The following is a 57,671-nucleotide window of genomic DNA, read 5'->3' on the forward strand; positions in this document are numbered from 1 at the left end:
TAATTAGACTTCCAATGTGAAATCCCAGCTGTTGCCCAATTTGTTCAACAAGCTCAATAGCAAGTAAGTCTTCACGGCTGATAGCATTGAACACATCGTCAAGCGTTATATCTTCTATTTTCTTTTCGGCAAGAATTATGGATGTTTCTCCGGCTTGTAAGTGCTCTATAAATTTTCGGTATAAAGCGGAACAGGAAACTTCAGTTTCTACGCATCCTTTCTTTCCACAGTGGCAGATTATCTGGTTGTCGTAACCATATGTATGGCCTACTTCGCCAGAGAACCCCGATTTCCCTTTGTAAAGTTTTCCATCTATCATGATTCCCATGCCCAGTCCCCAGCCGATATTCATGAAAAGCACATTTTTAGCTCCTCTTACTACTCCTTTGATGCACTCTCCATAGAGCATGGCCCGACTGTCATTGTCAATAGAGGTGTCTATTTTCAGACGCTCGGTCAGTATTTCTGCCAGTGGGCGTTCGCCAAAGTTGAAGAAACTGTGGCAGTAACCTAATTCCGGATTTACTCGTCCGCATAGGGTAACATTAATATGAAGTATCTTTTCTTGGTTCAATGAAAGGCCGTTTATAAAGTTTTGAATATGATTGCATAGCTCATCGATACATTCAAGTGTATCTCTTCTTTCGAAAGGAATTCCCATCTGTAGCTTCAAGATATCACCTTTAAAGTTGATAATTCCGATATTAACGCAACTCCATGTTACATCTACTCCTACGAAATAAGCAGAATCTGTATTCAGTCCATATAAAATAGGGTGGCGTCCACCACTGGTTTCCAGTTTCCCATATTCATCTATATAGCCTTGTTCATACATTTCATCGACTACTTTTGTGACAGTGGGTATACTTAAGTCCATATCTTTTGCAAGATCGGTAATAGTAGAGTTCTCATTATAGATAAGGTAGGTAATAATATGTTTCTTCATTACCGCTCCTTTTGAACCCTTTTGCAATTCCTCTAATAATCGTTCTTTCATACGGATTTGGTTTAAAAATATACTATTAGTTAATTAAACTTTTTAAAAATCGGATGTAATTACTTATTATTATAGTTGTTTTTATCTATAATTACAAATATCTTTGTAGCGGAAACAATGAGAATATAAATTCTTGTTACAAATATATTAATTAAATCTGGAAAAACTATGAGAGTAATTATTGAATCTGACTACCAGGCTCTTTCTCAGTGGGCTGCAAATTATGTAGCAAAGAGAATTAACGAAGCAAATCCTAGTGCTGAAAAACCGTTTGTTTTGGGCTTGCCTACTGGTTCTTCTCCTCTGGGTATGTATAAAGCTCTGATTGAACTAAATAAAAAAGGTGTAGTATCATTTGAGCATGTTGTAACATTTAATATGGATGAATACGTTGGACTGCCGGAATCACATCCTGAAAGTTATCATTCATTCATGTATAATAATTTCTTTAATCATATTGATATCCGTAAAGAAAATATCCATATTCTGAACGGAAATGCAAAAGATTTGGAAGCTGAATGTGCTAATTATGAAAAGCAGATTGAGTCGTTTGGTGGAATCGACCTCTTCTTGGGAGGTATCGGTCCTGACGGACATATTGCTTTCAACGAACCGGGTTCGTCACTGGCTTCACGTACTCGTGTAAAGACATTGACAACTGATACGATTATTGCCAATTCTCGTTTCTTCGAGAACGATGTGAACAAAGTACCTAAGACAGCTTTGACTGTAGGAGTTGGTACTGTTATGGATGCCAAGGAAGTTCTTATTCTGTGCAACGGCCATAATAAAGCTCGTGCATTGCAGCATGCTGTAGAAGGCGGCATTACACAAATGTGGACTATCAGTGCTTTGCAGTTGCATCGTCATGGTATCATTGTTTGCGATGAAGCTGCTACCGATGAATTGAAAGTGGGTACTTACAAATACTTCAAGGATATCGAGCGCAATAATCTATAAGCAAAAATTATAATAAAGGAGAATTTTTTATGAGAACTAATCTTAGTTCACAGATATCTCTGAATAGAGTATCTACCAAATATTATAAACCTGAGAATACGATAGAGCGTTCCGTACTGACACGTTTCGAAAAGATTCCTACCAATATCTATGAAACGGTAGAAGAGGGCGTTGCGTGTATTGCAGATGAAATCATCCGCAAAATACAGGAACGTCAGCGTGACGGTAAGTTCTGTACGATTGCTGCCGGTACAGGTGCCTCACTTCGTCCATTGTTTGCTGAGTTGGTTCGCAGACATAAGGAAGATGGTATCAGTTTCCGCAATGTCGTGGTATTCAACTTGTATGAATATTATCCGCTGACGGAACCGAACCACAGCAGTTTTAACCAGTTGAACGAACTGTTCTTGAAACAAGTGGATATAGACTCGCAGAATGTATTTACATTAAACGGAACTATTCCGCAAGACGGAGTGATAGAACATTGTCACTTGTACGAGCAGCGTATCAAGACATACGGCGGCATCGATATTGCCATTATGGGTATTGGCCGTGAAGGTAACATTGGAATGAATGAACCGGGCTCTACTGCTACTTCTCAGACAAGATTGATTTTAATTGATGCAACCTCACGTTCTGAGGCTGCTCATAACTTGGGTATAGATAATTTGCCTCCATGTTCTATTACAATGGGCGTGGGTTCAATCATGGAAGCACGTAAGGTATTCCTGCTGGCATGGGGTGAAGAAAAGGCAGACATCATCAAGAAGGCTGTAGAGGACAAGATTTCCGATGCACTGCCTGCTTCTTATTTGCAGATGCATCAGAACGCAACGGTATGCATCGATTTGCCTACTGCTGCCCATCTTACTCGTATTCAGCGTCCGTGGCTGGTAACAAGCTGCGAATGGAACGACAAACTGATTCGTAGTGCTATTGTCTGGTTGTGCCTGCTTACCAAGAAACCTATCTTGAAGCTGACCAACAAGGATTACAATGAAAACGGTTTGAGTGAACTGCTGGCTTTGTATGGTTCTGCATACAATGTGAACATTAAAATATTCAACGACCTGCAACACACTATTACCGGTTGGCCAGGTGGTAAACCGAATGCTGACGATACTTATCGTCCGGAGCGTGCAAAACCGTTCCCGAAGCGTGTCGTTGTCTTCTCTCCGCATCCGGATGATGATGTGATCTCTATGGGAGGAACCATCCGTCGTCTGGTTCAGCAGGGACACGAAGTTCACGTAGCTTACGAAACTTCAGGAAATATTGCCGTAGGCGATGAAGAAGTTGTACGTTTCATGCACTTCATCAACGGTTTCAACCAGTTGTTCGATGACAACAAGAACGAAACAATCAAGGGAATGTATGCCGAAATCAAAAAGTTCTTGATGAATAAGAAAGAGGGCGATATGGATACCCGCGATATTCTTACCATCAAGGGATTGATTCGTCGTGGTGAGGCTCGTACAGCTTGTACATACAACCAGATTCCGCTGGAGCGCGTTCACTTCCTCGACCTTCCGTTCTATGAAACCGGACGTATCGAAAAAAATCCTATCAGCGAAGCCGATATAAATATTGTGTTGGATTTGCTGCGTGAGGTGAAACCTCACCAGATTTATGTAGCCGGCGATTTGGCAGACCCACACGGAACCCACCGTGTTTGTACTGATGCCGTACTGGCTGCTATCGATGAAGAAAAGAACGCTGGTGCTGAATGGCTGAAAGATTGTCGCATCTGGATGTATCGTGGTGCATGGGCTGAATGGGAAATCGAGAACATTGAGATGGCTGTGCCGTTGAGTCCGGAAGAATTGCGTGCTAAACGTAACTCTATCTTGAAGCATCAGTCACAGATGGAAAGTGCACCTTTCTTAGGCAACGACGAACGTTTGTTCTGGCAGCGTAGTGAAGACCGTAACCGTGGTACAGCATCGTTGTACGACAGTCTGGGTCTGGCATGCTACGAAGCAATGGAAGCGTTTGTAGAATATAAGCCTCTGTAAAAGTTTATTCCAAGGCAGATGCCCGACGGAATGCAGATAGTATGATAGGGATATTCTCAATAAATATCCTTTAAAATAAGAATGGCGTATGAAGATGACAAACTATAATCATCTCATATGCCATTTTTTTATTATAAATATTTTGTGCCTTAGCCATATCTTGGCTGAAAGTTTCTTTCCTTTCAGATGTTTAATAGATAAAAAGCCAACTAATTCATGATGCTTTGTATATGAATTAGTTGGCTAATTTGAACAATATTTTTTAGTCTATAGATCTTGTTATAGATAAAGCTTTGTCACGAACAAACGTTATTGGGGCAAGTATTGGTTCCAGTCCGGTGTCTGTGTGATACCAAATCCGGCATTGATTTCAGCATTTGGTACAGGATAGCAGAACTGTGCAATATCGAAGTTGGTATATTTGTACGAAACCTGATCTTCGACGTTTGCATATACATCAGCCTTTTCACCCCAGCGGCGTAAGTCGTAGAAGCGGAAACCTTCCTGGAACAATTCGCGGGCACGTTCGTCTTTCAGGAATGCAAATACTTCGTCTTTTGTATTGCCCAAATCATCGGTACTGGTAATCTGTGAGTTTCTCTTGGCAACAGTCAGCAGTGCTTCCTTGGCACCGTTCAGGTCGGGCTGTGCGGCACGCAGTTTCGATTCGGCGATAATCAGTTCCATTTCGGGTGCATTGACGATATAGTTAGTAGCATATGCTGTATTTCCTCCTCCGTACCAGAATTTACCACCGTATTGTAGCTGGGTATACGAGCCTTTCTTGATGGTAGGAAGATAAAGTGAACCTCTACAGTCAGTGTCTGCTATCAGGTTACGCATGCGCTGGCTTGGCAGACCTCCGTAGGTAGTCCATACGTTTCCACAAGAGTTGGCAGACCAGCTGTTGTTTACATCGATAGCCAGACGGAAGATACATTCCGAATTGCTGTCGCCACCGGCATACAGCTCTTTGTAGTCATCTACAGTATAGGCTTCTACCTTTTTACCTGAATGCAGGAGTGCATTCGATGCATATTTTTCGGCATTGCTGAAGTCTTCCATATATAAATAGGTACGTGCCATCAGGCCTTCGACAGCTGCCATAGAAAGATACTGGTTGGCTCCTCTTCCTTCGGTTCCACTTTCAGTGTAACAAGTCAGGGCATTGTTAAAGTCGTCCAGTATAGCCTGGTAGCATTGTCCGACAGTCGAACGGTTCACTTCTTCGAAAGCTTTTACCGGTTCATCGACAATCACCACACCGATGGCATCACTATTGTCAGTCGTTCCGTTTACCTTTATCTGCTTGCCGAAAATATTGGTCATGTACAGCATGGCATATCCTCTCAGTCCGTAGGCTTCGGCCATATATTGTTTCAATGCGGCTTTGTCGGCGTCAGCAACGGTTGCTTCCAGTTCCTTTCCCGCCTTGATGATACGTGAAGCATTATCTATTATTTTATAACCATATTCCCAAATACTGCTCAGGTATGTATCATCAGGGGTTACGTTATAGTGGTTGATGGTTATCCAGTGGCTGGCAGAGCCGTTCAGGTAAGCCATGTCACCGGCCATATCGCCGATGGTAAGCGAATAGTTTCCGGCAAAATAGGACGTGAACAATTGATAATAAGTTCCGTTCAGTGCATATTTCAGGTTGTCTACACTTGTCAGTCCGCTGTCGACATCTATTCCTTCGTTGTACTCTGTATCGAAGAAATTGCTGCAGGAAGCAAAGCTCCCGGCCAGGGCTGAACAGATAAGCAGGCGAGTGATAAACTTCTTCATATTTCGTTTTTGTTTGATTCGTTAAACATATTTATTTAAAATCCGAGGGTGATTCCGGCAAGGAATGTTCTTGTAGATGGATACTGGTATGCAATCAGTCCGCTTGTATATGTTTCAGGATCGTAACCTACGAAATCCTTTGCCTTGAATGTATAGATGTTGTCAACAGATACATAGATGCGCATGTTGTCTATCAGCGCTTTTTTCAAAAGTCCTTTAGGTAGTGTATATCCCAGTTGCAGATTCTTTACGCGCAAGAAGTTTCCGCTATACAGGAAACGTGAAGAATGATTATTTTCTCCTGAAGTGTTTCCGTATATATACTTTGGAACATCGGTGTAACGGTTGTTTTCAGTCCATGCATTCTCATACAGATAAGTTGTTGGAGTAATGTTTCCTTTACTGCCGGCTGATAGATAGGAACGGTTTGAGGCGGCATAGACTTTACCACCCAGACGGTAATTGAAGTCGGCCGAGAAGTCGAAGTTCTTCCATTGTACGCGTGTGCCGAAACCACCATAGGCTTTAGGATCGGCCGAACCAAGGTAACGTTTGGCACATTCGTTCCAGTTGGTTGTGGTTTCGTCGCCTGTAGCATTTTTATACCATAATGGTGCACCCGTATCCGGGTCTACACCTGCATACTCTACCATATAGAACTGTCTTAACGGGTAACCTTCCTGTTTGATGGTATAAGTATCTTCGATTGGTTTTCCACCAGAAAGCTCAGTGATTCTGTTTTGGTTAAGAGTAACATTGGCGTATGCAGTCCATGTCCAACCTTTGGTTTGCAGGATGGTGCCGTTCAGACCAATTTCTACACCTCGGTTTCTCATCGAACCGATGTTCTGATATACTTCGCTCAAGCCGGTAACCTGAGAAACAGGCAGCTCAAACAGCATGTTGGAAGTAGCCTCGTTGTAGAAATCTACAGTCAGGTTCCATTTTCTGACAAGTGTAATATCCAGTCCGATATTCAGCTTCTTGCTGGTTTCCCATCCCAGGTCAGGAAGATTCAGTGATTCAGGAACGATACCCGGCGTGCTGTCATAGTTGTATCCGGCGCTATAGAAACCACGCGCTGCATACCAGTCAATATCCTGATTACCTACCGTTCCGTAGCTTGCACGCAGTGACAGGTTGGTCAAAACTTCATTGTCTTTCAGAAATTCCTCTTCAGAAATACGCCATTTGCCGCCTAAAGACCAGAAGTTACCCCAGCGGTTGTTTTGTCCGAATACAGACGAACCGTCACGACGGAAGCTTACCTGTCCGTAATATTTGCCCTGATAGTCGTAGCTTGCATTCAGAAAGAAAGAAGCCAGACGTGCCTGTCGGGTAACATACGACGGATTGCCGTAAGAAGAACCGGCCATATTCAGTTCCCGATACCCTCTCAGCGGAAAATTAATTCCAGCATATTTTTCATTCCAGTAATTCTTCCACTGTGCTTCCTGTCCGAGCATAATGTTCAAATTATGCTTTTCATTGAAAGTATGCATCCAGTTCAATGTATTGGTCCATGTGATGGTGGTGGTATTCGAATTATACTGTGTACCACGTCCGTTGTCGCTGGCTCCCTGATTATTGTACCAGCTCCAGAAATCGTACTGGCGTGTGCCGTACGAGTTGAGGCCTAATGAAGTCTTCAGCACAATACCTTTTCCAAAGTTGATGGCAAAGTACGGGTTCAAGTTGATGGTGGTTGTTTTGGTATTATAGATATCTCCTTCATCCTCGTCGTATACGGCAAGCGGGTTGTACATGATGCCGGTATTATAAGTGCCGTCTTCGTTGTAGAACGGATCAAGAGGAGTGGCTTTCAATGTACCACCAACAAACGGGTTCGAGTAAGAACCTCCGGTTGACTGCGAGAAGGCATCCATGTCGGCCAGCGCGAACGAGGTGTTGAATCCGAAGTTGAACCATTTGTATGATGTTTCCAGATTGAGGCGGGCAGAGTATCGTTTCATACCACTGTTGATGGCTACGCCTTCCTGATTCAGGTAACCTACGCTGGCGTAGTAGCGTGTCTTGCCGTTCCCACCGTTGAAACTGAGGTTGTAGTCCTGATAATATCCGGTACGTGTGATGGCATCAATCCAGTCGTAGTTCTGGATGCCGTCCCAGTTGTAATCCGATTTGATTTTTGCCATTGCTGATTCGTAGGTATATTTCTCCGGGTTGCTGTTTACCAGTCCTTGAGCGAACAAATCAGCGGTCTGCTGTGCATTGCAGAAAGAGAAGTTGTTTGGAGCAATGGTTGTGAATCCCTGCTTGATATCCAGGTCGATGTGCATGGCACCTTCCTGTCCCTTTTTGGTCGTGATGACGATAACGCCGTTGGCTGCACGCGAACCGTAGATGGCCGTAGCGTTGGCATCTTTCAATACTGTAATGCTTTCGATATCAGCTGTATTGATGTTGGCCAGCGGGTTGAATGCACGATTGTAGCTCTCTGTTTCTGCATCCGTATCCGAATTCATCGGCATGCCGTCGATGATATAAAGAGGCTGTGTACCCGAGTTCACGGAACTTTCACCTCGGATGTAGACATTAGCCTGAGCACCCGGCATGCTTGTTGAGTTGTTCATCTGTACACCCGGCATACTTCCTTCCAGCGCTTTCATGAAATTGGCATCCGTATGCGATTCGAGGGTAGTAGGACTTGCCACGTTGGCGGCTCCTGTGAATGTGCTTTTCTTGGTCACTCCGTAACCGGTTACCACAACTTCATCCAGCACCTCCGTGTCCGATTGCAGTGTTACGCTTAATACCGGCTTGATGTCAAGTTCTCGGCTTTTCATACCGATGAACGAGATAACTACTTTTTTAGCATTTGCCGGTACATTGCCCAACGTGAATTTTCCATCCATGTCGGTAACTGTTCCCGTGTTGGTTCCTTTAATAAGAACGGAAGCTCCCACGATAGGGAGATTGTCTTCTTCTGAGATGACAACTCCTGTCACCGTCGATACCTGTGCCATCGCTATGCTGATGCAGGCAAAGAGACAAGTACAGATTAAAAACAATTTTTTTTTCATAAAATCTCTCGTCTTTAAATTAAGTATAACTATTTAGAATTGTAAACAAGAAAGAATTGTCTGCTGCCTTTGTAATGGATGCAAAAAATTCTTTTTATATATTTTTCTTATTTCTGATGTAACGATTCAGTGACTGAAGAGCCTGCGGGGAAAAGTTCTTTCCATAATGTTGGTGTCTTCTTTAATACAAGCGGTCGCAAGCCAGTGAAGATTTTGCTGAATCGGATAATCCGGTATGACCGCTCGCTTGCTGCGAAGAATATCGATGTCGATATTTTTCAGGTTTTTTGCCTTTGCACCTTTTATAAATATGTATCTACAGTCAGACATTCTTTAAACATCTTTTTATTTCAATTGGAAACTGATAATGATTTATTTCAAACTATTTTTATTATTTGCTGGCAAAATTATAGATTATTTTTTCATTTTGTATCGTAAATACGACAAAATGTTATTCAGAAGAACGGATTTTTTTTGATATGATATCTCCTTTCAGCATTTATTGCAATAAAAAAAACAGTCCAGATGGTAGTGATACGGATGTATTTCAGTACTATGGTGATTTTATGCTGATGTACTGCTGTAGGTGAATCGCGGCGGGTAGACTATGAAATTTCGCGGATTTACTGAAAAATTATAGCCTTTTATGGATTATGAAGCCGACAGTCTGCATAATCCATAAAAGGCCGTTCTGAAAAATATCGTTTCCTTTTATGACTTTTTCCGTCTGATGATATATCCTGAAATCAGACTCCATAATACGCCGATTCCGGCAAAAAAGATAAATACCAGCGTGCCCTTTCCCAATACGGTATAGATACGTCCTGTATGAATTTCCTGAGCGAAATTCCACAACGAGATAGGCATTGTTGCCAGATTTTCGGGCATGGGAGCAAAATTACTGCCTTCTTCGTACTCGGTTATGCAGTCTTTCCCATTGAAATCGTCGCTGTAGCCTGTAATAGCATGATTGCCGAAGGGCGGTCCTGCTGTTTCAGAAGCTGTTTCCCCGGTAAAGTAATCGGTAATATGGTTCGAGTTTCTATTCCAGACAAACATTCCGCTGAAAGAGCCTGTAAGCCAGTTGCCTTGTTTGTCGCGTTGCAGTACGTTTAGTCCCATGACGCTGACGGGAGGGGTTTTGCGAAGCTTCACCGGAATAGCCTGAAGTGATGTCAGCGAATAGAATCCTTCTGAAGTGGAAAGCAGCCAGTCGCCTTGCTGTTCGTCGTAGCGGAGCATCCGCAACTTGTCGTTCCATGCGTTGGAAGAGTCGAGTTGTGTGAAAGGAATAGCAGGCACTTTTCCGTATACTAAGGCCAAAAGTACAGGTGGGCGCAGGCTCCATCCGGTCAGTGCAATGAAGAGTGTCAGCACGATAGTCGTTCTGCCTATTTTGTCGTGCCACGACAGGGATGTCTTCAGCAAGGAAACACTTGTCTTTGCTGAGCGTCCCGCCTGTTTCATCCGACGGATATATTTAGGTAAGATCCAGTAAATGATACCACTCACCGAGAGGATAATCAAAATGATTGCGAGGATATCCATAAGCAGTTTGCCGAAAATGCCAAACAGCTCGCCGCTGTGCAATAGCCAGACAGTACGGAAAAGCGATACCTTCCCGTCGTATCCTTCGGGAGCCTGTAGAGTGAGTTGCCGGAAGTACCGGTATGGGGTTGTGGCATAATACAGATGAGAGCGCCCGATGACAATCAGGCTGTCACCGTGTGTCGTGATATCCGAGATGCGCTCACCTTCTTGGAGAGGTAGGTTGACCGCTTGCCAGCCCGACTGCCGGTTGTAGCGGTAGAGTCCGAACTGACCGGCGGCGAACAAATCTTCTTGGGGAGTGATTGCCATACCCCGTATGTTGCGCCAGTCTACTCCGTGCGGAAATCCACGGTTGAAGTCATCGAATGTGGTTGCCCGGCTGTTCGTCAGAAAAACGCCGGCATTGCCATACAGCAACACGGCACTGTCTTCCCGACACACACCGGGAGGGCAGGAGCGTGTTCCCCGCAGCAATCCATTGTTCCAGTTATGGTATCGGTAAACTTCGGGCAGCCATTTCCGGCTGATCTGGCAATCGGAAAAGAACTGTCGGTGGTTCAGGATAATGCCCGATACACAAAACAGAATGAGGAAGACGGCCATAATCAGTCCGAACCATTTATGATGTTTTCTCCAGGTCGATTTTTTCATTTCTTTCTGCTTTTAGTCGTTTCAGAACCTCCTCATAAGTCCTTGGATTCGTCGGGAAGTTGCTGATGTTTTTTGTACAAAAAATTTCAGGTTTTGTACAAAAACAAAAATCTTTTGTACGAATTTTCTCTAAAACATGCCGATGTCTTTTTGAACTTCCGCTCGTGTTTCGGATGTTTCATCGGCAGCCGTTGCAAAAGTTTGCTGCAAAAGTATTGGTTCTGACTGATTCTTGCAAATTCCTTTGACCCACTTTCATAAAGAAAACAAACAGGTTTTAGAAACTTAATGTATTAATGTAAAAGAATAGGAGATTTTTTTTGATTTTAAAAAAAAAAAATATCTTTCAAGAAAATTGAGTAGAGTTTCATACATGTGGAAAGGAGGATCGGTATGAAATGTTCATCTTTTCAGTAATGAAGAGTCTATAAAGATTGAATGTAAAATTTTAACTCTGATTAAATGTTTATATGTATGAAGCGTAATATTCTTTTTTATTGTCTTTTATGATTGTTTTACTGTCTTGCCAAAAAGATGACATGGTACAGAAAGTTGATGAATGTCAACTTTATAAGTTAGATTTGACTTCGCTTTTAATAGATAAGGATATTATTGATTTAAAAAAAGAAGATGCTGAAAAGATTGCTCAGAATTTCTTAAATAAAAATGTAAAGACTCGTTCTCGGCAAATAAGTCAGGTGAAAAATATTCAAGCAGTTTTAAACGAAGCAGGTAATCCGGTTGCTTATGTAGTTAATTATAAAAATGGATTTGTAATTGTTAGCGCAACAAAACTTTATGATCCTGTAATTGCTTTCTCTGATAATGGCTATATTGATTGTTTACAGATGACAGGAGGTCTTAAATATTGGTTTGATGCTGTAACAGATGATATAGATCAAAAGAAACGGATTCTAATGAGTGATTCTTCTCTATATTGGGAGTATCGTAATAAGTGGACTCCTTATGAAAAAGAAGAACAATCTGTATATACAGAGTTCTCTGTTAAGAATCATTCTTATTGGTTTCCCATTGCTAAGGATTTCATATTAAATAAAGGAGCAAGTTGGAGTATTGATAGACAGCAGTATTGCTATGTCATGCAAAGTAAATATAATGTGTTTGAATCTATTGATTATTTAGAACATACAGATTCAGAGCTTGAAAGAAATTATAAAAATACAGGCTATATTCCACCGTCTTTTGTGTGGGGGGAATGTCTGAATGGATTAAGTGTAAAAAAAATAAATCCGATATTAGAAACATATTGGGGGCGCGGTAAGCCATATAATGCAAATCTAAAAAATGGAGCTTCTTTATCTTCTTCAGCTGTTGCTATAGGACAATTATTAAATTATAGAAATCCATTGTCTATAGATGGTGTCAAGATCGATTGGACAAAAACTGATGTACCATATTTGCTCCCGGATAGTGATAATGAAGAGGTTCCTAAAATGTTAGCACTATTGGATTCTACTATAACGGCTATGGCGTTTGAACATCGTGTGAGTAAAGGTAGTCGCGATTATGTATATAATATTTATGGAATTGCTCCTTTATTGCGGAGAAATGGATTCTCTGTGAAATCCCAAAATGGGTTTGATAGTTCTCTTTTTACTACAATATTGAATGAAATAAAAAATTATCATCCAGTTTATGTTGAGATAAATTCTATAGGGGCTCGAATAAATACAACAGTAACTGCTTTTGTCTGTGATGGATATTATGAAGAGTGGACAGAAGAAGGCATTATAGCTTATAGAACTGATCAGGTTCAGAATAAAAATTATGATACCAATCCTTATGTAATGCATGTAGATAAAACAACCTCTAAGATGTATTCACAGTTTGTTCATATAAATTGGGGAGATGAAACGATCGTATCGGATTTCTATCCAATATCATCTGCAAATGGATGGTATAAATCTATTTTTGATATTGATAAATTAGATCAATATGCCCCCTATGAATATTGTATTGCAAGTATATATTGATTTTATAAAAATTGATTTTATGAAAAAATTATTATTCTTCTTATTAAGTTTGTTGTGTATCCTTCCTGCTTGCGATAATTGTGATGAAGATATACCGCAGAAGCCGTTCGTCAGAGAAGGAAGTGCGTCTAGTCATTCATTATTTTTGACGTTCGAAGATGAAAAGCGCCAAGATTTAACTCGAGATTTTGTCTTGACACCGATTAAAAATGGTACAGTGTATTCTGTTGCTCCCGAGGATATGAAGGTCAGATTCTTTATGAATGGGGTAGAAGATAATAGACAGATGGCTGTTATGGTAACGAAAGGGGAGTATAACCATAATATTTTTGGTATTTATGCAACAAGTACTGTCGGGTTTTATGAAAATGATACTTTCGGACTTTCAGAAGATATATATTATCCGTTCATGTATAAGATAATATGTCCTACAGTTTTTGGTGATTCGGAGGAGCATATTATAACAGTTGTACAGCGTTCTATTGATACGGGAACACAGAATATGTGTAGTGTAACTTTAGATGATGAAGTGCTTGATATTAATATAAAAAATGGATTGGAGCCATATGTGATAACAATAACGAGAACTGTAGGTGAGGAATGAACAGGATAATCTCTTTGAGGTAATTTGCATATTCCTTTTATAATCTGTCTGTCTTCTCGTTTTTATGTTGTATCTTTGCATCCGATTAATTTTTAAATAGGTATAGAAAGAAATGATTACAGTTTCAAACGTAGCCGTTCAATTTGGAAAAAGAGTGTTGTATAATGACGTGAACATGAAGTTCACGAATGGTAATATATACGGTATTATCGGTGCCAACGGTGCGGGTAAGTCCACCTTCCTGAAAGTGATTTCGGGAGAGCTTGACCCCACGAAAGGAAGCGTGACACTGGGACCGGGCGAACGTCTTTCGGTCTTGAGTCAGGACCACTTTAAGTTCGATGCGCATACGGTGCTCGATACGGTGCTGATGGGACATACGGTGCTGTGGGACATCATGAAACAGCGTGAGGCTCTTTATGCGAAAGAAGATTTTACCGATGAAGACGGCATCAAGGCGGCGGAACTGGAAGAAAAATTTGCTGAGCTGGAAGGCTGGAACGCCGAGAGTGATGCGGCTATCCTGCTGAGCGGACTGGGAATAAAGGAAGACAAGCACTATACACTGATGGGCGACCTGAGTGGTAAGGAGAAGGTGCGTGTGATGCTGGCGCAGGCGTTGTTTGGAAATCCTGACAACTTGTTGCTGGATGAGCCTACCAATGACTTGGATATGGATACGGTAACCTGGCTGGAAGAATATCTTTCCAACTTCGAACATACCGTGCTGGTAGTCAGCCACGACCGTCACTTCCTCGACTCTGTCTGTACCCATACGGTCGACATCGACTTTGGTAAGGTAAATCTCTTTGCTGGTAACTACAGCTTCTGGTACGAATCAAGTCAGCTGGCTCTCCGTCAGCAGCAGAACCAGAAGGCTAAGGCTGAAGAAAAGCGTAAGGAACTGGAAGAGTTTATCCGTCGTTTCTCTGCCAATGTGGCGAAATCGAAGCAGACGACCAGCCGTAAGAAGATGTTGGAGAAACTGAATGTAGATGAAATCAAACCGTCATCACGTAAATATCCGGGCATTATCTTCACTATGGATCGTGAGCCGGGTAACCAGATTCTGGAAGTTTCAGGACTGCGTGCCGAAACAGAAGACGGAACTGTCTTGTTCAACGATGTGAACTTTACCGTGGAGAAAGGTGATAAGATTGTATTCCTGAGCCACGACCCGCGTGCCATGACTGCCTTGTTCGAGATTATCAACGGTAACCGCAAGGCACAGGCAGGACATTATAACTGGGGTGTGACGATTACAACGGCTTATTTGCCACTCGACAATACAGATTTCTTTAATTGTGACCTGAATCTGGTAGACTGGTTGAGCCAGTATGGGCAGGGTAACGAAGTAGAGATGAAAGGATTCCTGGGACGTATGTTGTTCTCGGGTGAGGAAGTCATGAAGAAGGTGAACGTACTTTCGGGAGGTGAGAAAATGCGTTGTATGATTGCCCGCATGCAGCTTCGCAATGCCAACTGCCTGATTCTGGATACGCCGACCAACCACTTGGATTTGGAATCTATTCAGGCATTCAACAATAACCTGAAGACATACAAGGGTAACGTGCTCTTCTCGTCACACGACCATGAGTTCATCGAAACCGTAGCAAACCGTATCATCGAGCTGACTCCGAACGGTATCATCGACAAGATGATGGAATATGATGAATACATCACTTCCGATCATATCAAGGAAATGCGTGCTCGTATGTATGGTACAAATAAATAAACAAGTGATTCTCTAAATAGAAAACGGAGAAACGGAATCGCGGGTGATTCTGTTTCTCCGTTTTTATTTGGGCTTTCCTCGGTGCCGAAACCTGTCCGGTGGAAAATCTTTGGAAAAGTAGTGTGTCTGCAAACGAAAAACTATCCTTTCAAGTATTCACTTCCAAAGGAAAGCGGAAGCAAATCCTTGGTTCCTTCCAGCACATAAATGTCGTTTTTACTGTACAGCAAGATTCGCATGGGATGACGGAAACGCTGTTCGGTTTCCAGAAGTACCTGACGGCAGGCACCACATGGCGGGATAGGCGACTCCAGAAAATCGGATTCATTGCGTGCGGCAATGGCAAGCGTGTCTACCGGCTGGTCGGGATACTGAGAATTGGCATAGAAAAGCGTGGTACGTTCGGCACATGTTCCCGACGGATAGGCTGCATTTTCCTGGTTGGTTCCGGTTACGATGACCCCGTTTGCCAGCAAGGCTGCTGCACCTACCGAGAAACGTGAGTAAGGAGCGTAGCTTCGTGCTGTAGCTTCCTTGGCTGCATCTATCAGCTTACGGTCTTTTTCATTCAGTTCTTCGTAGCGTAAGGCACGGATGTTTATTTCAATCTTTATTTCTTTCATATAAGTGAATATTAAAGTTCATACGAATGTAGGGAAAAAAAGGGAGATTTCCTATCATCTGTGGTATTATTCATGTAAATAGTTTATCTTTGCCCTGCTTTAATTTAAATGAAAAGAAAAATGAAACTTTCTCATTGGTTGATATTTATGTGTCTGATGTGTATCATTGTTCCCATGTCGGCACAGAAACGCAACAAGGCATACGAAGACTATATACATAAGTATCGGAGTGTTGCGGTAGACGAAATGAAACATTATCGAATTCCGGCGAGTATCACGCTGGCACAAGGGTTGCTGGAGTCGGGTGCCGGAAAAAGTGAGCTGGCAAGAAAATCGAACAATCACTTTGGTATCAAGTGTGGAGGCTCGTGGGACGGACGTTCCGTGCGTCACGACGATGATGCACGCAATGAGTGTTTCCGTGCTTACAAACATCCGAAAGAATCTTATCGTGACCATTCTAAATTTTTACGCTCTGGGGCTCGTTATGCTTTTCTGTTTCGTCTGAAAATAACCGATTATAAAGGTTGGGCAAGGGGACTGAAAAAGGCGGGTTATGCCACCGACCCGCAATATGCCAACCGCCTGATTAATATCATTGAATTGTATGATCTGGATAAATACGACCAGAAGGGGGGACTGGAATGGGCGGAAGAATTTCCGAATCCTCACCAGCCTTATCTGGCCAACGAGCTGCTTTACGTCGTAGCCCGTCGCGGAGATACGTTCAAGTCACTGGGAAAGGAGTTCGATATCAGCCAGCGTAAACTGCGTAAATACAATGAACTGCCTAAAGATTATGTTTTCCGTGGAGGAGAAATCGTATATCTGGAGCAAAAACGTCGTCGTGCTACTAAGGATCATATTGCTTATGTGGTACGCAGCGGTGATTCGATGTACAGCATCGCGCAGAAGTTTGGCGTGCGACTGGAGCGTTTGTATAAGATGAACAACATGGATCCGGATTCTCCGGCACCGAAAGTTGGCGATGTCTTGCGCTTGCGTTAATAAATTGTAGCTTGCAACCGGTTATAACAAAGCCCTGTCAGAACTTATTTCAAATAGAGTTTTGACAGGGCTTTTAGTTTGAATTGATATGAATATCGCTGTTGTTACTTGCTGAACTCTTTATGGAATTCTACTACAGCTTCTATACCTTTGCGGAAGATGTCGAGTGAGAAATTTTCGTTGGGTGAGTGAATGGCGTCACTTTCCAGACCGAATCCCATCAGGACCGTCTTGATTCCTAAAATCTGCTCGAAGTCGCTGATGATAGGAATGCTTCCTCCGCGTCGAACTGCCAGAGGTTTCTTTCCGAATGCTTTGGTAAATCCTTTTTCTGCTGCCTGATAGGCCGGGAGAGAAATCGGGCATACATAACCTTCGCCGCCGTGCATAGGCGTAACCTTGACTTGTACGTAATCGGGAGCGATGCTGTTGATGTAATCGACGAACAGCTTTGAAATGACTTCATGGTTTTGATGCGGTACCAGACGGCAGGAAACTTTGGCATATGCCTTCGATGGCAGAACGGTCTTGGAGCCTTCTCCCGTATAGCCTCCCCAGATTCCGCAGACATCGAACGACGGACGGCAACTGTTGCGCTCCAGTGTGGAATAACCTTTTTCACCTTTCAGCACCTTTACGCCGATGGCTTCCATGTATTTCTTCTCATCGAAAGGAATATGAGCTATCATGTCACGTTCGGCAGCGGGCACTTCTTCCACGTCGTCGTAGAAGTGAGGAATCGTAATCCGACCGTCGGCATCAATAACTTGTGCAAGCATGCCGCACAGGGTGTTGATGGGATTGGCAACGGCTCCGCCAAAGTGTCCGGAATGCAGGTCACGGTTCGGACCGGTCACTTCGATTTCCCAGTAAGCCAGTCCGCGCAGTCCGGTTGTCAGTGAAGGCAGATCAGCCCCCAGCATGCTTGTGTCTGAAACGAGGATGACGTCGGCTTTCAGCAATTCCTTGTGCTCTTTCAGGAAAGCATTCAGGCTGGGTGAACCGATTTCCTCTTCTCCTTCGAAAATGAATTTCACGTTGTGTTTCAGTAATCCTTCTTTGACTACATATTCGAATGCCTTTGCCTGAATCATTGCCTGTCCTTTATCGTCGTCGGCTCCACGTGCCCAGATACGTCCGTCGCGAACTTCAGGTTCAAAAGGTTGGCTTTTCCACAGTTCGAGCGGTTCGGCAGGCATGACATCGTAGTGAGCATAAATCAGTACGGTGGGCGCATCGGGGCTGACACGCTTTTCGGCATAGACCAGCGGATTGCCTTGCGAGGGCATGATCATCGCTTCGTCTGCTCCTGCTTCCAGCAACAACTGGCGCCAGCGTTCGGCACAGGCCAGCATGTCATCCTTGTGTTGAGGCAAGGCACTGATGCTGGGTATACGAATCAGACTGAAGAGTTCGTCCAGAAAGCGGGATTCGTTTTCTTTGATGTATTGTTTTATTTCCATGATAATATTATAATTTTGAGGCTTTGTCAAGTAAATAGTAATCGAGCAGCGTCATGGCAGCCATAGCTTCCACGATGGGGACTGCACGGGGCAGCACACAGGGATCGTGTCGTCCACGGGCTTTCAGGATGGTTTCATTACCGTGGATGTCTACTGTAGGCTGTTCCATGAGTACCGTTGCCACGGGTTTGAAGGCTACGCGGAAATAAATATCCTGTCCGTTGCTGATACCTCCCTGAATACCTCCTGAGCGGTTGGTGCGGAAACCAATTTTCCCGTTATCGTTGTAGAAGATGTCGTTCTGCTGACTTCCTTTCAGTTCCATGTTGCTGAAGCCTTGTCCGTACTCAAATCCCTTTACGGCATTGATGCTCAGCATGGCATTTCCTAAGGCGGCATGCAGCTTTCCGAATACCGGTTGCCCAAGTCCGACGGGACATCCCTTGATAACGCAGCTTATTACTCCGCCGATGGTATCACCTTCTCCCTTGATGCGGAAAATAAAATCGGCCATCTGGCGTGCCAGTTCCTGGTCGGGACAGCGCACCGGATTGTCTTCTATCGTTGTCAGGTCGTATGCCGTATAGTCTTTATCCAGCTTATACGGACCCACTTGCGAGGTAAATGCCGTGATACTGATGCCCAGTTGGCGCAAAGCAAGCTTGGCCAATGCTCCGGCTACCACACGAGCTATCGTTTCTCGTGCGGAGGAACGTCCGCCGCCCCGATGATCGCGTATTCCATATTTCTGGGTATAAGTATAATCTGCGTGCGAAGGACGGTAAACATCCTTCATATTGTCGTAATCGTTCGAGTGCTGGTTAGTATTCCATACAGCAAAGCCGATGGGACAGCCTGTTGACACTCCGTCGTAGATGCCTGAAAGGAATTCCACTTCGTCGGCTTCCTTGCGTGCGGTTGTGATGGCCGATTGTCCCGGACGTCGGCGGCTCAACTCTTGCTGAATGAACTCCATGTCGATGGCGATGCCCGCCGGAAATCCGTCAATCACCCCACCTATCGCTTTTCCGTGCGACTCACCGAAGCTGGTCAGACGGAATATGTTTCCAAAAGTATTGTTGTACATAGACTTTTTAATGTTCGTTTTTTAGTTAGAATTTGCTTCCTGCTCCTCCACCGCCGAAGCTTCCTCCACCGAAAGAGCCGCCACCAAAGCCTCCTCCGCCGCCACTTCCTCCGAAGCCTCCTCCGAAGAACGGTCCGCCAAGGAAAGGACCTCCGTTGCCTCCACGGTGATGGAAGTCGTCTTCGTCGCGTTTCTGGCGTTGCCGGCGGACCACATGTCCGCAGTTGGTGCACTGTAATACGATTTCTTCCGTACGGATGCCGTTGATGCGTGAAACTGTACGTACGGAGAGCTGGCGAAGTGTATGCTTATGGCACAACGGACATTTTTTGCGCTGGCGTACGCTGAACCATAAAAGTGCAGGGACGATGATGAAGCAGCATATCAGAATAATGAGAAGCAAGTAGCCGCTTTCTTCTTCCTGTCGGGGAACGGGAGGTTCTCCTGTTCCATCCAGTTGCCGGCTGACAGCCTGTATGCCTGCCAGCATGCCGGCATCCCAGTTGCCTTCTCCCAGATACTTGTTCATGTATCTCACTTGTATCTGTTTGCAGACTGCATCGGGGAGGACACCTTCCAGCCCATATCCTGTCGCGAACTGAATGCATCGTTCTTCCGTAACCAGTAATATAACCAGGCCGTTGTCTTTTTCTTTTTCGCCGACGCCGTTCTGCTTCCCAAGTTGATAAGCAAATTCAAAACAGTCGCCTCCGTCTATTTGTTTGACAGCTACTACGAGAGTCTGTACACCCGTACGCTGTTCCAGGGCAAAAAGGGTTGTGTCCATGGCAGCTACGGCACCGGCACTCAGTATTCCGTCAGGGTTGCTGACGTAACGGGTACGGTTCTGCAGGTGAACCATGGGAATTTCTTCTACCTTATAGGCGTGCGATTGTGCCCCGATTGTGATAACGAAGCAGCAAAGCAGCAGTGCGAGTGATATGATTCTTCTCATTCTTGTCAGAATTTAACTTCCGGAGCTTTTTCGGTACCTTCCTGGGCTTCGAAGTAAGGACGTTTTTCGAATCCGAACATGCCGGCAAAGATATTTTTCGGGAAGCGGCGGATGGATGTATTGTATTCGCGTGCCACATCGTTGAAGTTACGGCGTTCCACGCTGATACGGTTCTCTGTTCCTTCCAACTGTGCCTGAAGTGTCTGGAAATTCTCGTTAGCTTTCAGTTCCGGATAATTCTCTGTTACGGCAAGCAGACGGCTTAATGCACTACCCACTTCGCCTTGCGCACGCTGGTATGCCTCCATCTTTTCAGGAGTCAGGTCGTCGATGCTGACTGTTGTCTGTGTCGCTTTTGCACGCGCTGACACAACGGCGTCGAATGTTTCCTTTTCGTGTGCGGCATATCCTTTGACGGTATTGACCAGATTCGGTATCAGGTCGGCACGGCGCTGGTATTGGTTTTCCACATTACTCCAAGCTGTACCTACAGCTTCTTCCTGTGATACCATTGAGTTATACGAAGAAACTCCGTAAACGGCAATAACTGCTATTACGGCAATAATGATAATCCATGTTTTTTTCATAAATGTAATGTTGTATTTGGTTTCAGTTACAAACATACATAAAATAACCCGTAAAAACGAACACCTTATTGAAAAATCGTTATCGGGTGAACAAAAGGACACTTAAAAGGGTTATATAGATTTAAACCTGTTTGATTTTTTGAAGGAAGTAGGGCGTATGTTCCTTTTTTTACTTGTTGGAGCGTCATTTTTTCGCATTTATTCGTTATGCGGACGACTTTTTTGGGAGCATCAGTGAAAGATGTTTCGGGTAAAATGCTTGCAAATAGGGACAAAAAGAGGCTTTACGCAGGTTGTGGTTATTGACTTATTTTCTTTTTATTGTATAGAGTATATGAATTTGAAATTGGCTTATTCTTTAATGATTGCGGGAGCAATACTATGCCTGCCGGCATGTAAGAAAGATCCGGTTGTGGAGAAACACAAACAGACCTCAACATCTTCGTCTGATAATAATTCGGGCGAAAATAACGGACAACAGCCTTCATCGCCGGATAAGGATGCTGTTCTTACACGTATAGAGGTTGTAAATCCTCCTGTTCAAACGACATATTTGCTTCGTTCCGAAGTGCCTGTCAATCTGGAAGGGCTGGTGGTAGAAGGAATATACAGTAATGGAGAACGGAAGAAGCTGGACATTACGTCAGAGAGTCTTTCCGGATTTTCTACGGAAAAGGCAATAGAGCAGCTTCCGGTCATTATTACCGTGGAAGAGAAGCAGACTTCCTTTATGGTGAAGGTTATCGATTACGTGATAAACAACGGCGTTCTTACTGAAGTTCTGGAAAAACAGGGAGAGGTTTACCGGGTTCCTGCAGAAGCGAAGGTCATCAGTCCGACAGCTTTTGCCGCTTCTACGTTCGATAAAATAATTCTTTCGGAGGGAGTGGAAGAGATTCAAGCCGATGCCTTTACAGGAAACTCAGTAAAGGAGGTCGTCTTTCCGAAAAGTCTGAAGACACTGGGTGAATATTGTTTTTACGGTTGTCGTAACCTGAGTCGGGTTGATTTGTCGGATACGCAGGTACAGATTATCCCTAAGCGGGCATTTTCGGAAGTCGGTGCCGAAGAAATCAAGTTGCCGGTTACGCTTCGTGAGATAAGCAGTCAGGCATTTTTGCATACCGACCGCTTACATTGGATGACCTTTCCTGAAGATTTGAAAACGATAGGTGTTGAGGCATTCCGTGAGTCGGGAGTGGAGAGTGTTACTTTGCCCGATAATTTAAATTTGTTGGAGGAGCGTGCGTTTTATTTGTGTCAGAATTTGCGTGAAGTACGTAGCTCTGGAAATGGTAGTCGGGAAACGGCTGGAGTCATAAAGGGTGGTGTGTTTCAGTATTGTCCGAAACTTACTTTGATTGAATTTCCAGAAAGTATTGAGTCGATAGGACAGACACTTTTTTCTGGCGTAGTAAATCTCGATGCTATTACATTGGGAAAGAATCTCAAGAAAATGGCTTTTAATGCGTTAGGCAATAGTACAGTGAAACTTTTGACAGTAAAAACAGCAACTCCGCCCTCCTTACAGACTTATGCTCTTCCTCTGCAAGTTGATTGTGTGTCAGTTCCAAAAGGAACGTTGGAGCTGTTCCGTCAGCCTCTTGGTAATGTAAGTCTTCGTTCCAGTTGGGGAATATTAGCGACTAAGATGGAAGAGTTTTAGTCGTTTGGATAGGAAATGTAGAGAAGGCAACGGACATATTGGTTCAGAATGCTGAAATGTTTTCTTGGAAACAATGGCGTATTGTACAGATAAACTGTTGCCTTTCTTAGATTTTTTCTTGTTGATGTGCGGCAAATATCAGAGCGGATTTACTAACAGGACAGGTGTTTATAGTTCTGCTATAGGAAAATGACTTTCGGATATCAAGGTATATATTTCCCTGTAAAGCTTTTTATGCGGGCAGTATATTCTTCCGGATACCGGAAATAGGAGTTGGCGTGGTCTACATCCGGAGCTATCCAGAGTTCTTTGGGAGCAGGTTTGGCATCGTATAGCTGATAGACCATGTAAGTCGGCACAAAATCATCTTGATCTCCATGAATGAAAAGCATCGGTTTCTGGCATTTTGCAACTTGTCTGATGGCGGAAGCTTCCTTGAAATTCCATCCGTTCTGCCATTCGCATAACCAGCTGGCTGTATAAAGCAGTGGAAAGGCGGGGAGTCCGAACTGCTCTTTAAGTTCTTTCTTAAACTGTTCCCATACACTGGTATACCCGCAGTCCTCAACAAAGCACCGAATGTATGCTGGAAGAGTTTCACCGGAAACCATCATGGTTGTAGCAGCTCCCATTGAAATGCCGTGTACAACAGCCTGCAAGGAATCGCCGAAAAGTGAGGGGGCAACGTTAATCCATTGCATAACGTCTTTACGATCCAACCATCCCATCTGGATTGCATCACCTTCTGTCAGGCCGGTGTACCGTAAATCGGGCAGCAGGATGTTGTAATCCAGTGAATGGTTATAAAGGTATCCGATGTGAAACATGCGTATTGCATTGTCCGTATATCCATGTACAATGACAGCAGTATGCGAAGTCGGTTGCATAGCTCTTACATAAAAAGCGTGCATGCGTATGCCATCGCTGGCGGTAATAAACGTATCGCGCAGCGCCTTATGCTCTTGAAGGCTGTCCAGCCACGGATTTATCTGAGGATATTTTTCTCTCATAAAAGTCAGTGAGCCTTCCATGTCTTTTCCTCTGTTTTCCGGACGCAGGGAGTAATCTACCATATACCAGCTTCCTCCGGCGAGAATACCGGCCAAAAGTAATAATACGATTCCGATAACAATGGCAATTCGCTTCTTCATGTGATGTAAAGGATTTGTGCAGTCCTCGTAAGGAGTGCAGATAAATTTACTTATTCCAGATATCCCATGCTCCGAAGGCTTGCAGCAAAAGCATTTCAAGTCCGTTTTTTACCACGGCTCCGTGTTCACTTCCTTTTCTCATGAACAGCGTGGTATCTGGATTGTACAATAAATCGTAAAGCAGGTGTCTTGGAGTAAGACATTCATAAGGTATATCAGGACATTTATCGGCTTGTGGATACATACCGACAGGCGTACAGTTTACAATGACTTTATATTCGTCCATCAGGGCAGGCGTCAGCTCGTCGTACGTAATGGTATGGTCATTATGAGTACTTCGTGATACAAACAGCGTTTCCAGACCTAATTGCTTCAACCCGTAATTGATTGCTTTCGAAGCTCCTCCCGTACCTAAAATGAGTGCCTTGGTATGATAGGATTCCAGTAAGGATTCGATGGAACGTGTGAATCCGATGACATCGGAGTTATGTCCTATTAATTTAAGCTTGCCTTTGTTGCGTTCGAATTTGATAACGTTTACCGCTCCGATGGCAGCAGCGTCGGGTGCTACTTCATTCAGATAAGGGATAACCTTTTCTTTATAAGGAATTGTTACGTTTAACCCTTCCAGCGTAGGATTGGCCGCGATAATTCGTGGAAAATCCTCTATGGTAGGAATTTCAAAATTAACGTACTCCGCATCGATATTCTCCGACTGAAACTTTTCGTTGAAGAAGTTTCTGGAGAAAGAATGTCCGAGCGGGTAGCCTATCAAACCGAATTTTTTCATAAAAGCAATATTTGAAGTTCAGATTATTTTGTAGCAAAGTAGAGTGTGCAGATGCCTAAAGTCAGTCGGCGAAAAGACACTTGGCTAAATCCAGCTTTACGGATAATACCTTGCATGACTTCGCCTTGCGGAAAAGCCTTGATAGACTGAGGAAGATAAGTATAGGCACTGCGGTCTTTCGAAAAGAGTTTTCCCAGGGTAGGTATTACCATTTTGGAATAGACTGCATATAATTGCTTCATGGGGAACCACTCAGGTTCGGATAATTCCAAAATTACAAGATGTCCTCCCGGTACTAATACGCGATACATTTCCTGCAAGCCTTTATCCAGATTCTCAAAATTGCGAACTCCGAACGCTACAGTGATGGCGTCGAAACGCTGGTCGGGGAAGGAAAGAGCTGTGCAGTCTTCTTTGGCAAAGGTAATGTGTTCGGAGAATCCGGCTTGTTTTACCTTTTCACGTCCTATGTTCATCATTCCCTCAGAAATGTCAGTTCCTATCAGTTCCTGCGGGCGAAGTGTGCCGAATGCCTGCAGAGCAAAGTCACCTGTACCGGTTGCAACGTCCATGATATGCTGTGGACGATATGGTTTCAGGCAGTGAATAGCCTTGCGTCTCCAGCTTTTGTCTATTCCCCATGAGAGTACATGGTTCAGATTGTCGTAGGCAGGAGCAATATTGTCGAACATCTTCTCTACTTGTACAGCTTTGCTTTCGTTCTCGTTGTAGGGCTTTATTTCTTCTTGTGGGTAATGAGGCATAAGATAAAAAATGAAAGATTAAGTATGAAAAAACGAAGAATGAAGAATTGTGAGGAATAAAAAACATCCTCACTTTCAATTCTTCATTCCTCATTCAGATTTATCCTAAATATTCAGTAACGTTCTTTTCGATACGTTCTGCCAGGTGATCTGTGTCTGCTTTGACGAAAGTTTCACCTGTGATGTGCTCGTACAGTTCGATATAGCGGTCGCTGATGGAAGCAACGATTGCAGGAGTCATTTCAGGAACAGTCTGTCCTTCTTTACCCTGGAAGCCGTTTGCCATCAACCATTCACGAACAAATTCCTTAGACAATTGCTTTTGAGGTTCGCCGTTTTCAAAACGATCCTGATAACCTTCTAAGTAGAAATAGCGGCTTGAATCGGGAGTATGGATTTCGTCCATCAGGTAAATTTCACCATTGTGCTTACCAAATTCATATTTTGTATCGACAAGTATCAGACCACGTTCTGCTGCCATCTGTGTTCCGCGTTCGAACAAAGCCAAAGTGTAGCGTTCCAGTGTTTCATATTCTTCGGGTGTAGCCAGACCTCTTGCCAGAATTTCTTCTTTAGAGATGTCTTCATCGTGCATACCCATTTCGGCTTTTGTAGTCGGAGTAATGATAGGATGAGGGAATTTTTCGTTTTCACGCATGCCTTCGGGAAGGCGAACGCCGCAGATTTCGCGGATACCGCTGTTGTATGCACGCCATGCACTTCCACACAAATAACCACGTACAATCATTTCTACAGGGAAACCTTTACACATAACTCCTACGGTTACCATCGGGTCGGGAGTAGCCAGTTTCCAGTTAGGGCAGATATCTGTAGTAGCATCGAGGAATTTTGCTGCAATCTGGTTCAGCATTTGTCCTTTGTAAGGGATACCTTCGGGTAATACGACATCGAATGCAGAAATACGGTCGGTAGCAACCATTACTAATTTTTCATCGTTGATGTTATAAACATCGCGCACTTTGCCGTGGTATACACTTTTCTGTCCCGGAAAGTGATAGTCTGTTTTAGTTAAAGCTTTACTCATTTTCTTTATGTATTTAGTAATGAATGATGTTTCTTTTATTAAGGTATAAGTTTTTGTCTTATTCTTCTGTTTTCTTGTTGGGAACCTTTTCCGCATTTTTTGCGGCTTTTGTCTTTTCTTCAAACTTCTCGTATGCTTCGACAATACGAGTTACCAGTTTGTGGCGGACAATATCTTTTTTGTTCAGTTCAACAAAACTGATTCCTTTTACTCCTTTCAGAATACGGAGAGCTTGTATCAATCCTGATGTTTGTGATGAGGGGAGGTCTATCTGAGTCATATCTCCCGTAACAATCATTTTGGTATTTGTACCCATACGGGTCAGAAACATTTTTATCTGTTGGGTTGTGGTGTTCTGTGCCTCATCCAGAATGACAATTGCATCGTTCAGTGTACGTCCGCGCATAAAGGCAAGAGGAGCAATCTGTATGATATTCAGTTCCATGTATTCCTTTAATTTTGCAGCGGGAATCATGTCTTGAAGTGCATCGTATAATGGTTGCAGGTAAGGATCGATTTTATCTTTCATATCTCCGGGCAGGAAACCCAGCTTTTCTCCCGCTTCCACAGCCGGACGGCTTAATATGATTTTCTTGATTTCTTTATTCTTTAATGCCCGGACAGCCAGCGCGATTGCCGTATATGTCTTTCCCGATCCTGCCGGTCCAATAGCAAAAATCATGTCATTCTTGTCGAATTCTTTCACAAGTTTCAACTGATTGGTGCTTCGCGGAGTGATGGGTTTGCCGGTAACACTATACACTATTACGTCGCCCGTCTTTTCGATTGGCGGTTTGTTACCTTTTATGATATCCAGAATGGCTTCCTCGTTCAGTGAATTATAGCGTGCGCAGTGTTGTTCCAGAGCTAAGATAGCCTCTTCGAATGCACACATTTCCTCTTCGTCCCCCATTACTTTAATGACATCACCTCGTGCTACAATACGAAGTTTAGGGAACAAAGCCTTGATCATTTGCATGTTGGCGTTGTTTACGCCATAGAAAATAACCGGATCAATATCCTCTAATACAATATGTTTTTCGATCATTCAGTTTGTTTTGATACGCTCGTTAGTCTTATTTCTTCTGCAAATTTAATCATTCCTTTTTATCTGTACACGATATAGGATAAATTAATTTTAGCTTTTCATCAGGCAATTTGTCGACTGTTTTGCTTGAATTTTTAAAAGGAAGTATCCTTCTTCTCTGTTTTCGCCAATATTTTTTATCTTTGCAGCTCTTAATTATATTATCGAGAGAAAGATTTGACAGTAAATATGAAAAGACTGACAGGAATAGCATGGGCGATTACTTTGGGCGCGGCTGCTGTATTGGGCGGCTGTAAGCAGGAAGACAAGTCTATTAAACTAAATAATCCGCACAATATTCGTGGGGTAGTAAGCTACAAGAGAAGTTTTGGTGATTTGAATGATGTCCAGCTGGCTGTAGCACGTCGCATAGGGATACGTCCAATCTCATCGCGGGAGGCTGCCGTGGACTTAGACGGTGATTTGAAAGAAATCGTTTCGGGCGAGCACTACGATGTGGATTCTCTTACTCACTCTATCCCGTTCCTTGTGCCCCGTGCTGCCGCTTTGCTTGATACCATTGGAATAAATTTTCTGGACTCGCTGGAGAACAAGGGCTTGAATCCTAATAAGGTTATCGTGACATCTGTATTGCGTACGAAAGATGACGTTAAAAAACTTCGTCGTACAAATGGAAATGCTTCACTGAATTCCTGCCATTTTTATGGAACGACTTTTGATGTTAGCTGGAAGCGTTTTACGAAGGTAGAAGATCCCGACGGACGTCCGATGCAGGATGTAAGTGCAGATACATTGAAGCTGGTGCTTTCGGAAGTGTTGCGCGACTTGCGTGAGGCAGAACGTTGCTATGTGAAGTATGAATTAAAGCAAGGATGTTTCCATATAACGACCAGATAGTGAATATATGTTCAGATATTTTATTTATTTAGCCTACGACGGAACAAATTATCATGGCTGGCAGGTTCAGCCTAATGGTGCCAGTGTACAGGAAACCCTTACTCGTGCATTGACAACTTTTCTGCGTGATGATGCCATCGAAGTAACAGGGGCGGGAAGAACGGATGCAGGAGTACATGCCCGTTTGATGGTTGCCCATTTTGATATCGGCTGGATGCTTGACTGTGATGTTGTGACCGATAAGCTGAACCGGTTGCTTCCGCCAGATATATCGGTTTATGAGGTTAGGAGAGTCATGCAGGATGCGCATGCTCGTTTCGATGCAACTTATCGTACTTACAGATACTATATTACTACCCGTAAGGACCCTTTTATCCGGCGTTATGCATGGAGAGTGTTTCAACAGCTGGATTTTGACAAGATGAACGAAGCGGCGCAAACTTTGTTTGACTATACCGATTTTACCAGCTTCAGCAAGTTGCATACAGATGTAAAGACAAACAATTGCCGTATTATGCATGCTCGCTGGGAGCAAGCCGGACCTTATGAGTGGGTGTTTACCATTCAGGCCGACCGCTTTCTGCGGAATATGGTTCGTGCGATAGTCGGTACATTGGTAGAAGTGGGGCGTGGTAAACTTACGGTAGAAGGTTTCCGTAAGGTAATAGAAGAGAAAAACCGTTGCAGTGCAGGCACGTCTGTACCGGGCAATGCCCTGTTTCTTGTCGATATAGGCTATCCTGATGAATTGTTTCTAAACGTCTGATCAGTTTTTTTCTGTCAGGTATTTCCAGTATCGTACAGGCATGTCTTTCTTGTGCTTTACAGGATTTAATCTTTCTTTGATGCAGATTGATTTAAAATAGCTTTTCCAGAGTGTCTGGAAGAGCTTTTCGTCTTTATCCAATAACTTATCGTCCAGCTTCCCTGTCAGTAAATGAGTTTGAAAAGGATTGGTAAACGTTATTTCGTCGACCTCTTTTCCGTTGTAATAATAGCCATATTTTCTCTTAATGTCGTAGATAAGCCACTGCTGATCGGTAAATCTGTCACGAAAATGATTAATCGTCAATGGGAAAACATCATATAGAGGTTCCATGGCTCCATAATAAATACCTTCGGCTGTCTTCTGAAAACGCATAAACTGCAGGATACGATATCGTTCGTCGGCAACTCTTTTCCCTAATTTTGTAACTGCAAGTATATCGGCATCAGTGAAATTTGTTTCTATAGACTGTGATGAGTCGGTTATTTTCCGTATGTAGCGGAATAATAACATAGCCACGTCTGGTGCTTCGGACAGCCAGCAATAAGTTAAGTTGGTTAATGCTCCTTTTGATAATTTTCTGACGAGTGATTTCCATACTCGCTCTGCCTTTTCGTAATCGGTAAGTACGATATAGGTTTCATCGTAAAAAAGAGGAAGAGGTTCTCCGATTTTTAGAATAGAGTCGGGAAACGACTTACGGCTGTATGCGTCAAATACAGCCGTAAGTAGTCCCTCAAAAGTCTGGTCATATTGGAATATGGTCATGACAATCGGGTGAGATAATTATTTTACATCTTCCAGAATGATAGAATAACCGGCTTCAAAGCTCTTGCCCGGAGCAAGGTGTTGCATCCATTCTCTGTCTTTGAATTCGCCTTCGTAGCCTACAGTATCACAACGTCCGTACCATGGCTCGATGCAGACAAAAGGAACATTGGGGTGAGCGGCGCTTGGAGACCATATTGCTACCAGCGGACTATTGAATTCCAGACTGATGTATGGCTGCTGCTGTTTATCAAGGAGTGTGATTTTTTTCAGCTGACTGTTGTCGAACATATAGGTATCACATGCAAAAGTATCACGTGTTAGCTCCATCAGACCGTCGTGCAGTGTAAGAGTACGATGTTCGGGCAATACACATCCTTTTTCGGCCGGTGATATATATTCCAGCTTTTGAATCTTTTTCCCGAAATCAAGAAATCCTCTTTCATTGGTTTCAGTATTCAGATCACGGTAGTAAAATGCCGGATGTGCACCTATCTGGAAGTGCATTTCCTTGGTACCTGTATTCTGTACACTCCACATTACTTCTATACGATTGCCTTTCAGGCGATATCCCACTTCGAGAACAAAGGGAAACGGATAGAGCTTCAGGGTTTCTTCGTTACTTTCCAGTGTATAAATGGCGGCATTTTCCTCTTCATAGGTCAGCTGAAAATCCATATCGCGGGCAAAACCATGCTGCCCGAGTGAATATGTTTTTCCTTCATGACGGTAAGTATTATTCCATACCCTTCCTACGATAGGAAACAAAACCGGAGAATGCCGTCCCCAGAACTGAGGGTCTGCCTGCCATAAATATTCGGTTTCGTTTGCACAGATACTGATTAACTCTGCTCCATGATCAGCGATTTGAATACTGATTTTATCATTCGATAATTCTTTCATAAGTTTATGTTTTTGTTGTCTATTTACAATAGTTGTGATGTAGGTCGGTGATCCAACAGTTAAACGAGGTTAGATACACCATTCAAAAATAGTAATTTTATAAGTCGATAGCTATAAATTTTGAACTTATTTTTGCCTGTTGTCTTTTTTTACATACATTTGTCAAGCTATTAAAACCTTAAGAGAGAATATGGCGTGTAAATTACACCTTATATTATATAGTTGTATTGTTGTTTTATGTACGTGCTGTTTTCATGATAAGGATGGAAAAGCACACTCTGTCGGTGCAGAAGTACGGATGATTGAGCAATTGGATTCATTGCTGGAAGCTGATCCGACAAGGGCATTGTCGAGGATGGATAGCCTGTTGCCCCATTTGACTGACAGTGTCTTATATTATCGTGGCATTGTTTTCAAGGCAAAAGCCTATATGCTGATGTCGCAACCCGACCATGCAGACCGCATGTTGAAAATGGCAGGACGCTTTTGTCAGGCTTCTAAACAGGATAAAGATGTGCTGGCTTTGCAGGCATCGGTATATAATATGGAGGGAAACCAACTGGCACGTCAGACCAAATTCGATTCTGCTCGTGTAAAATTTCTGAAAGCATATCATTTATATACAGAAAATGGCGGAGGTATAAGGCGTTTCAATATCATGTTGAATCTGGCAGATGCATATCTTCGCGAAGGATATTACGATAAGGCTTCTTTATGGTATCATAATTCACTGGCATTTGCCGACTCTTTACGGTTGCCCGAAGCACAATGCTTTTCTGCATATTATGGGCTTGGGCAGGTTTATATGGAGCTTCGTGACTTTACACAGTGCGACGCTTATTACGACCGTGCCGGCAAGTTTTTTGAAAGCATGAAGCCTTTTGAAAAACATATCTATCTCAACAATCGGGGCAATTCGTATTATTTCCGTCAGGATTACAAAACCGCACTGAAATACTTTCGCCGGTCGTTGGCTTATGTTTCTTTACATCCGGAAATGGAATATGAACGTAATCTGACAATGGTGAATATGGGGGAAGTTTTTCTGCTGATGAACCAGACCGATTCGGCTTCTTACTACTTGTCACGGTGCTATAAATTTTTCCAGAAAGTAGACAATAACAGTGCGTTGTACTATATCGACACCCAGCTTATCGAGCTGGCACTGAAAGAAGGCAATCTGCCTTTGGCAAGAAAACGGCTGGATGAGGCTGTCGTTCCTCGTTTTGTGGAACCGAATATGGTGCATATTCGTAACCGTTATCTGCAGCATTATTTTGAAGAAAGTAAGGATTTCCGTCAGGCATATTACTATCAACGTGAAAATAGCCGGATTGATGATTCCATCCGGAGCGAACGTATTAAAATGCGGGCCCAGGAAGCTGCCCTCAGGTTTCAGCGCGACAGTACACCGATGCATAAAGAAATACTTATCCAACAGGCGGAAAATAAAGTGCTTCTTTTGCATGAATGGTTGTATGTAGGCGGACTGATTATATTATTGCTTATCGTTGCTGCGGGAACATGGCTGATATACAGGAAACGAAAGCGCAGTATGGAAGAATTGAAAATGCGGATGGCTATTACTTCATTGCGGCTTAAGAATATCCGTAACCGCATTTCACCTCATTTTGTCTTTAATGTACTGAGCAGAGAAATTAGTTCATTGAAAGACAAGGAGAGCAATATGCATTTGCATGAACTGATTAAGTTGATAAGACGTAATCTGGAACTGACAGAAAGTATGACGGTAACCTTGGCCGACGAGCTGGATTTCGTAAGAACTTACATCGGACTTGAAGAACGTGTCTTGCAGCCCGATTTCGAAATGCACATTAACATATCTCCCTCTGTTGATCCGGAAAAGGTAGAAATACCGGTCATGCTGTTGCAGATACCTGTAGAGAATGCTGTGAAGCATGCATTGGTAGATAAGGAAGGTAAGCGTATACTTTGGATAGAGGTGAAAGACTGTAGGGAATATATCGAAGCTGTTGTGCGTGACAACGGAGGTGGTTTCCGGGTATCGACGGGCAGTTACGGTACAGGTACAGGAATGAAAGTACTGGCACAGACTATTCAGTTACTCAATTCCTACAATCGCAACCCGATAATTATGACAATAAATAACGTTAAGATAGAGGGAAGAGAAGAAACAGGATGTGAAGTGAAATTTGTCATTCCGGTAGATTACTCATACCTGTTAAGAAGAATAAAGAGGACTAATTTATGGAGAAGGTTTACAGAACGGTTATCATTGATGACGAAGAAAGTGCAATAGATAATCTGTGTTTTGAATTACAACGCTACACATATATATCGATAGAGGGAAAAGCGCGAAATGGAATTTCTGGGATAAAGATGATAGAGAGGTTACAGCCAGATCTTGTTTTTTTGGATGTGGAGTTACCCGATATGCAAGGTATGGATGTAGTGTCTAAATTGGAGGGCTATATTTCGTGGAATATGAATATTGTCTTCTATACGGCTCACGACAAGTATGTGATTGATGCTCTTCGTGCCAGAGCCTTCGACTTCCTTTTGAAGCCGGTCGATTCGGAGGAACTTCAGACTGTCATTTCACGTTTGTGCAAGCGTGAGTATACTGTTCCCAATTATACTCCGCCAATGTTACCTGATACGGGGAAACCTTTTGTTGTGACTACTCCGATGGGAGATCTGCGGTTCCTGCATACTTCCGAAATCGGTTATTTCCGTTATCAGTCTGCTCGTAAGATATGGGAAGTGGCCCTTACCAACGGAACATTCCTTCCGCTGAAAAGAAATACGACTGCCGAGCAGCTTTGTGCTTACGATAAGGCTTTTGCCCAGATACACCAGTCGTACATTATTAATATGCATTATCTTGTCATGGTTCAAGACAACCATTGTATAATGTATCCTCCTTTCAATTCTTTGGAAGAAGAACTTCAGGTTTCGAAGAAATACAGGAAAAAGTTAATAGAATGTTTTTACCAGCTTTAGATTGATTTCAAAGACTTTTTATAGAAATATCGTATAGTTTTAGATAATTTGCTTTCTGCCGGAACCATACATTAGCGTAAATTTCCGGTAGAAACGTGGTATTGCTGTCCTTTTCTTTCGGTTTCATAATTTTATATAGGTAGGCTTGTTTAAAAATCTCTCGATGTTTTTTGAAAATTTGTACAAAGATTCTATTTTTTTGTACAAAAAATATTCTTTTTCTGCAGATGTCTTGGAAAAAGATTCCATAAACTAATAATTCCTGATTGGAACTTTATAGATGGATTTTATTTTTTCCTTTCAAATGTTGAATGTACTTTCTTGAAAAAAGATTTACATTCTATAAATGTTTTTTTTATTTAGTAGCATATTTAGGCTGTTTATTCCAATATTTGGTCTGCTTAGTAAGGTTGTTCAATTTTCGTTTTTATTTGTTAACTATAGATTTTCTACATTTGCACAAAACCAAACAATAAAACGACAATGTGGACAAATTCATTTAAGAAGGCATTATTCGTTACTGGGGGATTGTTTTTTATGGGAATTGCTCATGCCCAGTATCTTCGTACCTCTTATTTTATGGAAGGAACCAGTTCGCGTTTGCAACTGAATCCTGGTTTGCAACCAACAATTGGATATTTTAATATACCTGTTATCGGCTCCTTTAATATAGGTGCGTCTTCTAATGTGTTGGGAATAAGTGATATTATTGCCGTACTTGATTCGGGTTCCGAGTTGTTTTCAAATGATGATTTATATGGCCGTTTGAAAGAAGATAATCGGTTGAATGTAAATCTGAATACCGATATTCTTTCGTTTGGATGGTATAAGGGAAAAGGTTTCTGGAATGTAAATGTAGGGTTGCGTACAGACATTGGGGCTTCTATTCCGAAGAATATGTTTGAATATTTGCGCGATGCTGACCGTTTTAATCTGGAAAGCGGGACGCTTCAGGGAAATATCTCGAATATGAATCTTGACATAAACGCTTATGCCGAGGTAGGGTTGGGATATTCTCATCCGATAAATGATAAATTGACAGTAGGAGGGCGTTTGAAAGTTTTGCTGGGTATTGCCCGTGCAGAAATGCAGGTTGATGAATTTACTGTCGATATGAATATTCCGCAGAATCCGGAAAATCCTGATAGCTGGAACAACTCTTATGGAGGATATACTAACGCGAAAGCACATATCCTGACTTCAATCAAGGGAGGAGGATTAAGTTTTACCGATACACATGACAGTTATGGAAACGCTATACGTCAAATTAATGGCTTCGATTTCGATGGAAGTGGATTTGGTATCTCGGGAGCTGGTTTTGGGGTTGATCTGGGAGCAAGTTATAAGCTGTTGGATAATCTGACATTTTCGGCTGCTGTGCTTGATTTAGGATTTATAAACTGGAAGGGTAGTTCTACTACTGTAGCTTCTATTGATGAAAGCAGTAAGATTGAGATTAATCAGAATAATTATCAGGAATATTTGAGTGGTGATTTTTTGAATCTGGAACGATTTAATCTGGTAGAGGACAAAGAGGCTGCTTCTTCGTATAAAACAAGATTGTCGTCTACATTTTTACTTGCAGGTGAATATGCTTTCTTAAATAATAAAGTAAGTGTAGGCGCCATGTACAGTATACACTTCGTACAGCCGAAAACATTGAATGAACTTACATTATCGGCAACAGTGCGCCCGAAGAGTTGGTTCAATGCAGCATTTAGTTATTCTCCAATTCAGGCGGAAGGTAAATCGTTTGGGCTTGCGTTGAAATTGGGACCTGTTTTTGTAGGTACTGACTATATGTATTTTGGAAATAGTTCGAAATCTGTAAATGGTTTCATTGGCATTTCTGTACCGATGGGCGGAAGTAAGCCTTTGACAGATGAAATTTGAATTTAATGTAGTGATATATTAAAATTTAGTTGGTTGATTTTTTATAGGAGAGGCTGTTGCTCATTTCATAGTGCTTTTCTTTTCTGTCTTAATGGGAACTATGATAATGAGTACAGCCTTTTGTTCTTGAAAATTTCTACATTAGCATTCCTTCAGAAGGTTTCCGCTTAGTTCGTAAATTGAAGTCTTTCCGTTTTCGTAGACTGCAAAAGTCGGCAAGTTCCCTCCTTTGGGAAAGGTTATCGATCCTGTGTTACAAACCGTCATGCCTTTTTCTTTTTCCAGTTTCCAAAGATGTGTATGTCCGTAAAATAAGTAATCATGCTTTCCTTTGGGGAGTTTGTCCTCATTATAAATATGTCCGTGAGTCAGAAACAGCCGTTTCCCGTTGTCTACAATCAGTGCATAGTCGGATAAGATAGGGAAGTCTAACAACATCTGATCTACCTCGGAATCACAGTTCCCGCGTATGGCAACTATTGAGTCTGCCATTTCGTTTAGTCGGTTTGCTATTTCTTTAGGGTTGATTCCTTCCGGAATGCTGTTACGCGGTCCGTAGTTCAATATATCTCCCAATATAAGCATCATGTCACAGTGTTGCTCTTTGTAGAAAGCCAAGACCTTCTCTAAGGCAGGCAGTGAGCCGTGGATGTCAGAAACGATTAAATATTTCATAATGAAGTGTATTATAAATTTTCGCAAAAATAGGAAGTTTCTTGAAAACGTATAGATATCCTTTGGTGTATTTTTTGTGGATATTAACGAGATTTCAAGTGAAGAGATGTCTATTACTTATTATTTCACCAAGAAGACTTTGGGCGATAGTCGTATTTATTCCCTGTAATTATTTTCTTTTTTTGAAATTTGTTTGTAGTTATTAACTATAAATATTAAATTTGTGTCAATTAAACATGTGGAACTATGTGGACTAATGTATTAAGCAAAATGGCCTTTTTCATAGGAGGATTATGTACTATGGGAGGATTGCATGCTCAGTATCTTCGTACCTCTTATTTTATAGAAGGAACAAGTGCACGTTTACAATTGAATCCTGCATTACAACCTATGCGTGGATATGTTAATGTTCCTATACTGAATGCATTTATGGGAGCTTCTTCCAATGTTTTGGGATTAACAGATATTATTGATGTTCTTGATTCAGGAAGAGATTTGTTCCCAAATGATGATTTATATAACCGATTGGATGAGGATAATCGGTTTAATGTCAGGGCTAATACGGATCTTTTTTCTTTTGGGTGGTATAAAGGTTGCGGATTTTGGAATGTTGATGTCAGACTACGTACGGATGTATCTGCTTCTATTCCTAAAGGTATGTTCGAGTATTTTAAAAATGTATCAGAATATTCACAGAGTTTAAATCGTGCTAGTGTTGAATCGCGTGGTACTTTATTTCAAAGAAGTATTTATAATGTGAATTTTGATGTAAATGCTTATGCTGAAGTAGGGGTAGGGTATTCTCGAGCGGTTAATGAAAGATTGGTCGTTGGTGGACGTTTTAACTTATTGCTTGGTCTTGTACATACAGATATGCAAGTTGATCATTTTACATTAAATGTAGAAACAGCCGATGATATCTATCAATCTTCTGTTTATTCTACAGTAAAGGCGAATGTAAAAGCATCTATGAAAGGGGGTGGATTAAGCTTTTCTGAAGTAGATGATGGCAGTGGAAATATTGTTCGGCAAGTAGACCGTTACAATTTTGATATGGGTGGCTTTGGTATCTCTGGTGTCGGAATGGGTATTGATTTGGGGGCAAGTTATAGAATATTGGATAATGTAATTGTCTCAGCTGCCGTGTTGGATTTGGGATTTATTAGGTGGAATAGTGGAATGACTACAGTTGCTAGTGCTGACGATGTAAAGATTGGAATTAATGGAGATAATTATATGGATTACATGAATGGTGATTTTATGGACTTAAAGCGTTTTAATATGTTTGAAAATAAGGATGCTGTTAGTGCATATAACACGAAATTGTCTTCTACATTTTTGGTTGCAGGTGAATATAAAACTATGGATGATAAGTTGAGTTTGGGAATAATGTATAGTGCTTATTTTGTTCAACCTAAAACGTTGAATGAGGTCACTTTATCCGCAACATTTCATCCTAAGACTTGGTGTGATTTTGCTCTTAGTTACTCTCCGGTCCAGGCAGGAGGAAAGTCGTTTGGTCTTGCCCTAAAATTAGGCCCTGTCTTTTTAGGTACTGATTATGTTTATTTTAATAATAATTCGAAAGCTTCAAATGCCTTTTTGGGAGTTTCTTTTCCTTTAGGGAAAGGAATTGAGAAGAATTGATATATTCTGTTATGTCATATTAGAAGGGTGGCATTTTTATTCAGGGCAAAATAATTTTGGAACTTTATGTTTTTGAAGATATGATATATTATTGCCTGGTTTAAATAACTGTTTATTTTCGAAGCAGTCTTATATACCAAGGCTTGAGTGGCGTATCAACAGTGCTTCCCTATACAGAAGATTATGCTTTCTTGTCTTTAAGGAGTTAGTTTCCAAATCTAAAAATTAGAAAGGTTGTGGTCTGAGATAAAGGTTTTTGTGCTTTCTGAGTCGATTCGTATTATATGATGTGAATGTACGGGCTTTATAAGTTGGCATTTTGCACGGAAATATTGAATGATTTGTCCCTATTTGTTTATTGTTTATTTCTTTTATGTGAACGATATTTTATAAATAATATATTAAGCAAAGAGAGGAGTTTTGCCTAATGAAGACAAAACACCTCTCTTTGTTTATTTTAGATTACTCTTGCTGAAGAGTAAGAATGTTAATATACTAAACATACATTGTCTATCCATAGCTTATTTCCTGGAGAGCCAACGAAAGCACCTCCCAGACTGGATGTAAACTGCAATATAAGATGGGTAGGAGTTTCATCTGCATCAGCCCATCCGTTTTCCTGTATCAGTACACTTTCTCCTTTGCTGTTTCGTGCATAATAGCCACCTACTCCCAGTTTCATAAGTTCAGCTTCGTAGCTGGCATCATGTGTAATATCACCATATTTTATTTCGTAGGTTGCCTTATTGTTCCATCCTTCTGTTTTGCTATAGCGCACAACTGCAGTTCCTACACGTTTAGCGATAATGTTGCCGTTGGCATCTTCCGTACGTTTCTGAAGAAGGCAGGTCATAATTGCACAATCTTGTCCCGGTACCGTACTTTTACGGCTGAAACCCGTCTGACGGATACGGTTGGGAGCACCAGACATCTGCACTTTATAATCATATTGTACTGCTTTGGGGCGAGAAGTGAATTTTACGCCTGAGTTAAGAGCCTTTTCTCCATCTTTTGTGCCTGTGATAGGTTCTTTCATGTCGCCTAAGAACATGGAACCTGAAGCGAGTACGGTAATATTGACAAGCCCCAAAACTTTTACGCTCTCGATATGCGTTTCCAGACGAGCACAATATCCGTCGCCACGATGTTCGGGATATACACTGGTGTTAGTCTTAACGATTCCCATGACTTTCGCCATAACGTTAGAGTTTCCCCATGGCGATCCCCCTTGGTTTACGTAGGCTTCATTTCCGTCGATGACTTTTGTCGGTCCTAATTCGTATAGTAATTTAGTATCTCCTCCGATAACTCCCGATTCGTGTATTTTGCGAGTTACCCATTGGTCCATGTTTCCATATTTCAATGGCACGACTTTTTCCTGTGCCTCTGCAATAAAGGGTAAAGCTACAAGAGTAAGTGCAGCTATAAGTCTAATTTTCATAAATTATGTATTATTGTTTTTTTGTCGGGCAAAGGTACAAAAAAAAGCGATAGTCTGAACACTATCGCTTTGAATCCGTTTTATAGAATAATATTTCTGACTTATCGGCAATATTATTAGAGCTTATACAGCAGCCATGCTCCCTGGAAATCTTTGCGGTTAGGATATTTAGCCTTGAAAGCATCTCTTGCACGTGCAGCTTCATCACGTGTGTCGAAAGATTCTACAATGACGCGATACATGTTGTTTTGTGCATTGTAAACAACCTTTGCGTTATAGCCTTCGTTATCCATTTGTGCCTTCAATCCGTCAGCGTTTGATTTTACACCAAAGCTTCCGCATACTACACTATAGGCTCTCAATCCTTCACCTGAAACTAATTCCACTTTTTCTTCACGAACCGGAGCAGAAGAAACAGGGGCAACAGGTACAGTTTCTACTGGAGTTACGACATCTGCAGGAGCTTCTGTGCTTGTACTTGCGTTTGATGCGTCAGCCAGTTCTTGCTGTTTAGCTTTTTCGTACGCTTTTTTGTAAGCACTTTCACTTGATTTACAGGAAGAGAACGCCAAAGCGACGCATAATCCCATTCCTAATACAACGATCTTTTTCATGTTGACTGAAATTTATTTAAGTTTATGTTTAAACTCACTTTAATTTTACCTGCAAAAGTAGTAATATAAAAGCAGGTAAGTATAGTCATAATATTAAAATCTGTTAATATTTGGCAGTTCTTGATCTAAGAAAAAGTTTTTACGTCTAAAAGAAATAATATTTCAAAGATTTTCCTATATTTGTAAATGTAATAACAATAAAGACCATACTTATGAAAGCATTGAATGTTGTAGCTGCATTCTTAGGCGGATTGGCTCTGGGAGCAGCAGCAGGTGTTTTATTTGCACCTGAAAAAGGTGAAGATACTCGTAATAAAATCGCAGAACTTTTGCGTAAAAAGGGTATTCGTTTAAACCGTGAAGAAATGGATGATTTGGTAGACCAGATCGCATCGGAAGTAAAAGATGCAGAATAAACTGATTATTGACGATGGAGAGGCGGACTTTTACTTAAAAAAGCAAAGTCTGCCTTTTGTTTTATTAAAACGAAGTATATGTTTGCTAACGACAAAAGTATCGACAATCTGACTGAGCTTTTTAAGGAGGTTAAGAACTATCTGAAGTTGCAGGGGGAGTACACAAAGCTGGATTTGGTTGAAAAACTTACAATCTTGCTTTCGACACTAACGCTCATATTTATTCTCATTGTTTTGGGTACTATGGCTGCTTTTTACCTCTCTTTTATGCTGGTCTATGTTTTGGCATCGGCCACGGGAAGCTTGGTCGCGGGATATGCTATTATTGGCGGGCTGCTGATTTTAATTGCACTTGTGGTTTACAGACTGCGCAAGCGGCTTATTTTTCAACCAATGGTCAATTTTTTGGCTCGACTATTCTTGGATAATTCTTCAAATTCACTTTAGTCATATATTGAGGAGAAAATAATATGGAACAACGGATATCGTATACAATTGAAGGTATTAGAGAACGCCGGCTGGCTAAGCGGGAGGAGTTGAAACAGTCTAAAGATCGTATGCAGAATTTGTCTCAGCAACTATTTGCTCCGCAGCAAGGTAAAAATAAAATAGATAGTTTGATGCAGCAGGTGAATATGGGTATTGCGGCATATGATGGACTGATGACGGGGATAAAAATATTGCGTCGGGTGCGGGGCTTTTTTGGTGATAAAAAGAAGAAACGCTAATTAGGTAAGTAAAAGAAAAATATGGTAACGGGTGCTTTTTTCTACGGGGGTAAGCGAAAAGTATCCTTTTGCCAGTTTCTCGTCTTGTAGCTTTAAAGGATGTGTGTATAGATATTGTTGATGTACTTCCAGAGCTTCTCCGTCTGTAGCATAGTATTCTACTATATACTTACCATGCGCTTGGGGGTGGACAAAGCGTTCGAATATCAAATGAGATACGACTCCCATATTCATACGTAAATTAACTTCTACGCAGGGGTGAAGCTGATAATTGTAATTGCCGGATGCACGACAGATCATCATATCTACTCCTAAATATCCATGATATGCTGTTCCTATCAGGTCTGACAGTACTGTTTCTAACGTTTGGCGGGTGTTGTGTAAGGTCGCAGTTGGAATGTAATATGATAGGATTTGTTCTATTTGCTTGTCTGATGATAGAATATTGGCTTTGTAATTGCCGTGTATGTCTGTTTCAAATAATGAATATCCTATAAAATGTGTATGTCCTTTTTCGTCTGAATAGAATTCCATTGCAAAATCTTTCACCTTATTATATAGAGGTTCTGCCATGATGTTACCCTGTACACGTAATATACGTTCGGCCCATCCTTCGATAGAGGATGTCCAGCTTGTCGGTGAAACATGTACAAGCCCTCTTCCGCTGCCAGACCAAGGAGCTTTTAAAATGCATTCCCCTGTGTTGCGAACATAATTTTGAATTTGTGAAAGAGTGTCGCATATCATTGCTTCTCCGCATAATAAATTGCTGTCAGAAAAAGATTGTAAAATCTCGGTGCAACGTTGGCGTCCTGATAGGAAACGAAGTCTTTGGATCTGTTCGTCCGACAAGAGAAAGTTCTCATTAACTCCAGATTGTCTTAGTGTATGTAAAAGAGAAGGATTCCATCCCCATGGACGGTAAGGTGCGTTTTCCCATGTATCACACCATTCTACTTGAGGCGTAAGTTCGGGGACAGGACATTGTCTTTTCTGTAGGTCAGCCTGTAAGAGTGAATTGACTTTTATTATGCTTCCTTCGGGCGCGTACCATGAAGGCAGAACAGATAGGTCGTTTGCCATGCGGATGATCTCCTTTGGAGCTTTATAATAAGGAGTAAAATTGGCTAATGCCATATCGTTTTCAGGATTAAAGAGATAGATTTCTTTTGTCATACAACACCTGTTTTTGTGTTTGCAAAGTTAGTGTAAAAAAATAATATTTTGTCAACTCCAGTTTGCAAATTGAGGAACTATTACTATATTTGCAGCGAAGAAACAGAATTTCATGGAAGTATTTTACAGAACACATAATTATTTGGTCGAACATACCAATGCCCCTGTGCGACGCGACCTGATGGATGAAATAGACTGGAGTGCTCGCCTGATAGGTATTAAAGGTACGCGGGGAGTTGGCAAGACAACTTTCTTGTTGCAATATGCAAAAGAAAAGTTCGGTTTCGATCGCTCGTGTTTGTTTGTAAACATGAATAATTTCTATTTTTCTCAATGTAGCTTAGTGGATTTTGCGGGAGAGTTTGTTAAGCGAGGTGGAAAAGTCTTGCTAATTGACCAAGTATTCAAGTTGCCGGACTGGAGCCATGATCTTCGTACATGCTATGAACGCTATCCTAATTTGAAAATTGTTTTTACAGGCTCATCTGTTATGCGTCTGAAAGATGAAAATCCTGAATTGAATGGTATCGTACGTTCCTATAATTTACGTGGATTTTCTTTCAGGGAATTTCTGAATCTACAGACTGGCAACCATTTTTCTTCTTATACCTTAGAAGAAATATTGAACAATCATGAACATATTGCTAAAACGATTCTGCCTCATACCAATCCGCTCAATTATTTTCAAGACTATATTCATCATGGTTTTTATCCGTTCTTTCTTGAGAAAAGAAACTTCTCCGAGAATCTGTTGAAGACCATGAATATGATGATAGAAGTGGATATTCTTCTTATCAAACAAATTGAATTGAAATATCTGTCGAAAATAAAAAAATTATTATATTTGTTGGCAGTAGACGGTCCTGTTGCTCCTAATGTCAGCCAGTTGGCCGCCGATATACAAACCTCTCGTGCAACAGTAATGAACTATATAAAATATCTTGCTGATGCACGATTGATTAATATGGTTTATCCAAAGGGTGAAGTGTTTCCGAAGAAACCGGCAAAGATTATGATGCACAATACGAATCTTATGTATAGTATCTATCCGGTAAAGGTAGAAGAGCAAGATGTGCTGGAAACTTTTTTTGTAAACTCGTTGTGGAAAGATCATAAAGTAAATAAGGGAGAAAAAGGTACTTCATTCTTGGTCGACGAAAACTTGAATTTTCGCATATGTAGTGAAGGTTATAAGCTAAAGAATAATCCTAATGTCTATTATGCGATGCATAAATCAGAGTTAGGACACGGAAACCAGATTCCATTATGGCTATTTGGTTTTCTGTATTAGTGTGGTGCATTAATATTGGAATAGATTTTATTACCTAATAATAATTAGTAATTGTATGACTAAACAAAAAAAATTTATCACTTGTGATGGTAATGAGGCTGCTGCTCATATCTCGTATATGTTTACAGAGGTAGCTGCTATCTATCCTATCACTCCGTCATCTACAATGGCTGAACATGTAGATGAATGGGCTGCCGCAGGTCGTAAAAATATCTTCGGTGAAACTGTCTTGGTTCAGGAAATGCAATCTGAAGGTGGTGCTGCCGGTGCAGTACATGGTTCTCTTCAGGCTGGTGCATTGACAACTACTTATACTGCATCTCAGGGTCTTTTGCTGATGATCCCTAATATGTATAAAATCGCAGGTGAGTTCTTGCCATGTGTATTCCATGTTTCTGCACGTACATTGGCTTCTCATGCTCTGTGTATCTTCGGTGATCACCAGGATGTAATGTCTTGCCGTCAGACTGGTTTCGCTATGTTGTGCGAAGGATCTGTACAAGAGGTTATGGACTTGGCTGGTGTTGCTCACTTGTCTACAATTAAATCTCGTGTTCCGTTTGTAAACTTCTTCGATGGTTTCCGTACTTCTCACGAAATTCAGAAGATTGAAAAGCTGGATAACGAAGATTTGGCTCCGCTTATCGACCAGAAGGCTTTGGCTGAGTTCCGTGAACGCGCACTCAGTCCTAACAAACCGGTTGCTCGCGGTATGGCTGAAAACCCGGATCATTTCTTCCAGCACAGAGAATCTGGTAATCCGTTCTACGATGCCGTTCCTGCTATCGTAGAAGAATATATGAACGAAATTAACAAGATTACAGGACGTAATTACGGTTTGTTCGATTACTATGGTGCTGAAGATGCTGAGAACATCATCATCGCTATGGGTTCTGTAACAGAAGCTACTCGTGAGGCTATCGACTATCTGACTGCTCAGGGTAAGAAAGTTGGTTTGGTTGCTGTTCACTTGTATCGTCCGTTCTCTGCTAAGCACTTCTTGGCTAAAGTGCCTAAGACAGTAAAACGTATTGCAGTTCTTGATCGTACTAAGGAACCGGGTGCAAATGGTGAACCTTTGTATCTGGATGTAAAGGATGTATTCTATGGACAGGAAAATGCTCCGTTGATTGTAGGCGGACGCTATGGCTTGGGCTCAAAAGATACAACTCCTGCTCAGATCTTATCTGTATACGAAAACTTGGAGCTTCCGATGCCGAAAGATCACTTTACTATCGGTATTGTGGATGATGTTACTTTTACTTCTCTGCCTCAGAAAGAAGAAATCGCTCTCGGTGCAGAAGGTGTATTCGAAGCTAAATTCTATGGCTTGGGTGCTGATGGTACTGTAGGTGCTAACAAGAACTCTGTAAAAATTATCGGTGACAACACTGATAAATACTGCCAGGCTTACTTCTCTTACGACTCTAAGAAATCTGGTGGTTTCACTTGTTCTCACTTGCGTTTCGGTAATCACCCGATTCACTCAACTTATCTGGTAACTACTCCGAACTTCGTTGCTTGCCACGTTCAGGCTTACCTGCACATGTACGATGTAACTCGTGGTCTGCGCAAGAACGGTACTTTCCTGTTGAATACTATTTGGGAAGGTGAAGAACTGGCTAAGAACTTGCCGAACAAGGTTAAGAAATATTTCGCAGAAAACAATATTACTGTTTACTATATCAACGCTACACAGATTGCACAGGAAATTGGTTTGGGTAACCGTACCAATACTATCCTTCAGTCTGCATTCTTCCGTATCACAGGCGTTATTCCTGTAGACTTGGCTGTTGAACAGATGAAGAAGTTCATCGTGAAGTCTTACGGTAAGAAGGGTGAAGATGTAGTCAACAAGAACTACGCTGCCGTTGATCGTGGTGGTGAATACAAGCAGTTGACTGTAGATCCGGCTTGGGCTAACTTGGAAGTTGAAGCTGCTGCTGCCAACAATGATCCTGCATTCATCAACGAAGTTGTTCGTCCGATCAATGCTCAGGATGGTGACTTGCTGCCGGTATCTGCATTCAAGGGTATCGAAGACGGTACATGGCATCAGGGAACAGCTAAATACGAAAAACGTGGTGTAGCTGCATTCGTTCCGGAATGGAATCCTGAAAACTGTATCCAGTGTAACAAGTGCGCATATGTTTGTCCTCACGCTGCAATCCGTCCGTTCATTCTCGATGCAGAAGAACAGAAGGGTGCTAACTTCCCGATGCTGAAGGCTGTCGGCAAGCAGTTCGACGGTATGACATTCCGTGTACAGGTAGACGTTCTCGACTGTCTGGGTTGCGGTAACTGTGCTGATGTATGTCCGGGTAATCCGAAGAAGGGTGGCAAGGCTTTGACTATGAAACATCTGGAAAGTCAGTTGCCTGAAGCTGCTAATTGGACTTATTGTACTGAAAATGTGAAGTCTAAACAGCACCTGGTTGACATCAAGGCTAACGTGAAGAACTCACAGTTCGCTACTCCGTTGTTCGAGTTCTCTGGAGCTTGCTCTGGTTGTGGTGAAACACCGTACGTAAAACTGATTTCTCAGTTGTTTGGTGACCGTGAAATGGTTGCTAATGCTACTGGATGTTCTTCTATCTATTCTGGTTCTGTTCCTTCAACTCCGTATACAACTAACGAAAAAGGTCAGGGTCCTGCTTGGGCAAACTCATTGTTCGAAGACTTCTGTGAATTCGGTTTGGGTATGGAATTGGCTAACAAGAAGCTGCGTAACCGTCTGGAAGATGCTATGAAGGCTGCTATCGCTGCTGAAGGTACTCCGGCTGAATACAAGGAAGCATTCCAAGAATGGATTGACGGACGTAACGATGCAGACAAGAGCAAGGCTGCTGCTGAAAAGATTATTCCGCTGGTAGAAGCTGCAAAAGATAAATGTACTTATTGCGCTACTATCGATGAATTCAAAGATTATTTGGTTAAACGTTCTCAGTGGATTATCGGTGGTGATGGTGCTTCTTATGATATCGGTTACGGAGGTTTGGATCACGTTATCGCTTCTGGCGAAGATGTAAACATCTTGGTATTGGATACAGAAGTTTACTCTAACACAGGTGGTCAGTCTTCTAAGGCTACTCCGCTGGGTGCTATCGCTAAATTTGCTGCTTCTGGTAAGCGTGTACGTAAGAAAGACCTGGGTCTGATTGCTACTACTTACGGATATGTTTATGTTGCTCAGATTGCAATGGGTGCTGACCAGGCTCAGACTTTGAAGGCTATCCGCGAAGCTGAAGCATATCACGGACCTTCTTTGGTTATTGCTTATGCTCCATGTATCAACCACGGTTTGAAAGCTGGTATGGGTAAATCTCAGGCTGAAGAGGCTAAGGCTGTAGAATGTGGTTACTGGCACTTGTGGCGCTTCAACCCGGCTCTGGAAGAAGAAGGTAAGAATCCGTTCTCACTCGATTCTAAAGAACCGAACTGGGATAACTTCCAGGATTACCTGAAGGGTGAAGTTCGTTTTGCTTCTGTAATGAAACAGTATCCTGCTGAGGCTGCCGATTTGTTCAATGCTTGTGAAGATATGGCTAAGAAACGTTATGCTTCTTACAAGCGTATGGCTGCTATGGACTGGAGTGAAGAGAAATAATCTTCTGTTACATAAACAAACATTCTGATAAATTAAAAGGAGAGGGCATACCGTGGGTATGTCCTCTCTGTTTTTATAGGATGGAAAGTTTTGTCGGCAGGTAGTATGTATTTGTTGGTTCTATAGCTTTTCGTGGTGAAAAAATATAAAAACCTTTTCATGTTGTATCCTGTTTACGCCAATTTTTGTATTTTTGCCGACAACTATGAGTAGAATTTTAGCGATAGACTACGGAAAAAAACGTACGGGCATTGCTGTATCTGATCCGATGCAGATTATTGCCAATGGACTCACGACTGTGCCCACGCATCAGTTGGTGGATTTCTTATTGAACTATGTACGGCAAGAGGAGGTTGAACGTATAATTATCGGGCATCCTAAGCAGATGAATAATGAGGATTCTGAAAATATGAAGAATATTATACCTTTTATGAATCGTCTGAAAAAAATCTTGCCAGATATGGCTGTTGAACTGGTGGATGAGCGCTTTACGTCTGTTTTAGCGCATCAGGCAATGCTGGCTGGTGGCTTAAAAAAGAAAGACCGTCAGAACAAAGCCTTGGTTGATGAAATAAGTGCTACGATAATTCTACAATCTTATCTTGAATCCAAACGAATTTAAAACTTCAAAAAAAATAAAACGATGATTTTACCTATTTACGTATACGGTCAGCCTGTACTTCGTCAGGAGGCCGAAGACATAACTCCGGATTATCCCAATTTGAAAGACTTGATTCAAAATATGTTCGAAACGATGGATCGTGCAGATGGCGTAGGGCTTGCTGCTCCTCAAGTTGGGCTTCCTATTCGAGTTGTGGTAATCAACTTGGACGTATTATCCGAGGATATGCCGGAGTTTAAAGATTTTCGTCATGCATATATTAATCCTCATATTTTGGAAGTCGGGGAAGAACTCGTTTCTATGGAAGAGGGCTGTTTAAGTTTGCCGGGGATACACGAGAGTGTGAAGAGACCTGACAAAATTCATGTTACTTATTTGGATGAAGAAATGAATCCGCATGATGAATGGGTTGAAGGATATCTGGCACGTGTTATGCAACATGAGTTTGATCATTTGGAAGGAACTATGTTTATCGATCATTTGTCTGCTCTTCGTAAGCAGATGATAAAAGGTAAACTGAACAATATGCTGAAGGGAAAAGCGCGGTGTGCTTACAAGGTGAAAACTGTAAAATGATTCGAAAATTTCTCTATATATTATATATAATAGGTGCATTTTCTCCTTTGAGCGCGTGGGGACAGATTAATACGGACCGGGTAATGACTATAGGACGAAATGCATTGTATTTTGAAGATTACGTACTTTCTATTCAGTATTTTAATCAGGTAATTAATGCTAAACCTTATTTGGCAGAACCTTATTTTTATCGCGGGCTTGCTAAAATGAACTTGGATGATTATCAAGGCGCTGAAAATGATTGTACCGAGGCTATTGAGCGTAATCCTTTCGTACCTAATGCATATCAGATACGAGGTATTTCTCGTATTCGTCAGGAGAAATTTAAAGAGGCCATTCAGGACTATGAGAAAGCTTTAAAACTTGATCCTGAGAATATCAGTTTGTGGCATAACTTGGCGTTGTGTCGTATGCGGGAAGAAGATTATGCTTTGGCAAAAGCAGACTTGGATACATTGATCCGTATAGCTCCTCGTTATACAGATGCTTATCTGATGCGTACAGAGGTTTCTCTGAAGCAGAAGGATACGCTTCAGGCAATGACCGATGCAGATAGGGCGATAGATATGGATCGCTATAATTCAGATACGTGGGCTTCCAGGGGAATGTTGTTTTTGCAGCGTGAAAAATATGCTGATGCAGAAAGCGATTTGACGGAGGCTATTCGTTTGTCGGTCCGTAATGCAGGTCTGTTCATTAATCGCGCTTTAGCTCGTTATCATCAGAATAACTTGAGGGGAGCAATGCAGGATTATGATTTAGCATTGGATATAGATCGTAACAATTTCATCGGCCATTACAATCGAGGATTGTTGCGTGCGCAAGTTGGAGATGATAATCGTGCGATTGAAGATTTTGACTTTGTTTTGCAGATAGAGCCTGATAATATGATGGCTGTATTCAATCGTGGTTTATTGCGCGATAAAACAGGTGACTATGCTGGAGCAATAGCAGATTACACTGCAGTTATTAACGAGTATCCGAATTTTTTGGCTGGATATCAATATCGGGCGCAGGCGCGTAGAAAAACAGGAGATTTGAAGGGGGCGGATGAAGATGAATTTAAGGTACTGAAAGCCCAGCTTGATGCCCAAAACGGGAAGTCAAACCAGCGTCAGACTGCAGCTTCGGGAGATAAGACTCGTAAGAAGTCGGATAAGAATATGAATAACTATCGTAAGATTATCGTTGCTGATAATGAGGATGAAACTACGAAGTATAAGACCGATTATCGTGGACGTGTGCAGGATAGAAATATCACTATTCTTCCGCAGCCCATGTTTGCTTTGACATATTACGAGCGTCATGAAGAGGTGAAACGGCAAATTAATTATTCCAAGTATATTGATGATTTGAATAACCGTCATGTACTTCCTCTTCCTTTGTTGATTACTAATAATGAAGCTTCGTTGACGGAAGAACAAGCTAAGTTGCATTTTGCTTCCATTGATGAGGAAACAGAAAAAATAGTGAAGAATCCGGAAGATATGATGCATTATTATGCGCGTGCGATGGATTTCTATTTGGTGCAGGATTTTGATAATGCCTTGAAGGATTTAGATGCGGCAATAGAACGTGATTCAACTTTCTTCCCATCTTATTTTATGCGTGCGCTTATTCATTATAAGCAGTTAGAATACCGTAAGCGTGATAAGAATGATGAATATGAGGCAAAAATAGATGTGGGCGGACAACCGCAAGTACGTGTATTGGATTATGCAACCATTCGCCGGGATTTGGATGAAGTAATTCGTTTGGCTCCTGATTTTGCCTATGCTTATTATAATCGTGGTAATATACTGGCTGTGATGAAAGACTATCATGCTGCGTTGGTTGATTATAATAAAGCGATAGAGTTGGATCCTCGTTTTTCTGATGCTTATTATAATCGTGGCTTGACGAATGTTTTTTTGGGAAACAACCGCCAGGGAATACAGGATTTGAGTAAGGCAGGGGAACTTGGTATTTTCTCAGCTTATAGTGTGATAAAACGTTTTACTTCGGTAACGGAAAAACAGAATGAATAATAAATTGAAGTGTAAAGGATGAAGAATTTGCAGGTGAACTGTTTAAAATTCTTCATCCTTCATTCTTTATTCTTCATTTATTTGTTTAATTTTGCGACTCAATAATAGATCAATAACATAAAGATTATGATTAAGATTACTTTTCCTGACGGCTCTGTTCGTGAGTACAACGAAGGAGTAACTGGTCTGCAGATTGCAGAAAGTATCAGTTCGCGTTTGGCGCAAGATGTATTGGCTTGTGGCGTAAACGGTGAAACTATTGATTTAACTAGACCTATTAACGAAGATGCTGAATTCGTACTTTATAAGTGGGATGATGAGCAAGGCAAACATGCATTTTGGCATACAAGTGCTCACTTGTTGGCTGAAGCATTGCAGGAGCTGTATCCGGGTATTCAGTTTGGTATTGGTCCGGCTATTGAAAACGGTTTCTATTATGATGTAGATCCGGGAGAGGCTGTAATAAAAGAAAGCGATCTGCCGGCAATCGAAAAGAAGATGATTGAATTGGCTGCCAAGAAAGAAGAATTGGTACGCCAGAGCATTTCTAAAGAGGATGCTTTGAAGATGTTTGGTGAAAGAGGCGAAACTTATAAATGTGAGTTGATTTCAGAACTTGAAGATGGCCATATTACAACATATACCCAGGGAGCTTTTACTGATCTTTGTCGTGGCCCGCATTTACCTTCTACAGCCCCTATTAAAGCTATAAAATTATTGTCTGTTGCGGGAGCTTATTGGAGAGGACAGGAAGACCGTAAACAGATGACACGTATTTATGGTATAACATTCCCTAAAAAGAAAATGTTGGATGAATACCTTACATTGTTAGAGGAAGCCAAAAAACGTGACCACCGTAAAATCGGTAAGGAAATGGAGTTGTTTATGTTCTCTGATATGGTAGGTAAAGGTCTTCCTATGTGGTTGCCAAAGGGTACTGCATTGCGTATTCGTTTGCAGGATTTCTTGCGCCGTATTCAGGCTCGTTACGATTATCAGGAAGTTATGTGTCCTCCAATTGGTAATAAATTGTTGTATGTAACTTCAGGACACTATGCAAAATATGGTAAAGATTCATTCCAGCCTATTCATACACCGGAAGAAGGTGAAGAGTATTTCTTGAAGCCGATGAACTGTCCTCATCACTGTATGATTTATAAGAATACACCGCGTTCTTATCGTGACCTGCCTTTGCGTATTGCAGAATTTGGTACAGTATGCCGTTACGAACAGAGTGGTGAACTTCACGGATTAACTCGTGTACGTAGCTTTACTCAAGATGATGCGCACATTTTCTGTCGCCCTGATCAGGTAAAAGATGAGTTCTTGCGCGTTATGGATATTATCTCTATCGTATTCAGATCTATGGGGCTTGAAAACTTCGAAGCTCAGATTTCTTTGCGTGATAAAGTTAATCACGAGAAATACATTGGTAGCGATGAGAACTGGGAAAAAGCAGAAAGAGCTATTGTCGAAGCTTGTGAGGAAAAAGGACTGAAGGCAAAAGTTGAATATGGAGAAGCTGCTTTCTATGGTCCTAAGTTGGACTTTATGGTGAAAGATGCTATCGGTCGTCGTTGGCAGCTGGGTACTATTCAGGTTGATTACAACTTGCCTGAACGTTTCCAGTTGGAGTATATGGGCGCAGATAATCAGAAACATCGTCCGGTTATGATTCATCGTGCACCGTTTGGATCAATGGAACGTTTTGTTGCCGTATTAATTGAGCATACTGCAGGTAAGTTCCCGTTGTGGTTGACTCCTGATCAGGTTGCAATTTTGCCTATCTCTGAAAAATTTAATGATTATGCAAATCAAGTTCGTCAGGAACTGAAGAAGAGTGACATCCGCGCCATCGTAGACGATCGTAATGAAAAGATTGGTCGTAAGATTCGTGATAACGAAATGAAACGTATTCCTTACATGTTGATTGTCGGAGAAAAAGAGGCCGAAAATGGAGAAGTCGCTGTACGTAAACAAGGAGAAGGCGATAAAGGAACCATGAAAATCGAAGAATTTGCAAAAAATATTGCAGAAGAAGTTCATAATATGATAAATAAATGGTAACTTTGCAACCGTTTGTGGAAGTAATGTTATATTTGCTCCCACAGATAGCCAACTTTAAGAACAATAATTTATAATTAAAAAGCAAACAAAAAGGAAGAAAAAGAATTTTTTAATGAAGAATGACACTTTAAAAGGGCAGCATCGAATCAATGAACAGATTCGCGCCAAAGAAGTACGTATTGTGGGAGATGATATCGAATCGGCTGTATATCCGATAGCACAAGCTTTAAAACTGGCTGAAGAACATGAAGCTGATTTAGTTGAAATTTCACCCAACGCTGTTCCTCCAGTTTGTAGAATTATAGATTATTCTAAATTCCTTTATCAGTTAAAGAAACGCGCAAAGGAACAAAAAGCAAAACAAGTTAAAGTTAATGTAAAGGAAATCCGTTTCGGACCTCAAACAGATGAACATGACTATAACTTTAAATTGAAGCATGCTATCGGCTTTTTGCAGGATGGTGATAAGGTGAAGGCTTATGTCTTCTTTAAAGGACGTTCTATCTTGTTTAAAGAACAAGGGGAAGTTTTGCTTTTGCGTTTTGCTAATGATTTGGAGGAATATGCAAAGGTTGAGCAAATGCCGTTGCTGGAAGGTAAGAGAATGACAATCTCTTTATCGCCTAAAAAGGCAACAGCGCCTAAAAAGCCGGCTAAACCGGCAGCTCCAAAGGACGAAGAAGCTGAATAATGATAAAAGAGTGTGTAACGCGCCGGTATAGTGCGTTGCCACTATTGAGTAATAATAATTAAAATTTAATAAGATGCCAAAGGTAAAAACTAACTCCGGTTCTAAAAAAAGATTCGCTCTTACCGGAACAGGTAAAATCAAGAGAAAGCACGCTTTTCACAGTCACATTTTGACTAAGAAGACTAAAAAGCAGAAAAGAAACCTTGTACATGCAGGATTGGTACACAGTGCTAACCTGACTCAGGTTAAGGAACTTCTTTGCATGAAGTAATCTTGAGAGGAAAAAGCGTAAACGTATCATTTTAAATTATTAACCGAATGCATTAGCTTCAAGTTCGATTGTAAAATATCGGCGCTATCATTCAAAAAAGAATTAAAACTATGCCAAGATCAGTAAATCACGTTGCTTCTAGAGCAAAAAGAAAGAAAATTTTAGGTTTAACCAGAGGTTACTTTGGTGCAAGAAAAAATGTTTGGACCGTTGCTAAAAATACTTGGGAAAAAGGTCTGACTTATGCATACCGTGACCGTAAGAACAAAAAACGTAACTTCCGTGCATTGTGGATTCAGCGTATCAATGCTGCTGCTCGTTTGGAAGGTATGTCTTATTCTAAGTTGATGGGTGCATTGCACAAAGCAGGTATTGAAATCAACCGTAAGGTTTTGGCTGATTTAGCTGTAAACCATCCTGAAGCATTTAAGGCTGTTGTTGCAAAAGCAAAAGCTGCTTAATCAGGGGAACGATTAAAAGAATAGGAGGGGATATCACATAGGTGGTATCCCTTTTTTATTGGGGTAATGTCAGGTTTTGGAATGAACTCGTTTAGAAGCCTTTGCAAAATGTGATAAATGGAGAGTAGGTGATAAGGAGGATATCTTCATATGAGGTCGTTGCTTTAAAAACTGCAATGGAAGGGAGAGGAAAGTTTGTAGTAGTCTGTAGATATCTGTAAAATTAAGTAGCTAAGATTTTGTTATTTCAGATTAAAGTATTATTTTTGTAATACAAAAATGAAGCCGCACTTGCAGAATCGGGAAACTCATCAAATTATAAGAAATACCGAGAACAGCTTCATCTTCCAATGGCGGGCCACGCCTTCGGGTAGCATTTATGCCGGTGGATTACAAAGGGGGAGAGCACTCAAATCATGTTTATCGGAGTTTCGTCACGCCTCGGGTGCGGCTTTTCTTTTTAGGTTAAGCGATGGTTTTATTTCAGGGGAATATAAAACTTCGCTTTTGTTTTTTCTGGACTATTCATTTTTTATTATTCTGCTTTAATATTCCTTTTATGATATTTTATTTTTCCGGTACAGGCAATTCTCGTTGGGTCGCAGAGCGCTTAGGTGAACTTTTGGAGGAAACTGTTTGTTCTATAGCAGATATACTGGCGAAAAAGAACAGCTTTGTTGCTGAGGAGAATACAATAGGTATTGTTTTTCCTGTCTATTCGTGGGGACCTCCTGCGGTTGTTCTCCGTTTTATAGCTGAACTTCAGACTATATGTAAGCCTGAGTATGTATATTTTGTTTGTACTTGTGGAGATGATACAGGTAAGACGCCGCAGCTTATTCGTCGTGCTTTTGAGAGAAAAGGCTGGATATGTAGTGCGGGTTTCTCTGTGATTATGCCGAATACATATGTGGCTTTACCCGGTTTTGATGTCGATCCGTTGCCGGTAGCACAAGAAAAGCTGAAAAAGGCAGAAGATAGAGTTAAAGAGATTGCATGTAAACTGGCAGCACATGAGCATCTGATGGATTGTTGTGAAGGATCTCTGCCTTGGGTGAAGACGTATATTGTTCACCCTTTGTTTGCGCACTTTTTGGTGTCGGCTAAACCTTTTCGGGCGACAGAAGCTTGTATATCATGTGGAAAATGTGAGGCAGTCTGTCCGCTTCATAACATTCGTCTGACAGATGGAAAACCTGAATGGGGAAATCATTGTGCGATGTGCTTGGCCTGTTATCATCATTGCCCGAAGCATGCCATTGAATATGCTAAGGTAACCCGGAAAAAAGGACAATATGTGTTTACCAAAATAAAAGGGAAATAGCCCTTCAAGGAAGAAGGGCTGGTACTATAGCTTCTATTTGATTTTCTACTTTGTCGGGCAAGCGGGAGAAGAAATCTAAACCTGTAACGCTTTCTACGGAATCTACAGAAACCATATATTTCTCCAGTTTGTTATGCCCTGCTTTATTGTTGAATAGAAATCCCATTGCTACCGGATTCTTTCGATTATAAATTAATATCACTTTAAAGAAACGGTCAGGCACAGCCACTTTGTGTTGCCCGATACGCTTGGGAGTGGGAGAGTCATAGATTGGTCCGCAAGCAATATAGATGCTGCCATATTTTTTAGCCCATCTGCGGCATTCCTCTTCTAAGTCCCCCCAGTCATCGCGGTTCAGTTTCTGGTTTTGAGGGCAAATATTGCTCATATAGAACGACTCTTGCATTGCTTTTTCACTCCATTTCATGTCGGCTGCCGGAGCCATGTGCCCTCTGTCGTAGCCCGAATGCGTATAATCGGAATGTTCTACCCGAGGTTCTGGCAAATCAGGGTCAGGAAGAAATTTATTCTTTCGCTCTTCATTGCCACTTGTTTCCTGACGTGTCAGTTCCCATGCAACCCAGTTAGGCGTTTTGTAGAAGTTATTATACGAAATAGTGAAAGCGGTACGAGTCAATCTGATTTCATCACGTTTCTGGGTGGAAACAGGAATTTCCAGCTTCGATGCAATATCTTTTTGCTTGTTCTCTTTCGCATCTTCCGATATTTTTTCAACATACTGAGTTGCATTGTCCACGGTTTGTTCTACCTGCTGTTTTAGGGAAGCCGATCTTGCCGTATCATTATTCTGATACAAATAGAGAGCGGCAGCTATGATTATGACAAGAAGGATAAAACCTTTCAGCGAGCCGGCAGAATTGTTCTTCTTTTTACTCATGTTCTGCCAGTTAGGACAATTTAAAACGAATACGGAAAATTCCCTCTTTGTAGTCGGAACTGATGATACGGAAGGTGCCTATTTCCGATGTATTAGTTACGTGCAATCCGATACACAGGCATTCGTCATAGTCGCCTACTCGTACAATCCGAACGGTATCCGAAGCTCCGTCGGGCAGCCTCTTTAAATCGAACCGTCCCTTGGCCTCTTCTTGGGTGATGTATTCAGTAGTAACAGGCAAATGTTGTGCTATTACTGCATTTACCGTACTTTCTATGCGTGCGATATCCTCTTCTGTAGGGGCCTGAGGTAAAGCAAAGTCGAGTTTGCTCTTTTTCTTTTCGATATGAGCCGAAACAGCGCGTCCACATCCAAAGAGGTTTACCATTGTACGGTTTACAATATGTTCGCAGGTATGCATAGGCGGATATTCCTGTTTGTTATGTTCATTCAGTTGAAGTTCTTCCATGATAAGTTTTTTATTGTTTATATTGTTATTGGTCTTTGCGGTTACCTCATTCTATATCTGGTAGAATGATGAATTTTTATTTTCAATCGGAATGCAAATATATGCGATTTTTCGGGGAAAATATTCATAGAAATATTCTTATCTTCGCGTATGGGCATAAAAAAAGGAGTACCGCTGTACTCCAACCTTTTGTTAACCTTAAATCTAATACTATGAAAAACACATTGCAAAGGTAGGGACTTTTTGTGATTCTACAAATATAAAAGATGATTTTTTCTGCTGTATAACATTGTTTAAGAATTACCTTGCTGTAAAGGCTTTTCATTAACATCTGTTTTACGTACCTTTGCCTCACTAAAACTCATAATGATATGGCATTTGAAGCGACGAAAAGAGAATGGGGCGAACTATATGCATTTTTTCGCCTTCTGGCAGACGGTTATGTGTATGCCGGAATTCCCGATGTGAAAAGAAACGAACAGCAGCGCATTCCTGTAGCAATGGTACAGCGAGAAGAGCATGATGGCACACGCCAATATATTGTAGAAAAAGACAATATCCATGTGAAGGGAGAGAAAATGGACAAGCTTGTACCGCGCGAAGACTTTGAGACTGTTGCCGAGTTGATATTACAGGCCATTCGTAACAGCCGGCAGGATGATGTGACTTCGCCCGATGGAGTGGAAGAGTTCCTAGATGAAGTGGCTATTTATGATCTGGAGGCTAAGACTGACGACCGCACGGACTTTAGTGTTGCTTTCTATGATGTTACTGCGCCGCTTACCGGCTTTTGTGTTCGCTCTCGACTGGGGGTGATGTTTCCGCTGCTTGATGGTGGGCGTACGGCCAATTTTAAGTTTGAACAGACCGGCGTAAAGTTTGCTGTACCGACAATAAATAAGATAAATGCGGAGGGGGAGGAAGATGAT

Annotated in this window: 49 protein-coding genes (1 of these 49 running past the window's edge); 27 read left to right on the plus strand and 22 right to left on the minus strand. The window is 41.7% G+C overall.

The genetic code is table 11. The features are described from left to right. Nucleotides 1-997, minus strand: a 997-nt coding sequence (locus WKT12_RS11515; protein ID WP_340319763.1) for an ROK family transcriptional regulator, incomplete at its 3' end; no start/stop codon positions are given. A 168-nt stretch (nt 998-1,165) separates the two neighbouring features. Here WKT12_RS11515 and nagB point away from each other — a divergent pair. Further along, complete coding sequence (gene nagB / locus WKT12_RS11520) at nt 1,166-1,957, plus strand: glucosamine-6-phosphate deaminase (RefSeq protein ID WP_340319764.1); 792 nt, start codon at nt 1,166-1,168, stop codon at nt 1,955-1,957. A gap of 29 nt (nt 1,958-1,986) precedes the next feature. Beyond that, nucleotides 1,987-3,972: a glucosamine-6-phosphate deaminase gene (locus tag WKT12_RS11525; protein ID WP_340319765.1), complete on the plus strand. Its 1,986-nt coding sequence runs from the start codon at nt 1,987-1,989 to the stop codon at nt 3,970-3,972. Nucleotides 3,973-4,281: 309 nt separating this feature from the next. On the opposite strand, the gene WKT12_RS11530 is transcribed toward WKT12_RS11525, so the two are convergent. From WKT12_RS11530 to WKT12_RS11540, 3 genes are all read right to left on the minus strand, one after another. Next, the gene (locus tag WKT12_RS11530; protein ID WP_340319766.1) at nt 4,282-5,763 is read right to left on the minus strand and encodes a RagB/SusD family nutrient uptake outer membrane protein; all 1,482 of its coding nucleotides are present in this window, start codon (nt 5,761-5,763) and stop codon (nt 4,282-4,284) included. Between the two features lie 35 nt (nt 5,764-5,798). After that, nucleotides 5,799-8,807, minus strand: a complete 3,009-nt coding sequence (locus tag WKT12_RS11535) for a SusC/RagA family TonB-linked outer membrane protein (protein ID WP_340319767.1) — start codon at nt 8,805-8,807, stop codon at nt 5,799-5,801. Nucleotides 8,808-9,518: 711 nt separating this feature from the next. After that, nucleotides 9,519-11,009: a PepSY domain-containing protein gene (locus WKT12_RS11540; RefSeq protein WP_340319768.1), complete on the minus strand. Its 1,491-nt coding sequence runs from the start codon at nt 11,007-11,009 to the stop codon at nt 9,519-9,521. A 539-nt stretch (nt 11,010-11,548) separates the two neighbouring features. Between WKT12_RS11540 and WKT12_RS11545 the strand changes: the two genes are divergently transcribed. From WKT12_RS11545 to WKT12_RS11555, 3 genes are all read left to right on the plus strand, one after another. Then, the gene (locus tag WKT12_RS11545) at nt 11,549-13,003 is read left to right on the plus strand and encodes a Spi family protease inhibitor (RefSeq protein WP_340319769.1); all 1,455 of its coding nucleotides are present in this window, start codon (nt 11,549-11,551) and stop codon (nt 13,001-13,003) included. 19 nt (nt 13,004-13,022) lie between these two features. Next, entirely contained in the window at nt 13,023-13,607 is a 585-nt protein-coding gene (locus WKT12_RS11550) for a hypothetical protein (protein WP_340319770.1), read from the plus strand. A gap of 112 nt (nt 13,608-13,719) precedes the next feature. Beyond that, nucleotides 13,720-15,342 carry an ABC-F family ATP-binding cassette domain-containing protein gene (locus tag WKT12_RS11555; RefSeq protein WP_021971949.1) on the plus strand — a complete coding sequence of 541 codons (1,623 nt, stop codon included), beginning with the start codon at nt 13,720-13,722 and terminating at the stop codon, nt 15,340-15,342. 140 nt (nt 15,343-15,482) lie between these two features. Here WKT12_RS11555 and WKT12_RS11560 read toward each other — a convergent pair whose 3' ends face one another. After that, complete coding sequence (locus WKT12_RS11560; protein WP_340319771.1) at nt 15,483-15,965, minus strand: cytidine deaminase; 483 nt, start codon at nt 15,963-15,965, stop codon at nt 15,483-15,485. Nucleotides 15,966-16,085: 120 nt separating this feature from the next. Between WKT12_RS11560 and WKT12_RS11565 the strand changes: the two genes are divergently transcribed. Further along, the gene (locus WKT12_RS11565) at nt 16,086-16,973 is read left to right on the plus strand and encodes a glucosaminidase domain-containing protein (RefSeq protein ID WP_340319772.1); all 888 of its coding nucleotides are present in this window, start codon (nt 16,086-16,088) and stop codon (nt 16,971-16,973) included. 104 nt (nt 16,974-17,077) lie between these two features. Here WKT12_RS11565 and WKT12_RS11570 read toward each other — a convergent pair whose 3' ends face one another. From WKT12_RS11570 to WKT12_RS11585, 4 genes are read right to left on the minus strand one after another with little or no spacing between them, the layout of a single operon-like run. Continuing rightward, on the minus strand, nt 17,078-18,436 hold the full coding sequence (locus WKT12_RS11570) for a dipeptidase (protein ID WP_340319773.1): 1,359 nt from the start codon (nt 18,434-18,436) through the stop codon (nt 17,078-17,080). 7 nt (nt 18,437-18,443) lie between these two features. Beyond that, nucleotides 18,444-19,523 carry a chorismate synthase gene (gene aroC, locus WKT12_RS11575; RefSeq protein ID WP_340319774.1) on the minus strand — a complete coding sequence of 360 codons (1,080 nt, stop codon included), beginning with the start codon at nt 19,521-19,523 and terminating at the stop codon, nt 18,444-18,446. A 25-nt stretch (nt 19,524-19,548) separates the two neighbouring features. Next, nucleotides 19,549-20,478 (minus strand): TPM domain-containing protein, encoded by a 930-nt coding sequence (locus WKT12_RS11580; RefSeq protein WP_340319775.1) that lies wholly within the window; start codon nt 20,476-20,478, stop codon nt 19,549-19,551. 5 nt (nt 20,479-20,483) lie between these two features. Further along, nucleotides 20,484-21,065, minus strand: a complete 582-nt coding sequence (locus WKT12_RS11585) for a LemA family protein (RefSeq protein WP_021971943.1) — start codon at nt 21,063-21,065, stop codon at nt 20,484-20,486. Nucleotides 21,066-21,399: 334 nt separating this feature from the next. Between WKT12_RS11585 and WKT12_RS11590 the strand changes: the two genes are divergently transcribed. Continuing rightward, nucleotides 21,400-22,731, plus strand: a complete 1,332-nt coding sequence (locus WKT12_RS11590) for a leucine-rich repeat domain-containing protein (protein WP_340319776.1) — start codon at nt 21,400-21,402, stop codon at nt 22,729-22,731. A 203-nt stretch (nt 22,732-22,934) separates the two neighbouring features. Here the strand turns inward: WKT12_RS11590 and WKT12_RS11595 are convergent, their stop codons facing one another. The 5 genes from WKT12_RS11595 to WKT12_RS11615 form a co-directional block, all read right to left on the minus strand. Further along, nucleotides 22,935-23,882, minus strand: coding sequence for an alpha/beta hydrolase (locus WKT12_RS11595; protein WP_340319777.1), 948 nt, complete (start codon nt 23,880-23,882; stop codon nt 22,935-22,937). Nucleotides 23,883-23,928: 46 nt separating this feature from the next. After that, entirely contained in the window at nt 23,929-24,672 is a 744-nt protein-coding gene (locus WKT12_RS11600) for a shikimate dehydrogenase family protein (RefSeq protein ID WP_021971940.1), read from the minus strand. 23 nt (nt 24,673-24,695) lie between these two features. Beyond that, nucleotides 24,696-25,436 carry a bifunctional demethylmenaquinone methyltransferase/2-methoxy-6-polyprenyl-1,4-benzoquinol methylase UbiE gene (ubiE, locus tag WKT12_RS11605; RefSeq protein ID WP_021971939.1) on the minus strand — a complete coding sequence of 247 codons (741 nt, stop codon included), beginning with the start codon at nt 25,434-25,436 and terminating at the stop codon, nt 24,696-24,698. A gap of 100 nt (nt 25,437-25,536) precedes the next feature. Next, nucleotides 25,537-26,481 (minus strand): phosphoribosylaminoimidazolesuccinocarboxamide synthase, encoded by a 945-nt coding sequence (locus WKT12_RS11610; protein WP_021971938.1) that lies wholly within the window; start codon nt 26,479-26,481, stop codon nt 25,537-25,539. Between the two features lie 58 nt (nt 26,482-26,539). Next, on the minus strand, nt 26,540-27,529 hold the full coding sequence (locus WKT12_RS11615) for a PhoH family protein (protein WP_021971937.1): 990 nt from the start codon (nt 27,527-27,529) through the stop codon (nt 26,540-26,542). A gap of 228 nt (nt 27,530-27,757) precedes the next feature. Between WKT12_RS11615 and WKT12_RS11620 the strand changes: the two genes are divergently transcribed. Both WKT12_RS11620 and truA read left to right on the plus strand, forming a co-directional pair. Then, entirely contained in the window at nt 27,758-28,426 is a 669-nt protein-coding gene (locus tag WKT12_RS11620; RefSeq protein ID WP_340319778.1) for a DUF5715 family protein, read from the plus strand. Between the two features lie 7 nt (nt 28,427-28,433). Continuing rightward, entirely contained in the window at nt 28,434-29,192 is a 759-nt protein-coding gene (truA, locus tag WKT12_RS11625) for a tRNA pseudouridine(38-40) synthase TruA (protein WP_340319779.1), read from the plus strand. Here the strand turns inward: truA and WKT12_RS11630 are convergent, their stop codons facing one another. Together WKT12_RS11630 and WKT12_RS11635 are read right to left on the minus strand one after the other, a co-directional pair. Next, on the minus strand, nt 29,193-29,960 hold the full coding sequence (locus tag WKT12_RS11630; RefSeq protein WP_340319780.1) for a TIGR03915 family putative DNA repair protein: 768 nt from the start codon (nt 29,958-29,960) through the stop codon (nt 29,193-29,195). It lies immediately after the preceding gene. 18 nt (nt 29,961-29,978) lie between these two features. Then, nucleotides 29,979-30,863 (minus strand): aldose 1-epimerase family protein, encoded by an 885-nt coding sequence (locus tag WKT12_RS11635; protein WP_021971933.1) that lies wholly within the window; start codon nt 30,861-30,863, stop codon nt 29,979-29,981. 190 nt (nt 30,864-31,053) lie between these two features. Between WKT12_RS11635 and WKT12_RS11640 the strand changes: the two genes are divergently transcribed. The 3 genes from WKT12_RS11640 (at nt 31,054) to WKT12_RS11650 (ending at nt 35,741) form a co-directional block, all read left to right on the plus strand. Next, nucleotides 31,054-33,144 (plus strand): tetratricopeptide repeat-containing sensor histidine kinase, encoded by a 2,091-nt coding sequence (locus WKT12_RS11640; protein WP_340319781.1) that lies wholly within the window; start codon nt 31,054-31,056, stop codon nt 33,142-33,144. Then, the gene (locus tag WKT12_RS11645; RefSeq protein WP_340319782.1) at nt 33,093-33,848 is read left to right on the plus strand and encodes a LytR/AlgR family response regulator transcription factor; all 756 of its coding nucleotides are present in this window, start codon (nt 33,093-33,095) and stop codon (nt 33,846-33,848) included. The genes WKT12_RS11640 and WKT12_RS11645 overlap by 52 nt, the downstream gene beginning before the upstream one ends. Before the next feature lie 483 nt (nt 33,849-34,331). Then, a complete protein-coding gene (locus WKT12_RS11650) occupies nt 34,332-35,741 on the plus strand; it encodes a DUF5723 family protein (protein WP_340319783.1) in 1,410 nt (469 codons plus the stop codon). 141 nt (nt 35,742-35,882) lie between these two features. Here the strand turns inward: WKT12_RS11650 and yfcE are convergent, their stop codons facing one another. Next, the gene (gene yfcE, locus WKT12_RS11655) at nt 35,883-36,416 is read right to left on the minus strand and encodes a phosphodiesterase (protein WP_340319784.1); all 534 of its coding nucleotides are present in this window, start codon (nt 36,414-36,416) and stop codon (nt 35,883-35,885) included. 246 nt (nt 36,417-36,662) lie between these two features. Between yfcE and WKT12_RS11660 the strand changes: the two genes are divergently transcribed. Further along, entirely contained in the window at nt 36,663-38,063 is a 1,401-nt protein-coding gene (locus tag WKT12_RS11660) for a DUF5723 family protein (protein ID WP_340319785.1), read from the plus strand. Between the two features lie 487 nt (nt 38,064-38,550). Here the strand turns inward: WKT12_RS11660 and WKT12_RS11665 are convergent, their stop codons facing one another. Together WKT12_RS11665 and WKT12_RS11670 are read right to left on the minus strand one after the other, a co-directional pair. Next, nucleotides 38,551-39,504 carry a PCMD domain-containing protein gene (locus tag WKT12_RS11665; RefSeq protein WP_340319786.1) on the minus strand — a complete coding sequence of 318 codons (954 nt, stop codon included), beginning with the start codon at nt 39,502-39,504 and terminating at the stop codon, nt 38,551-38,553. 116 nt (nt 39,505-39,620) lie between these two features. Beyond that, complete coding sequence (locus tag WKT12_RS11670) at nt 39,621-40,118, minus strand: SPOR domain-containing protein (RefSeq protein WP_340319787.1); 498 nt, start codon at nt 40,116-40,118, stop codon at nt 39,621-39,623. A gap of 212 nt (nt 40,119-40,330) precedes the next feature. Here WKT12_RS11670 and WKT12_RS11675 point away from each other — a divergent pair, with 212 nt between their 5' ends. From WKT12_RS11675 to WKT12_RS11685, 3 genes are all read left to right on the plus strand, one after another. Continuing rightward, a complete protein-coding gene (locus WKT12_RS11675; protein WP_021971925.1) occupies nt 40,331-40,534 on the plus strand; it encodes a YtxH domain-containing protein in 204 nt (67 codons plus the stop codon). Nucleotides 40,535-40,612: 78 nt separating this feature from the next. After that, entirely contained in the window at nt 40,613-40,981 is a 369-nt protein-coding gene (locus WKT12_RS11680; protein WP_021971924.1) for a phage holin family protein, read from the plus strand. A gap of 23 nt (nt 40,982-41,004) precedes the next feature. Then, nucleotides 41,005-41,262: a hypothetical protein gene (locus tag WKT12_RS11685; RefSeq protein ID WP_021971923.1), complete on the plus strand. Its 258-nt coding sequence runs from the start codon at nt 41,005-41,007 to the stop codon at nt 41,260-41,262. Here WKT12_RS11685 and WKT12_RS11690 read toward each other — a convergent pair whose 3' ends face one another. Continuing rightward, nucleotides 41,263-42,438, minus strand: coding sequence for a hypothetical protein (locus WKT12_RS11690; RefSeq protein WP_340319788.1), 1,176 nt, complete (start codon nt 42,436-42,438; stop codon nt 41,263-41,265). It lies immediately after the preceding gene. A 112-nt stretch (nt 42,439-42,550) separates the two neighbouring features. On the opposite strand from WKT12_RS11690, the gene WKT12_RS11695 reads away from it, so the two are divergent. The 10 genes from WKT12_RS11695 to WKT12_RS11740 all read left to right on the plus strand — a co-directional run bounded on the left by WKT12_RS11695 (nt 42,551) and on the right by WKT12_RS11740 (nt 55,375). Next, a complete protein-coding gene (locus tag WKT12_RS11695) occupies nt 42,551-43,729 on the plus strand; it encodes an ATP-binding protein (RefSeq protein ID WP_021971921.1) in 1,179 nt (392 codons plus the stop codon). A 55-nt stretch (nt 43,730-43,784) separates the two neighbouring features. After that, the gene (nifJ, locus tag WKT12_RS11700; protein ID WP_340319789.1) at nt 43,785-47,336 is read left to right on the plus strand and encodes a pyruvate:ferredoxin (flavodoxin) oxidoreductase; all 3,552 of its coding nucleotides are present in this window, start codon (nt 43,785-43,787) and stop codon (nt 47,334-47,336) included. A 205-nt stretch (nt 47,337-47,541) separates the two neighbouring features. Beyond that, the gene (gene ruvX / locus WKT12_RS11705; RefSeq protein ID WP_340319790.1) at nt 47,542-47,958 is read left to right on the plus strand and encodes a Holliday junction resolvase RuvX; all 417 of its coding nucleotides are present in this window, start codon (nt 47,542-47,544) and stop codon (nt 47,956-47,958) included. A 21-nt stretch (nt 47,959-47,979) separates the two neighbouring features. Continuing rightward, entirely contained in the window at nt 47,980-48,534 is a 555-nt protein-coding gene (def, locus tag WKT12_RS11710; RefSeq protein WP_340319791.1) for a peptide deformylase, read from the plus strand. Beyond that, a complete protein-coding gene (locus WKT12_RS11715) occupies nt 48,531-50,561 on the plus strand; it encodes a tetratricopeptide repeat protein (protein ID WP_340319792.1) in 2,031 nt (676 codons plus the stop codon). Before def ends, WKT12_RS11715 begins: the two co-directional genes overlap by 4 nt. 126 nt (nt 50,562-50,687) lie before the next feature. Continuing rightward, complete coding sequence (gene thrS, locus WKT12_RS11720) at nt 50,688-52,628, plus strand: threonine--tRNA ligase (RefSeq protein WP_021971916.1); 1,941 nt, start codon at nt 50,688-50,690, stop codon at nt 52,626-52,628. Nucleotides 52,629-52,740: 112 nt separating this feature from the next. Beyond that, a complete protein-coding gene (infC, locus tag WKT12_RS11725) occupies nt 52,741-53,319 on the plus strand; it encodes a translation initiation factor IF-3 (RefSeq protein ID WP_340319793.1) in 579 nt (192 codons plus the stop codon). Nucleotides 53,320-53,392: 73 nt separating this feature from the next. After that, nucleotides 53,393-53,590, plus strand: a complete 198-nt coding sequence (gene rpmI / locus WKT12_RS11730; RefSeq protein WP_022233768.1) for a 50S ribosomal protein L35 — start codon at nt 53,393-53,395, stop codon at nt 53,588-53,590. 110 nt (nt 53,591-53,700) lie between these two features. Continuing rightward, complete coding sequence (gene rplT, locus WKT12_RS11735) at nt 53,701-54,051, plus strand: 50S ribosomal protein L20 (protein WP_007564746.1); 351 nt, start codon at nt 53,701-53,703, stop codon at nt 54,049-54,051. A gap of 559 nt (nt 54,052-54,610) precedes the next feature. After that, complete coding sequence (locus tag WKT12_RS11740; RefSeq protein ID WP_340319794.1) at nt 54,611-55,375, plus strand: EFR1 family ferrodoxin; 765 nt, start codon at nt 54,611-54,613, stop codon at nt 55,373-55,375. A 4-nt stretch (nt 55,376-55,379) separates the two neighbouring features. Here WKT12_RS11740 and WKT12_RS11745 read toward each other — a convergent pair whose 3' ends face one another. Together WKT12_RS11745 and WKT12_RS11750 are read right to left on the minus strand one after the other, a co-directional pair. Continuing rightward, nucleotides 55,380-56,273: a DNA/RNA non-specific endonuclease gene (locus tag WKT12_RS11745; RefSeq protein ID WP_340319795.1), complete on the minus strand. Its 894-nt coding sequence runs from the start codon at nt 56,271-56,273 to the stop codon at nt 55,380-55,382. Nucleotides 56,274-56,283: 10 nt separating this feature from the next. Beyond that, nucleotides 56,284-56,742 (minus strand): hypothetical protein, encoded by a 459-nt coding sequence (locus WKT12_RS11750; protein ID WP_340319796.1) that lies wholly within the window; start codon nt 56,740-56,742, stop codon nt 56,284-56,286. A gap of 371 nt (nt 56,743-57,113) precedes the next feature. On the opposite strand from WKT12_RS11750, the gene WKT12_RS11755 reads away from it, so the two are divergent. Continuing rightward, nucleotides 57,114-57,671: the 5' portion of an HpaII family restriction endonuclease gene (locus WKT12_RS11755; RefSeq protein ID WP_340319797.1), read on the plus strand. 528 nt of this gene lie beyond the right edge of the window; the window shows 558 of its 1,086 coding nt (coding positions 1-558); the start codon lies at nt 57,114-57,116; the stop codon falls past the right edge of the window.

Origin of the sequence: Phocaeicola sp. HCN-6420, from assembly GCF_037890145.1 — a bacterium.
GTDB lineage: Bacteria > Bacteroidota > Bacteroidia > Bacteroidales > Bacteroidaceae > Phocaeicola.

What these genes read in the sequence shown, in the direction of transcription:
- nagB (WP_340319764.1), top strand. Translation starts at nt 1,166, where the DNA reads ATGAGAGTAATTATTGAATCTGACTACCAGGCTCTTTCTCAGTGGGCT.
- WKT12_RS11525 (WP_340319765.1), top strand. Translation starts at nt 1,987, where the DNA reads ATGAGAACTAATCTTAGTTCACAGATATCTCTGAATAGAGTATCTACC.
- WKT12_RS11530 (WP_340319766.1), bottom strand. Translation starts at nt 5,763, where the DNA reads ATGAAGAAGTTTATCACTCGCCTGCTTATCTGTTCAGCCCTGGCCGGG.
- WKT12_RS11535 (WP_340319767.1), bottom strand. Translation starts at nt 8,807, where the DNA reads ATGAAAAAAAAATTGTTTTTAATCTGTACTTGTCTCTTTGCCTGCATC.
- WKT12_RS11540 (WP_340319768.1), bottom strand. Translation starts at nt 11,009, where the DNA reads ATGAAAAAATCGACCTGGAGAAAACATCATAAATGGTTCGGACTGATT.
- WKT12_RS11545 (WP_340319769.1), top strand. Translation starts at nt 11,549, where the DNA reads ATGGTACAGAAAGTTGATGAATGTCAACTTTATAAGTTAGATTTGACT.
- WKT12_RS11550 (WP_340319770.1), top strand. Translation starts at nt 13,023, where the DNA reads ATGAAAAAATTATTATTCTTCTTATTAAGTTTGTTGTGTATCCTTCCT.
- WKT12_RS11555 (WP_021971949.1), top strand. Translation starts at nt 13,720, where the DNA reads ATGATTACAGTTTCAAACGTAGCCGTTCAATTTGGAAAAAGAGTGTTG.
- WKT12_RS11560 (WP_340319771.1), bottom strand. Translation starts at nt 15,965, where the DNA reads ATGAAAGAAATAAAGATTGAAATAAACATCCGTGCCTTACGCTACGAA.
- WKT12_RS11565 (WP_340319772.1), top strand. Translation starts at nt 16,086, where the DNA reads ATGAAACTTTCTCATTGGTTGATATTTATGTGTCTGATGTGTATCATT.
- WKT12_RS11570 (WP_340319773.1), bottom strand. Translation starts at nt 18,436, where the DNA reads ATGGAAATAAAACAATACATCAAAGAAAACGAATCCCGCTTTCTGGAC.
- aroC (WP_340319774.1), bottom strand. Translation starts at nt 19,523, where the DNA reads ATGTACAACAATACTTTTGGAAACATATTCCGTCTGACCAGCTTCGGT.
- WKT12_RS11580 (WP_340319775.1), bottom strand. Translation starts at nt 20,478, where the DNA reads ATGAGAAGAATCATATCACTCGCACTGCTGCTTTGCTGCTTCGTTATC.
- WKT12_RS11585 (WP_021971943.1), bottom strand. Translation starts at nt 21,065, where the DNA reads ATGAAAAAAACATGGATTATCATTATTGCCGTAATAGCAGTTATTGCC.
- WKT12_RS11590 (WP_340319776.1), top strand. Translation starts at nt 21,400, where the DNA reads ATGAATTTGAAATTGGCTTATTCTTTAATGATTGCGGGAGCAATACTA.
- WKT12_RS11595 (WP_340319777.1), bottom strand. Translation starts at nt 23,882, where the DNA reads ATGAAGAAGCGAATTGCCATTGTTATCGGAATCGTATTATTACTTTTG.
- WKT12_RS11600 (WP_021971940.1), bottom strand. Translation starts at nt 24,672, where the DNA reads ATGAAAAAATTCGGTTTGATAGGCTACCCGCTCGGACATTCTTTCTCC.
- ubiE (WP_021971939.1), bottom strand. Translation starts at nt 25,436, where the DNA reads ATGCCTCATTACCCACAAGAAGAAATAAAGCCCTACAACGAGAACGAA.
- WKT12_RS11610 (WP_021971938.1), bottom strand. Translation starts at nt 26,481, where the DNA reads ATGAGTAAAGCTTTAACTAAAACAGACTATCACTTTCCGGGACAGAAA.
- WKT12_RS11615 (WP_021971937.1), bottom strand. Translation starts at nt 27,529, where the DNA reads ATGATCGAAAAACATATTGTATTAGAGGATATTGATCCGGTTATTTTC.
- WKT12_RS11620 (WP_340319778.1), top strand. Translation starts at nt 27,758, where the DNA reads ATGAAAAGACTGACAGGAATAGCATGGGCGATTACTTTGGGCGCGGCT.
- truA (WP_340319779.1), top strand. Translation starts at nt 28,434, where the DNA reads ATGTTCAGATATTTTATTTATTTAGCCTACGACGGAACAAATTATCAT.
- WKT12_RS11630 (WP_340319780.1), bottom strand. Translation starts at nt 29,960, where the DNA reads ATGACCATATTCCAATATGACCAGACTTTTGAGGGACTACTTACGGCT.
- WKT12_RS11635 (WP_021971933.1), bottom strand. Translation starts at nt 30,863, where the DNA reads ATGAAAGAATTATCGAATGATAAAATCAGTATTCAAATCGCTGATCAT.
- WKT12_RS11640 (WP_340319781.1), top strand. Translation starts at nt 31,054, where the DNA reads ATGGCGTGTAAATTACACCTTATATTATATAGTTGTATTGTTGTTTTA.
- WKT12_RS11645 (WP_340319782.1), top strand. Translation starts at nt 33,093, where the DNA reads ATGGAGAAGGTTTACAGAACGGTTATCATTGATGACGAAGAAAGTGCA.
- WKT12_RS11650 (WP_340319783.1), top strand. Translation starts at nt 34,332, where the DNA reads ATGTGGACAAATTCATTTAAGAAGGCATTATTCGTTACTGGGGGATTG.
- yfcE (WP_340319784.1), bottom strand. Translation starts at nt 36,416, where the DNA reads ATGAAATATTTAATCGTTTCTGACATCCACGGCTCACTGCCTGCCTTA.
- WKT12_RS11660 (WP_340319785.1), top strand. Translation starts at nt 36,663, where the DNA reads ATGTGGACTAATGTATTAAGCAAAATGGCCTTTTTCATAGGAGGATTA.
- WKT12_RS11665 (WP_340319786.1), bottom strand. Translation starts at nt 39,504, where the DNA reads ATGAAAATTAGACTTATAGCTGCACTTACTCTTGTAGCTTTACCCTTT.
- WKT12_RS11670 (WP_340319787.1), bottom strand. Translation starts at nt 40,118, where the DNA reads ATGAAAAAGATCGTTGTATTAGGAATGGGATTATGCGTCGCTTTGGCG.
- WKT12_RS11675 (WP_021971925.1), top strand. Translation starts at nt 40,331, where the DNA reads ATGAAAGCATTGAATGTTGTAGCTGCATTCTTAGGCGGATTGGCTCTG.
- WKT12_RS11680 (WP_021971924.1), top strand. Translation starts at nt 40,613, where the DNA reads ATGTTTGCTAACGACAAAAGTATCGACAATCTGACTGAGCTTTTTAAG.
- WKT12_RS11685 (WP_021971923.1), top strand. Translation starts at nt 41,005, where the DNA reads ATGGAACAACGGATATCGTATACAATTGAAGGTATTAGAGAACGCCGG.
- WKT12_RS11690 (WP_340319788.1), bottom strand. Translation starts at nt 42,438, where the DNA reads ATGACAAAAGAAATCTATCTCTTTAATCCTGAAAACGATATGGCATTA.
- WKT12_RS11695 (WP_021971921.1), top strand. Translation starts at nt 42,551, where the DNA reads ATGGAAGTATTTTACAGAACACATAATTATTTGGTCGAACATACCAAT.
- nifJ (WP_340319789.1), top strand. Translation starts at nt 43,785, where the DNA reads ATGACTAAACAAAAAAAATTTATCACTTGTGATGGTAATGAGGCTGCT.
- ruvX (WP_340319790.1), top strand. Translation starts at nt 47,542, where the DNA reads ATGAGTAGAATTTTAGCGATAGACTACGGAAAAAAACGTACGGGCATT.
- def (WP_340319791.1), top strand. Translation starts at nt 47,980, where the DNA reads ATGATTTTACCTATTTACGTATACGGTCAGCCTGTACTTCGTCAGGAG.
- WKT12_RS11715 (WP_340319792.1), top strand. Translation starts at nt 48,531, where the DNA reads ATGATTCGAAAATTTCTCTATATATTATATATAATAGGTGCATTTTCT.
- thrS (WP_021971916.1), top strand. Translation starts at nt 50,688, where the DNA reads ATGATTAAGATTACTTTTCCTGACGGCTCTGTTCGTGAGTACAACGAA.
- infC (WP_340319793.1), top strand. Translation starts at nt 52,741, where the DNA reads ATGAAGAATGACACTTTAAAAGGGCAGCATCGAATCAATGAACAGATT.
- rpmI (WP_022233768.1), top strand. Translation starts at nt 53,393, where the DNA reads ATGCCAAAGGTAAAAACTAACTCCGGTTCTAAAAAAAGATTCGCTCTT.
- rplT (WP_007564746.1), top strand. Translation starts at nt 53,701, where the DNA reads ATGCCAAGATCAGTAAATCACGTTGCTTCTAGAGCAAAAAGAAAGAAA.
- WKT12_RS11740 (WP_340319794.1), top strand. Translation starts at nt 54,611, where the DNA reads ATGATATTTTATTTTTCCGGTACAGGCAATTCTCGTTGGGTCGCAGAG.
- WKT12_RS11745 (WP_340319795.1), bottom strand. Translation starts at nt 56,273, where the DNA reads ATGAGTAAAAAGAAGAACAATTCTGCCGGCTCGCTGAAAGGTTTTATC.
- WKT12_RS11750 (WP_340319796.1), bottom strand. Translation starts at nt 56,742, where the DNA reads ATGGAAGAACTTCAACTGAATGAACATAACAAACAGGAATATCCGCCT.